Annotated in this window: 56 protein-coding genes, 1 other RNA gene and 1 other annotated feature (2 of these 58 cut by a window edge); of the genes, 51 read left to right on the forward strand and 6 right to left on the reverse strand. The window is 55.1% G+C overall.

The window, feature by feature from the left end:
• The 16 genes from AC3WJN_RS06225 to AC3WJN_RS06300 all read left to right on the forward strand — a co-directional run.
• Positions 1 to 1,835 carry the 3' portion of a peptidoglycan D,D-transpeptidase FtsI family protein gene (locus tag AC3WJN_RS06225; RefSeq protein ID WP_007782419.1) on the forward strand. 610 nt of this gene lie to the left of the window's left edge, so 1,835 of the gene's 2,445 nt are visible here — the last part of the coding sequence; the start codon falls outside the window, past its left edge; it ends in the stop codon at positions 1,833 to 1,835.
• Between the two features lie 109 nt (positions 1,836 to 1,944).
• Positions 1,945 to 2,622 carry a septum site-determining protein MinC gene (gene minC, locus AC3WJN_RS06230; protein ID WP_005832362.1) on the forward strand — a complete coding sequence of 226 codons (678 nt, stop codon included), beginning with the start codon at positions 1,945 to 1,947 and terminating at the stop codon, positions 2,620 to 2,622.
• A gap of 20 nt (positions 2,623 to 2,642) precedes the next feature.
• Positions 2,643 to 3,437, forward strand: a complete 795-nt coding sequence (gene minD, locus AC3WJN_RS06235; RefSeq protein WP_007782416.1) for a septum site-determining protein MinD — start codon at positions 2,643 to 2,645, stop codon at positions 3,435 to 3,437.
• Between the two features lie 57 nt (positions 3,438 to 3,494).
• Positions 3,495 to 4,625, forward strand: coding sequence for a rod shape-determining protein RodA (gene rodA / locus AC3WJN_RS06240; protein ID WP_005832368.1), 1,131 nt, complete (start codon positions 3,495 to 3,497; stop codon positions 4,623 to 4,625).
• Positions 4,626 to 4,857: 232 nt separating this feature from the next.
• Complete coding sequence (locus AC3WJN_RS06245) at positions 4,858 to 5,058, forward strand: cold-shock protein (RefSeq protein ID WP_005832370.1); 201 nt, start codon at positions 4,858 to 4,860, stop codon at positions 5,056 to 5,058.
• A gap of 166 nt (positions 5,059 to 5,224) precedes the next feature.
• On the forward strand, positions 5,225 to 6,004 hold the full coding sequence (locus AC3WJN_RS06250) for a M23 family metallopeptidase (protein WP_005832372.1): 780 nt from the start codon (positions 5,225 to 5,227) through the stop codon (positions 6,002 to 6,004).
• On the forward strand, positions 5,997 to 6,833 hold the full coding sequence (locus AC3WJN_RS06255; RefSeq protein WP_005832374.1) for a M50 family metallopeptidase: 837 nt from the start codon (positions 5,997 to 5,999) through the stop codon (positions 6,831 to 6,833). The genes AC3WJN_RS06250 and AC3WJN_RS06255 overlap by 8 nt, the downstream gene beginning before the upstream one ends.
• Before the next feature lie 251 nt (positions 6,834 to 7,084).
• Complete coding sequence (locus AC3WJN_RS06260; protein ID WP_007782409.1) at positions 7,085 to 8,578, forward strand: Rne/Rng family ribonuclease; 1,494 nt, start codon at positions 7,085 to 7,087, stop codon at positions 8,576 to 8,578.
• A 52-nt stretch (positions 8,579 to 8,630) separates the two neighbouring features.
• Positions 8,631 to 8,709: a sequence feature (ribosomal protein L21 leader region), on the forward strand.
• 10 nt (positions 8,710 to 8,719) lie between these two features.
• Complete coding sequence (gene rplU / locus AC3WJN_RS06265; protein WP_005832378.1) at positions 8,720 to 9,031, forward strand: 50S ribosomal protein L21; 312 nt, start codon at positions 8,720 to 8,722, stop codon at positions 9,029 to 9,031.
• Between the two features lie 15 nt (positions 9,032 to 9,046).
• On the forward strand, positions 9,047 to 9,397 hold the full coding sequence (locus AC3WJN_RS06270) for a ribosomal-processing cysteine protease Prp (RefSeq protein WP_005832380.1): 351 nt from the start codon (positions 9,047 to 9,049) through the stop codon (positions 9,395 to 9,397).
• 7 nt (positions 9,398 to 9,404) lie between these two features.
• Positions 9,405 to 9,698 carry a 50S ribosomal protein L27 gene (gene rpmA / locus AC3WJN_RS06275; RefSeq protein WP_005832382.1) on the forward strand — a complete coding sequence of 98 codons (294 nt, stop codon included), beginning with the start codon at positions 9,405 to 9,407 and terminating at the stop codon, positions 9,696 to 9,698.
• A gap of 180 nt (positions 9,699 to 9,878) precedes the next feature.
• Positions 9,879 to 10,463 carry a Spo0B C-terminal domain-containing protein gene (locus tag AC3WJN_RS06280; protein WP_005832384.1) on the forward strand — a complete coding sequence of 195 codons (585 nt, stop codon included), beginning with the start codon at positions 9,879 to 9,881 and terminating at the stop codon, positions 10,461 to 10,463.
• A gap of 13 nt (positions 10,464 to 10,476) precedes the next feature.
• Positions 10,477 to 11,754, forward strand: coding sequence for a GTPase ObgE (gene obgE, locus AC3WJN_RS06285; RefSeq protein ID WP_005832387.1), 1,278 nt, complete (start codon positions 10,477 to 10,479; stop codon positions 11,752 to 11,754).
• 9 nt (positions 11,755 to 11,763) lie between these two features.
• Entirely contained in the window at positions 11,764 to 12,429 is a 666-nt protein-coding gene (locus AC3WJN_RS06290; protein WP_005832390.1) for a PilZ domain-containing protein, read from the forward strand.
• A gap of 292 nt (positions 12,430 to 12,721) precedes the next feature.
• Entirely contained in the window at positions 12,722 to 13,171 is a 450-nt protein-coding gene (locus AC3WJN_RS06295) for a DUF1641 domain-containing protein (RefSeq protein ID WP_005832392.1), read from the forward strand.
• A gap of 39 nt (positions 13,172 to 13,210) precedes the next feature.
• Positions 13,211 to 14,389, forward strand: coding sequence for an NAD(P)/FAD-dependent oxidoreductase (locus AC3WJN_RS06300; RefSeq protein WP_005832394.1), 1,179 nt, complete (start codon positions 13,211 to 13,213; stop codon positions 14,387 to 14,389).
• Between the two features lie 90 nt (positions 14,390 to 14,479).
• Here the strand turns inward: AC3WJN_RS06300 and AC3WJN_RS06305 are convergent, their stop codons facing one another.
• Positions 14,480 to 14,632, reverse strand: a complete 153-nt coding sequence (locus AC3WJN_RS06305) for a hypothetical protein (protein WP_007782400.1) — start codon at positions 14,630 to 14,632, stop codon at positions 14,480 to 14,482.
• A 185-nt stretch (positions 14,633 to 14,817) separates the two neighbouring features.
• On the opposite strand from AC3WJN_RS06305, the gene AC3WJN_RS06310 reads away from it, so the two are divergent.
• The 7 genes from AC3WJN_RS06310 (at position 14,818) to AC3WJN_RS06340 (ending at position 22,061) form a co-directional block, all read left to right on the forward strand.
• On the forward strand, positions 14,818 to 15,261 hold the full coding sequence (locus AC3WJN_RS06310) for an ACT domain-containing protein (protein WP_005832396.1): 444 nt from the start codon (positions 14,818 to 14,820) through the stop codon (positions 15,259 to 15,261).
• A 24-nt stretch (positions 15,262 to 15,285) separates the two neighbouring features.
• A complete protein-coding gene (locus AC3WJN_RS06315) occupies positions 15,286 to 16,587 on the forward strand; it encodes a homoserine dehydrogenase (RefSeq protein ID WP_005832398.1) in 1,302 nt (433 codons plus the stop codon).
• Complete coding sequence (gene thrC, locus AC3WJN_RS06320) at positions 16,587 to 17,669, forward strand: threonine synthase (RefSeq protein WP_007782391.1); 1,083 nt, start codon at positions 16,587 to 16,589, stop codon at positions 17,667 to 17,669. Before AC3WJN_RS06315 ends, thrC begins: the two co-directional genes overlap by 1 nt.
• Positions 17,666 to 18,595 carry a homoserine kinase gene (gene thrB, locus AC3WJN_RS06325; protein ID WP_007782388.1) on the forward strand — a complete coding sequence of 310 codons (930 nt, stop codon included), beginning with the start codon at positions 17,666 to 17,668 and terminating at the stop codon, positions 18,593 to 18,595. Before thrC ends, thrB begins: the two co-directional genes overlap by 4 nt.
• Positions 18,596 to 18,619: 24 nt before the next feature.
• Positions 18,620 to 19,483 (forward strand): prephenate dehydratase, encoded by an 864-nt coding sequence (pheA, locus tag AC3WJN_RS06330; RefSeq protein ID WP_007782385.1) that lies wholly within the window; start codon positions 18,620 to 18,622, stop codon positions 19,481 to 19,483.
• A gap of 113 nt (positions 19,484 to 19,596) precedes the next feature.
• The gene (locus AC3WJN_RS06335) at positions 19,597 to 21,021 is read left to right on the forward strand and encodes a LysM peptidoglycan-binding domain-containing protein (protein WP_157179523.1); all 1,425 of its coding nucleotides are present in this window, start codon (positions 19,597 to 19,599) and stop codon (positions 21,019 to 21,021) included.
• Between the two features lie 11 nt (positions 21,022 to 21,032).
• Positions 21,033 to 22,061 (forward strand): phosphotransferase, encoded by a 1,029-nt coding sequence (locus tag AC3WJN_RS06340; protein WP_005832405.1) that lies wholly within the window; start codon positions 21,033 to 21,035, stop codon positions 22,059 to 22,061.
• A gap of 86 nt (positions 22,062 to 22,147) precedes the next feature.
• Here the strand turns inward: AC3WJN_RS06340 and AC3WJN_RS06345 are convergent, their stop codons facing one another.
• Positions 22,148 to 24,136 (reverse strand): bifunctional 2',3'-cyclic-nucleotide 2'-phosphodiesterase/3'-nucleotidase, encoded by a 1,989-nt coding sequence (locus AC3WJN_RS06345; RefSeq protein WP_005832406.1) that lies wholly within the window; start codon positions 24,134 to 24,136, stop codon positions 22,148 to 22,150.
• Positions 24,137 to 24,395: 259 nt separating this feature from the next.
• On the opposite strand from AC3WJN_RS06345, the gene AC3WJN_RS06350 reads away from it, so the two are divergent.
• Positions 24,396 to 24,965 carry a BofC C-terminal domain-containing protein gene (locus AC3WJN_RS06350; RefSeq protein WP_005832408.1) on the forward strand — a complete coding sequence of 190 codons (570 nt, stop codon included), beginning with the start codon at positions 24,396 to 24,398 and terminating at the stop codon, positions 24,963 to 24,965.
• A gap of 83 nt (positions 24,966 to 25,048) precedes the next feature.
• Here AC3WJN_RS06350 and AC3WJN_RS06355 read toward each other — a convergent pair whose 3' ends face one another.
• Positions 25,049 to 26,131, reverse strand: coding sequence for a hypothetical protein (locus tag AC3WJN_RS06355; RefSeq protein ID WP_007782375.1), 1,083 nt, complete (start codon positions 26,129 to 26,131; stop codon positions 25,049 to 25,051).
• A gap of 132 nt (positions 26,132 to 26,263) precedes the next feature.
• Between AC3WJN_RS06355 and AC3WJN_RS06360 the strand changes: the two genes are divergently transcribed.
• The 9 genes from AC3WJN_RS06360 (at position 26,264) to yajC (ending at position 33,702) form a co-directional block, all read left to right on the forward strand.
• Positions 26,264 to 26,455 (forward strand): hypothetical protein, encoded by a 192-nt coding sequence (locus tag AC3WJN_RS06360; RefSeq protein WP_005832411.1) that lies wholly within the window; start codon positions 26,264 to 26,266, stop codon positions 26,453 to 26,455.
• Positions 26,456 to 26,582: 127 nt separating this feature from the next.
• Positions 26,583 to 27,083 carry a crossover junction endodeoxyribonuclease RuvC gene (gene ruvC, locus AC3WJN_RS06365; protein ID WP_005832413.1) on the forward strand — a complete coding sequence of 167 codons (501 nt, stop codon included), beginning with the start codon at positions 26,583 to 26,585 and terminating at the stop codon, positions 27,081 to 27,083.
• Complete coding sequence (gene ruvA / locus AC3WJN_RS06370; RefSeq protein ID WP_005832414.1) at positions 27,080 to 27,697, forward strand: Holliday junction branch migration protein RuvA; 618 nt, start codon at positions 27,080 to 27,082, stop codon at positions 27,695 to 27,697. Before ruvC ends, ruvA begins: the two co-directional genes overlap by 4 nt.
• 4 nt (positions 27,698 to 27,701) lie before the next feature.
• On the forward strand, positions 27,702 to 28,700 hold the full coding sequence (gene ruvB / locus AC3WJN_RS06375) for a Holliday junction branch migration DNA helicase RuvB (RefSeq protein WP_005832416.1): 999 nt from the start codon (positions 27,702 to 27,704) through the stop codon (positions 28,698 to 28,700).
• Positions 28,697 to 28,915 carry a DUF2905 domain-containing protein gene (locus tag AC3WJN_RS06380; RefSeq protein WP_005832418.1) on the forward strand — a complete coding sequence of 73 codons (219 nt, stop codon included), beginning with the start codon at positions 28,697 to 28,699 and terminating at the stop codon, positions 28,913 to 28,915. Before ruvB ends, AC3WJN_RS06380 begins: the two co-directional genes overlap by 4 nt.
• 184 nt (positions 28,916 to 29,099) lie before the next feature.
• The gene (locus tag AC3WJN_RS06385; RefSeq protein ID WP_035317161.1) at positions 29,100 to 31,046 is read left to right on the forward strand and encodes a SpoIID/LytB domain-containing protein; all 1,947 of its coding nucleotides are present in this window, start codon (positions 29,100 to 29,102) and stop codon (positions 31,044 to 31,046) included.
• 42 nt (positions 31,047 to 31,088) lie between these two features.
• Positions 31,089 to 32,117: a tRNA preQ1(34) S-adenosylmethionine ribosyltransferase-isomerase QueA gene (queA, locus tag AC3WJN_RS06390; protein ID WP_005832421.1), complete on the forward strand. Its 1,029-nt coding sequence runs from the start codon at positions 31,089 to 31,091 to the stop codon at positions 32,115 to 32,117.
• 118 nt (positions 32,118 to 32,235) lie between these two features.
• Positions 32,236 to 33,366 carry a tRNA guanosine(34) transglycosylase Tgt gene (gene tgt / locus AC3WJN_RS06395; RefSeq protein ID WP_005832423.1) on the forward strand — a complete coding sequence of 377 codons (1,131 nt, stop codon included), beginning with the start codon at positions 32,236 to 32,238 and terminating at the stop codon, positions 33,364 to 33,366.
• Positions 33,367 to 33,381: 15 nt separating this feature from the next.
• Complete coding sequence (gene yajC / locus AC3WJN_RS06400) at positions 33,382 to 33,702, forward strand: preprotein translocase subunit YajC (protein WP_007782364.1); 321 nt, start codon at positions 33,382 to 33,384, stop codon at positions 33,700 to 33,702.
• Between the two features lie 64 nt (positions 33,703 to 33,766).
• Here yajC and AC3WJN_RS06405 read toward each other — a convergent pair whose 3' ends face one another.
• On the reverse strand, positions 33,767 to 34,168 hold the full coding sequence (locus AC3WJN_RS06405; RefSeq protein ID WP_221843241.1) for a TIGR04086 family membrane protein: 402 nt from the start codon (positions 34,166 to 34,168) through the stop codon (positions 33,767 to 33,769).
• 132 nt (positions 34,169 to 34,300) lie between these two features.
• Between AC3WJN_RS06405 and corA the strand changes: the two genes are divergently transcribed.
• Positions 34,301 to 35,278, forward strand: coding sequence for a magnesium/cobalt transporter CorA (gene corA / locus AC3WJN_RS06410; RefSeq protein WP_005832428.1), 978 nt, complete (start codon positions 34,301 to 34,303; stop codon positions 35,276 to 35,278).
• A 44-nt stretch (positions 35,279 to 35,322) separates the two neighbouring features.
• On the forward strand, positions 35,323 to 36,060 hold the full coding sequence (locus tag AC3WJN_RS06415; protein WP_206699013.1) for a DUF421 domain-containing protein: 738 nt from the start codon (positions 35,323 to 35,325) through the stop codon (positions 36,058 to 36,060).
• Between the two features lie 3 nt (positions 36,061 to 36,063).
• Here the strand turns inward: AC3WJN_RS06415 and spoVB are convergent, their stop codons facing one another.
• Positions 36,064 to 37,650 (reverse strand): stage V sporulation protein B, encoded by a 1,587-nt coding sequence (gene spoVB, locus AC3WJN_RS06420; RefSeq protein ID WP_005832431.1) that lies wholly within the window; start codon positions 37,648 to 37,650, stop codon positions 36,064 to 36,066.
• Positions 37,651 to 37,737: 87 nt separating this feature from the next.
• Here spoVB and AC3WJN_RS06425 point away from each other — a divergent pair, with 87 nt between their 5' ends.
• The 9 genes from AC3WJN_RS06425 to AC3WJN_RS06465 all read left to right on the forward strand — a co-directional run bounded on the left by AC3WJN_RS06425 (position 37,738) and on the right by AC3WJN_RS06465 (position 47,823).
• Positions 37,738 to 37,974: a post-transcriptional regulator gene (locus AC3WJN_RS06425; protein WP_005832434.1), complete on the forward strand. Its 237-nt coding sequence runs from the start codon at positions 37,738 to 37,740 to the stop codon at positions 37,972 to 37,974.
• Between the two features lie 178 nt (positions 37,975 to 38,152).
• Complete coding sequence (secD, locus tag AC3WJN_RS06430; RefSeq protein WP_005832436.1) at positions 38,153 to 39,391, forward strand: protein translocase subunit SecD; 1,239 nt, start codon at positions 38,153 to 38,155, stop codon at positions 39,389 to 39,391.
• Positions 39,381 to 40,295 carry a protein translocase subunit SecF gene (gene secF, locus AC3WJN_RS06435; protein ID WP_290426198.1) on the forward strand — a complete coding sequence of 305 codons (915 nt, stop codon included), beginning with the start codon at positions 39,381 to 39,383 and terminating at the stop codon, positions 40,293 to 40,295. Before secD ends, secF begins: the two co-directional genes overlap by 11 nt.
• A gap of 105 nt (positions 40,296 to 40,400) precedes the next feature.
• The gene (locus AC3WJN_RS06440; RefSeq protein WP_007782353.1) at positions 40,401 to 41,309 is read left to right on the forward strand and encodes a cation diffusion facilitator family transporter; all 909 of its coding nucleotides are present in this window, start codon (positions 40,401 to 40,403) and stop codon (positions 41,307 to 41,309) included.
• 73 nt (positions 41,310 to 41,382) lie between these two features.
• The gene (gene recJ / locus AC3WJN_RS06445; RefSeq protein ID WP_007782349.1) at positions 41,383 to 43,737 is read left to right on the forward strand and encodes a single-stranded-DNA-specific exonuclease RecJ; all 2,355 of its coding nucleotides are present in this window, start codon (positions 41,383 to 41,385) and stop codon (positions 43,735 to 43,737) included.
• A 12-nt stretch (positions 43,738 to 43,749) separates the two neighbouring features.
• Complete coding sequence (locus AC3WJN_RS06450) at positions 43,750 to 44,262, forward strand: adenine phosphoribosyltransferase (protein ID WP_005832442.1); 513 nt, start codon at positions 43,750 to 43,752, stop codon at positions 44,260 to 44,262.
• A 289-nt stretch (positions 44,263 to 44,551) separates the two neighbouring features.
• Positions 44,552 to 46,723: a RelA/SpoT family protein gene (locus tag AC3WJN_RS06455; RefSeq protein WP_005832444.1), complete on the forward strand. Its 2,172-nt coding sequence runs from the start codon at positions 44,552 to 44,554 to the stop codon at positions 46,721 to 46,723.
• An 84-nt stretch (positions 46,724 to 46,807) separates the two neighbouring features.
• Positions 46,808 to 47,245, forward strand: a complete 438-nt coding sequence (gene dtd, locus AC3WJN_RS06460) for a D-aminoacyl-tRNA deacylase (protein ID WP_005832446.1) — start codon at positions 46,808 to 46,810, stop codon at positions 47,243 to 47,245.
• Positions 47,246 to 47,271: 26 nt separating this feature from the next.
• Positions 47,272 to 47,823 (forward strand): short-chain dehydrogenase, encoded by a 552-nt coding sequence (locus tag AC3WJN_RS06465; RefSeq protein ID WP_005832448.1) that lies wholly within the window; start codon positions 47,272 to 47,274, stop codon positions 47,821 to 47,823.
• A gap of 86 nt (positions 47,824 to 47,909) precedes the next feature.
• Here AC3WJN_RS06465 and AC3WJN_RS06470 read toward each other — a convergent pair whose 3' ends face one another.
• A complete protein-coding gene (locus tag AC3WJN_RS06470) occupies positions 47,910 to 49,790 on the reverse strand; it encodes an N-acetylmuramoyl-L-alanine amidase family protein (protein WP_051556856.1) in 1,881 nt (626 codons plus the stop codon).
• A gap of 198 nt (positions 49,791 to 49,988) precedes the next feature.
• Here AC3WJN_RS06470 and AC3WJN_RS06475 point away from each other — a divergent pair, with 198 nt between their 5' ends.
• The 7 genes from AC3WJN_RS06475 to AC3WJN_RS06505 form a co-directional block, all read left to right on the forward strand.
• Positions 49,989 to 50,159 (forward strand): hypothetical protein, encoded by a 171-nt coding sequence (locus tag AC3WJN_RS06475; protein WP_005832458.1) that lies wholly within the window; start codon positions 49,989 to 49,991, stop codon positions 50,157 to 50,159.
• Positions 50,160 to 50,253: 94 nt separating this feature from the next.
• Positions 50,254 to 51,777, forward strand: coding sequence for a coproporphyrinogen III oxidase (locus tag AC3WJN_RS06480; RefSeq protein ID WP_007782341.1), 1,524 nt, complete (start codon positions 50,254 to 50,256; stop codon positions 51,775 to 51,777).
• A gap of 481 nt (positions 51,778 to 52,258) precedes the next feature.
• The gene (hisS, locus tag AC3WJN_RS06485) at positions 52,259 to 53,539 is read left to right on the forward strand and encodes a histidine--tRNA ligase (protein ID WP_007782338.1); all 1,281 of its coding nucleotides are present in this window, start codon (positions 52,259 to 52,261) and stop codon (positions 53,537 to 53,539) included.
• A gap of 34 nt (positions 53,540 to 53,573) precedes the next feature.
• Positions 53,574 to 55,364, forward strand: coding sequence for an aspartate--tRNA ligase (aspS, locus tag AC3WJN_RS06490; RefSeq protein ID WP_007782334.1), 1,791 nt, complete (start codon positions 53,574 to 53,576; stop codon positions 55,362 to 55,364).
• Between the two features lie 49 nt (positions 55,365 to 55,413).
• A non-coding RNA gene (gene ssrS / locus AC3WJN_RS06495) (6S RNA) lies at positions 55,414 to 55,595 on the forward strand.
• 69 nt (positions 55,596 to 55,664) lie between these two features.
• Complete coding sequence (locus AC3WJN_RS06500; protein WP_005832465.1) at positions 55,665 to 56,420, forward strand: tRNA threonylcarbamoyladenosine dehydratase; 756 nt, start codon at positions 55,665 to 55,667, stop codon at positions 56,418 to 56,420.
• Positions 56,421 to 56,426: 6 nt separating this feature from the next.
• Positions 56,427 to 57,671: the 5' portion of an AAA family ATPase gene (locus AC3WJN_RS06505; protein ID WP_005832466.1), read on the forward strand. It continues 114 nt past the right edge of the window; 1,245 of the gene's 1,359 nt are visible here — the first part of the coding sequence; the start codon lies at positions 56,427 to 56,429; its stop codon lies beyond the right edge, outside the window.

Raw genomic sequence — 57,671 nt, forward strand, 5'->3', positions numbered from 1 at the left:
TGACGGAAGACAACACTTCCGACCTGGAACTGCTCAAAATGGCGATCAGCGCAAACATGAAGCTCGTGCTCACGCTGGACAAGGAAGACCGCGACGCCTTGATAAAAGAAGTGAAGGCACAAATTCGCAAGCTTCCGGCTCCGAACGAGTTATCGGACAAATCGGACATGGATTTGTTGCGCTACGCTTCCTTGTTCGAGCTGGATGTCAATCTGCCGCTCACCGCGGAGCAACGGCAATTCCAGTGGCACAAGCTTTCGCTGTTGCAGGAAATGCGCTCTCCGCAGATGCCGAGCTACATTCCGCGCCGGGTGAAGGTGAACATCAGCGACGAAGAAATGTTCCAAATCGAGGAGCGGCGCACGGAGCTTCCCGGGATTAGCGTCGTGCTGGAGCCTGTCCGGCAAATTTTCAAAGACCCTGACGGCTCTGCCTTCGGGACTCATTTTCTCGGCTATATCAACGCCATTCGCCCTGAGAGCCTGAAAGAGTACCAGGCACAAGGCTACAATGCGATTGACCGCGTTGGCGTCACCGGACTGGAAAGCTCCTACGAAAGATACTTGCGCGGCAAAGACGGGATCATGGACGTCTACGTGAACAAAAATTCCGAGACGATCAAAAAAGAAATGCGCCCGGGCAGGGAACCGGAGCCAGGCAACGACCTCGTGCTGGCGATGGACTGGCGCTATCAGAGCAAAGTGGAAGCGATTTTGAAGGAAGAAGTAGAAGCGTTTAAAAAACGGCCTACGACGCCAAAAGAGTTCAAGGATGCGCACGTCTTGGTCATGAATCCGAATACGGGCGAGATTTTGGCGATGGCCAGCTACCCGGATTACGATCTGAACCTGTACTACGATCGCAAGGCGTTCAACCAAAACTACACCTCGCTCATTTTGCCGAACGAGTCTAACCGGTTCATTTACACGCCGTACCCGCCGGCCTCCACCTACAAGCCGTTGTCTGTCATGATTGCCCTGCAAGAAGGGCTGACAACGCCAAACGAAACGATTAATGACCGCGGCGGCCTGAATGTCGGTACGTCCTACAAGCGCAACTGGAAGCCTGGCGGACACGGGATCGTCAACGCGCGCCGTGCGCTGCAAGTTTCGAACAACACGTATATGTACGAAATGGCGATCCGCTTGGCGAGAAAAGGCAAAGAAGGCTGGGAACAACAATTTTCCGTGCTGGATTACTACAATGCCCAGTTCGGGCTTGGCGTCAAAACAGGGGTGGACCTGCCAGGCGAGAAGACCGGATGGGAAAACCCGAACTTGTACTACGGGAACTTGGCTGACGCGATGATCGGCCAGTACGACCTGTTTACCCCGATGCAGATCGGCCAGTACGTCTCTGCGATTGCCAATGGCGGATACCGGATTCGTCCGCATCTTGTCAAGGAAATACGCAAAGGTACAACCGATCCGAAGCAGAAGGGCCAGACGCTTGCGCAAATCGAGCCGCAAGTGTTGAACCGGGTCAACATTGATCCGAAGTACATCCAGGTCGTCAAAGAAGGGATGCGCATGGTTACGCAGCCAGGCGGTACTGTGCAGCGTTTCAACGGCTTGCCGTTTACCGTTGCCGCGAAATCCGGTACCGCGCAGACAGGCAGAAGCGCGGAAAACGCCCTGGTTGTAGGCTTTGCACCGTATGAAAATCCGCAAGTGGTGTTCGTCGTGATCGCGCCAAACAGCTTGCGGGACGGAACCTCCAGTTCCGATGCGACGGGCCCGATTGCGCGTCGCCTGCTGGAAGCTTACAACGAATTGAATCCGGGAGTTCTCACAAACGGAGTCCCGATTCCCAATCCGCCCTCCTCTCATAAATAAGGGAGCGAGCCCCTCTCGTGGCAGCATCTGACCCGTTTCGGCAATTTTTTCATGCAGAGCAGGAGAAATCTTTCTGTATGGCGAATGGTAACGGTCGAGGTGAAACCGGGTGACGACTGTGAAAAGCAAGGTCACAATCAAAGGGACTAAAGAGGGTCTCGTCTTCTTTATGGATGATGCCTGTTCCTTCGACGAGCTGCTGGAAGATGTGCGTGAAAAAATAGAGCACAGTCACCAACAGATATTGTCAGGGCCACTCATACGGGTATCGATCAAATTAGGAAAACGTTACTGCTCGCCTGAACAACAGGAGCAGTTGACACAAATTATCCGGCAAAAGGGAAACCTCGTGATTCACACGATCGAAGCAGATGTAATCACGCGGGAGGAAGCTTTTGCTGAACGCTTAAAAACCCATTTTTCTATACAGGTAAACACCGTACGCTCCGGTCAAGTGTTGGAGTTTGACGGAGATTTGCTCTTATTGGGTGATGTCAATCCAGGGGGAACTGTTCGCAGTACAGGAAGCATATACGTGATGGGACATCTGCGCGGGTACGCCCATGCAGGTATTTCCGGTGATACGCAAGTCATTATTGCTGCTGCTGTCATGAGCCCGACCCAGCTACGGATTGCCGAGGTAATCAGCAAGCCAGGGGAGGAATGGACGAATAATTCCGGAGGCACAGAATTTGCCTATCTGGAAAATGAGACCATGCTCGTAGCAAAAATGAACTACCTGTCGCGAATACGCCCGGATCTTGGCGCGAAAAAGCGTGAGGGTTGAAGGGAAGAGGAGGAACGGACGTGGGTATTGGAATAGTCGTAACTTCAGGAAAAGGCGGCGTGGGCAAGACGACCACATCCGCCAATTTGGGAACTGCGCTTGCATTGCTGGGCCAAAAGGTGTGCATGGTAGATACTGATATCGGCTTGCGCAATCTCGATGTCGTCATGGGACTTGAGAACCGGATCATTTACGATCTGGTCGACGTGGCCGAGGGTGCTTGCCGCCTGCCGCAAGCGCTGATTAAGGACAAGCGATTCGAAAACTTGTCGCTTTTGCCAGCGGCGCAAACAAAAGACAAATCGGCAGTCTCTCCTGAACAAATGGAGGAAATCGTCACGCAGTTGAAGCGCGAGTTTGATTACGTCATTATCGACTGCCCGGCCGGGATCGAGCAAGGGTTCCGCAATGCCGTAGCAGGAGCGGATCAGGCTATCGTCGTGACGACGCCAGAAAAGGCGGCCGTGCGCGATGCCGATCGCATCATCGGCCTTTTGGAGCGGGAAAAAGTCGGGATGCCCAAGCTCGTCATCAACCGCGTGCGCTCTCATATGGTGAAAAATGGCGACATGCTCGATGTGGAAGATATTTTGGATTTGCTTGCCATTGACTTGATCGGTGTCGTGCCTGATGATGATTACGTTATCAAGTCTGCCAACCAGGGCGAGCCTGCTGTCATGAATCATGAATCGCGGGCAGCGCTCGCCTATCGCAATGTTGCGCGCCGCTTGCTCGGTGAAGCGGTTCCGCTGCAGCCGCTGGAGGAAAAGGCAGGCGTGTTCCATAAAATGCGTAAATTTTTTGGGCTAAAATAGGCTATGCATGGCTCCCCTTCTTTTACAGAGGGGAGTCACGTTTTCTAGGAGGAAAACATGGACCTGGAAAAACGTCACTTAAAATCAATTGACTGGACGATTATTTTGATTTTGGCAGGACTGGGTGTGTTCAGCTATCTGGGGATCTCCGGGTCGGCTGCCGGGGTGGACAAGGCCCATCAGCAGGTGATGTGGTATGTGATCGGGTTTATCGTGCTCGGCGTCACGCTGCTGTTTGACTATCGGCTGTTTCACAACCTCGCCTACGTCCTGTATGTACTCGGTCTGATTTTGCTGATCGGGGTCTTCCAGACAAAGCCGATCAACAATACGACGAGCTGGTACGATCTCGGGCCAGTCCTGTTTCAGCCCTCGGAGCCGATGAAGCTGTTTACGATTTTGACGGTCGCCCGCTTCATGGCGAAAAGGGCGGAGGACCCCGACCGCTTCTACTATTTTTACAAGCTGATTCCGGTAGCGGCGCTCGTAGGCGTCCCGCTGCTGCTTATTTTGGTTCAGCCTGACCTGGGGACGGCGATGGTCTTTACGGGGATGCTCGCCACTCTGCTGATCGTCGGCGGAATCCGCATGAAGCACGTCTTGTACTTGGTGGGCATTATCGGCAGCTTTTTTGCCGCGATGACGCTATTGTACGAGTACAAGCAGGAGATTTTTTTCAAGATCATCAAGCCGTACCAGTGGGATCGCGTCGTCTTCTGGATGGACCCTGATCTGGAACCGATGGGGCGAGGCTTCCAGTTGAAGCAGGCATTGATTTCGATTGGCTCGGGCCAGCTTTTCGGAAAAGGCATCGACACACCTACACAGGCGAGCTTTGGCTGGGTGCCTGTCGGGGAAAGCGATTTTATTTTCACGGTAATTGCGGAAAAGCTCGGCTTTGTCGGGGCCGGTCTGTTGATGATCCTGTTCTTCGCCTTGATTTACCGCATGATCCGCATCGCGATGGAAGCCAAAGATCCGTTTGGCTCCTACGTCGTAGCCGGCGTGGTTGGGATGCTCACCTTCCAAATTTTTGAGAACATCGGCATGACGATCCAGTTGATGCCGATTACGGGGATTCCGTTGCCGTTCATCAGCTACGGGGGCAGCTCGCTGATTACCAACTTTTTAATCATCGGCGTCGTCCTCAATATCGGCATGCGCAAAGACAAATTGCGATTTGACTAAATGCGTGACAAATCGGAAATCGTGTGATAAAATCATCCTAAGTTAACCATTTTTACAAGTTATAGTGGTTTGGATGATTGGTTATGGAGTCGTACCGTTGTGAGAGACGTCACCATTGTCAATCGCATTGGTACGGCTTTTTTCCTTGACGCAAAAGGCTTATCTGTAAAAAAGGGGTTAACGCTACACTTTTTCGCCTCATGGGGCGAAATGTTCAGGGAGGTTTTGTTTCATGCAACAAGGTATCGTAAAATGGTTTAACGCGGAAAAAGGGTACGGGTTCATCCAAGTGGAAGGCGGAGACGATGTATTCGTACACTACAGCGCGATCCAGTCTGAAGGTTTCAAATCTCTGGACGAAGGTCAAAAAGTTGAGTTCGAAATCGTTCAAGGTAGCCGTGGACCACAAGCTGCTAGCGTAACCAAACTGTAAACTTCGACAGATTCAAAGGCAGTCTCTCAATGGGGAGACTGTCTTTTTTGCGTATGGGAGCGGTTTTGGCAAGAGGGCAAGCGGAGGAAGTCCTGGGAGCGGGCGGCATAAAGCCGGCAGACAAGTCATAAACTGGAACAAAGGCTTGGCCTGCGGAGGGATGGACATGTTCGGTGGAGCAAATCGTGTAAAAGAAAGACGGCGGGAGCGGCTGGAGCGAATCCGTACACAATCACGAGACAGTTTCTCTCCTTACGTGGACGACTGGAAGGACCCAATCGAAGTAGAGACTGATCCGTTCGGGTTTTCCTTGAAGGAAAACGACGAAGGGACGCCGCCGCCTTCTCATGAAAAATGGGGGCTGCAAATTTTTGCTTCCGTCCTTTTGCTGGGGATGGCGTACTTGTTGTTCCAAACGTCGCTGATCCCGGCCAACTGGAAAGATTCCGCGCGCGAGGTCATGACGCGGGATTTTAACTTCGCGGGCGTGGCAGATTGGTACGAAGCCCGGTTCGGCCCGATTCCAACGCTGCTGCCTCAGGTTCCGGGGCCAAGCGCGGTTCCGGCGACAAGTACAGCCAAGGATGTGGCTGTCTGGAAGCTGCCTGCGAGCTGGAAAGTTGTGAAAGCTTATGAAGCGCCAGATACGAAGGTTGTGCTGGATACGGGAGTCGGCGAGCAGGTGAAAATCGGGGAGGCGGGATGGGTTTCCTACGTCGGGGAGCAGCCTGGCTTCGGGACGACTGTCATTGTCCGGCTGACCAAAGGACGGGAAGTGTGGCTCGGCAATCTGGACAGTGTCGGCGTGGCAAAAGACGAGGTGTTGTCGCCCGGACAGGTGATTGGAACGGCACGGGTGGTGAACGGAACAGAGCGCCATTTGTACTTCGCAGCGAAAACAGATGAGCAGTTTGTCGATCCGCTGGAAGTGATCCCGTTTGAATAATGGCGGATGGCTGGACATACGTTTTCGCATTCACCTGCTCTTTTGGGCAGTAATCGGTGTGTCTGTGCTTACAGGCCACTTTTTGGAAGTGATTACGCTGTTTGTGATCGTCCTCATTCACGAGCTGGGACACGTGGCGATGGCTCGCGAGCTGGGCTGGCGAGTGCAGGAGGTCCAGTTGCTCCCTTTTGGCGGGGTGGCGACGGTGGAAAACAGCTACGCCACAGACCCGCTGGATGAGATTGCTGTGGCGCTTGCCGGGCCGTTTATGAACATGGTGATGATGGCAGCCTCGTACCTGTTTTGGTACACAGGCGTCTGGACGGAAGAATGGTCCCGGTTTTTTCTCGTCAGCAACGCTACGATCGCGTTGTTCAATCTGTTGCCGATCTGGCCGCTGGACGGCGGGCGGATCGTGCTGGCGATGCTTTGCTGGTTCATGTCCTACCGCCAGGCAGCACTCGTTTCGCTGGCGGGCAGCACCTTGCTCGCGGGCATTCTCGTCGGGGTGTCCGGCCTCGATCTGAAGCTCAACCTGCTCATCATCGGCCTGTACTTGCTCGCGATGAACATTCAGTCGTTTTTGCGCTTTCCGTATCAATTTTTTCGCTTTCTGGTGGAAAAGTACGGGCGCAGGCAGGAAGAAGCGGCCGTGCAGGCCATCCGCGTCCGCCCGGAGGAGACGGTGCTGGCGGTGTCGCATAAGCTGCGCCGGGGCCGCTCCCACCTGTTCTACGTGCAGGGGGCGGGACTTTTGGCAGAGGAGCAACTGCTGCACGCCCTGTTATTCGAACAAAAGCACGATGCTGCGGTGGGCAAGCTCCTGTAACGGTTAACGCTCAACGGATGCTGGCGGACGCCATTCCAGCAGCAGGCAATCGCGCAAGCTTCCTTCGTGCCATTCGGGGCGGGGAAGCTTTTTCTTTTGGGGTAGCCGTACTGCTCTTTGGCCGAAGCGTCGAGCGGGACGGGGGAAATCGCGCCTTTCTTTTTCCGAATGCCTATGTTAGATTACTTCCTGTGAGTCCGGCAATCCTGCTGGGCTGCCGGAAAAGGACGGGAATACGGAGTGTGAGTGCAGTGAGACAATTGGCAATTAGCGGCAGGGGCGGCGTGCGGATCGCATTTCTTACGGATGGGCAACTGAGCGAATGGCGGACGCAGGAGACAGGCGAGCACGTCGGCGCAGGGGATGTTTACTACGGACGGATCGCAGACGTAAAGCCGGGAATCCAATCCGCTTTTGTTGACATTGGGTGCGGGCAAAACGCTTACTTGTATGTCGATGACACGCTTCCAGCCGCGTCTGGCGAAAAGGGCAAGCCGAGCATTTCCGAGCGTGTGCAAGCGGGTCAGTATGTCATCTGCCAGGTCATCAAGGAAGGCTCAGAGCTCAAGGCTCCGAAAATTTCGCTGAAAATCAGCCTGCAAGGGCGCTACCTCGTGTATTTGCCCGTAGAGGAAGGATTGTCTCTTTCGCGAAAAATTAGCGCGCCAGAGGAACGGCAGCGGCTGGAGCAGATGATCGTGCCGCTGCTCGGAAGCAAAGAAGGAGTCATCGTGCGGACGGAGGCGGCTGGAGTGGACAGCGAGCAGTTGACGAGCGAGCTCGCCTATTTGCGCAAGCGGTGGGAGGGCGTGTGCCGGCAGGCTGCTGCGCGCAAGTCGCCCGGGCGAATCGGCAGCGATCTGGACGCGGTCGAAGCGGCGCTGCGAGAGGCGCTGGCGGAAGGGCTCGATGAAGTGGTGGTGGAGGATGGCGCTACGTTTCAGCAGGTAAAGGCAGCGCTTGCCGCCTTTGCAGCGGATGCGCAAAGCCTGCTGCGAAAACATACGGGCAAAGCGCCGCTGTTTGACGAACTGGGCGTGCAGGCCAAGCTGGAGCGGGCTCTCCAGCGCGAGGTGCCGCTTGGCAACGGCGGCTTTCTCGTGTTTGACAGGACGGAGGCGATGACCGTCATCGACGTGAACACCGGCTCGTTTACCGGAGGAGGCGGCCAGCAGCGAGAGCAGGCTGTCACCGCAACCAATCTGGAGGCGGCAAAGGAAATCGCCAGACAGCTTCGGTTGCGCGACATCGGGGGCATCGTCATCATTGACTTTATTGACATGAAGGAGCCTGCCAACAAAGAAAGGGTGCTGGCGAAGCTGAAAAAAGAGCTGGCCCGGGATGCAGTTCCAGCGACTGTGCTTGGAATGACGGCGCTTGGACTGGTCGAGCTGACGCGAAAACGGGTGAGAGCGAGCCTGGTGGAGCGGCTGACCGAGCCTTGTGCGGCGTGCGAGGGACGCGGGCGAGTTTTGCGTGCTGACGAGTGCCTCCGGCGTCTGCAAGACGAGCTCGCCGGACTGGCCCGTTCGCAGCAGGCGGAGGCGGCGGTCGTGGAGCTTTCCACCAGACTTTTCCCGCTCGTGGACGCCGGGGACGGGGGAACAGCCGCTGCCACCAACTGGCCTCTGCGCATCTATAAGCGCGAGCAACCGCGGCTTGCCCCGGACGGCTACCGGATTACCTACGCGGGAAATGCGGCGGAGGCAGAGCGTTTGTCCGAAAACAATCGCAAAATGACTTGACTGGGCGCTTGCTGCTATGATAACCTAATGTTTGTCATGCAGCTATGTCTTGTGCATACTGTAACCGCACGAATCGGGTACATAAGTCGCCGCCAGTCGGCGCACCTGTAGAGGCGAGTCTGAGTATAGGAGGTGCACACAGTGTACGCAATTATCGAAACCGGTGGAAAGCAATACAAAGTTGAAGAGGGTTCCGTTCTCTTCATCGAGAAATTGGCTGGCAATGAAGGAGAAGTTGTTACTTTTGACAAAGTTCTCTTCGTAAGCAAAGACGGCAAAGTTACTGCAGGAGCTCCTACAGTAGCTGGTGCAACGGTAACTGGTAAAGTAGAAAAACACGGTAAAGCTGCAAAAATCATCGTGTACAAATACAAAGCCAAGAAAAACTACCGTCGCAAACAAGGTCACCGTCAACCGTTCACCAAAGTTGTGATCGAAAAGATCAACGCTTAATTTTGGTGACCTGATATGATCGAAGTGATCGTGAGCCGTGCGCAGCACGGTATCCATGAAATTAGTATTTCCGGACATGCCAATGCGGGTGCTTATGGGGCGGACATCGTTTGTTCCGCCGTATCAGGCATCAGCTTTGGTATATTAAACAGCGTGCAGCCGCTGACGGGACTGACACCGCAAGTTTCAGTCGCCCAAGAAGGCGGCGGCTTTCTGAAGTGGACGCTCGCTTCCTCGGAAGCGGCGGACATACTAGAAAAGCAGCAGCTTTTGGCTGAGAGCATGGTGATCGCCCTGTTATCAGTTGCGGCGCAGTACGGGAAATACGTAAAAGTGAATGACCATAAATGGCAGGGAGGTGTCTGATATGAACATGCTGTTTAATTTGGACCTTCAGTTTTTCGCATCGAAAAAAGGGGTAGGTTCCACTAAAAACGGACGTGATTCCATTTCCAAACGTCTGGGCGTGAAACGCGGTGACGGTCAATTCGTTACTGCCGGAAACATCCTCGTTCGCCAACGCGGAACGAAGATTTACCCAGGTGCGAACGTAATGAAAGGCGGAGACGACACTCTGTTTGCAACTGCAGATGGCGTTGTTCGTTTCAAGCGTCTGGGCCGCGATCGCAAGCAAGTTGTGATCGAACCAGTTGCTTCCGAAGCGTAAATATTTGTTCCAGGAAAACCCAGCATCGTTGCTGGGTTTTCTTTTGCTTTTCGGGCAAACGGAACAAAGCGGAACAGTTTGCGCCAAAATAGTTGGGCGCAGCCAAGTTTTCTCATTGTCCCGGCTTCTTTTATGGTACAATAGTTAGGAAAGAAATTCTTATCGACTTGGGTGAATGTGATGGGGGACGAGCGGAGACTGCTTACGCATCAGACAGACCAGTTGCTGGCCGTACTGAATCGGCAGCGGCATGACTGGTTGAACCACGTTCAGGTTCTGCTCGGCTATTTGCATATGAACCGTACTGAGCAGGGAGAGGCGCACTTGAAGCGCATCGCGCAGATGGCGATGCAGGAATCAATGGTCGCGCGTTTGAACAACTCCCTGTTGTCCGTCTTCTTCTTGACATTCAATGCGCTGAACAAGGAAATGCTTTTGGAAGTAGACGTGTGCAATGATGTGGATCTCACGCGAATAGCATTGGACGAGCAGCACTTGTTTCAGTTGGTGTCGGAGATATTATGCACAGTGAACGATCATGTAGACCAAAATGGCTACGAGCCAGCCAGTATGCACGTAAGCTTGCAGGCGGATCAACGAGGCGTTCATTTTCGTTTTGACCTGGCCGGAGAGCTGAATGCATCCGGAATGGAAAAATTGGAAAAGCTGATACGGAATAGCGAGCAAAGTACGGTGGAGGTCACCGAGTGGATACAGACGGAAGGCGAATGGGTGTTGGACTTGCTGATTCCATTCGCGCAATGAAAGAGGTGACACCATGTTTGTCGATCAGGTAAAAGTTTATGTAAAAGGCGGAGACGGTGGGAACGGAGCCGTTTCTTTTCGCCGGGAGAAGTACGTGCCGCTTGGCGGACCGGCAGGCGGCGATGGCGGTAAAGGCGGCGATGTCGTGTTTGAAGTCGATGAAGGACTGCGCACGCTCGTAGACTTCCGCTACCAAAGACATTTCAAGGCGCCGCGCGGAGAGCACGGACGCAACAAGTCGCAGCACGGAGCCGGAGCGGAGGATATGATCGTCCGCGTACCGCCGGGCACGACCGTCATTGATGACGACACAAAAGAAGTCATTGCCGATCTGGTGGAGCACGGCCAGCGCGCTGTGATCGCCAAAGGCGGACGTGGCGGACGGGGGAATATCCGTTTTGCCAATTCGTCCAATCCCGCCCCACATATTTCGGAGAACGGAGAACCGGGCCAGGAGCGCTACATCGTCATGGAGCTGAAGCTGATTGCGGATGTCGGTCTGGTTGGCTATCCGAGCGTCGGAAAATCGACACTGCTCTCCAGTGTGACTGCGGCGAAGCCAAAGATCGCAGCGTACCATTTTACGACGTTGACGCCGAATCTGGGTGTCGTGGATTTGGGCGAGCAGAGCTTTGTCATGGCTGACTTGCCGGGGCTGATTGAAGGCGCGCACGAAGGTGTGGGGCTTGGCCACCAATTCCTGCGCCACGTGGAGCGCACCCGCCTGATTGTTCACGTCATCGACATGGCAGGGGTGGATGGACGCGATCCTTACGAAGATTACTTGCAGATTAACCGCGAGCTGAAGCTCTACAACCTGAAGCTTGAGGAGCGTCCGCAAATTATCGCGGCCAACAAGATGGACGTGCCGGAAGCGGCGGAAAACTTGCGACGCTTCAAGGAAAAAGTGCCGGATGTCAACGTGTTTGAGATTTCGGCAGCGACCAGACAAGGCGTCCAGGAATTGATGTACGCGATAGGCGACATGCTCTCGACGATTCCGGACAAGCCGACGGTCGAGGAAGTTGTAGAAGTGGAAGAGCGCGTGGTGTTCCGGGCGGAAAAAGAGCCGGAGCCATTCGAGATTACCCGCGACAACGATGTGTTCGTGGTCAGCGGCGAGAAAATCGAGAAGCTGGTGCGCATGACGAACCTCAACAGCTATGACGCCGCTCAGCGCTTCGCAAGACAGATGCGCAGCATGGGCGTGGACGAGGCATTGCGCAAGCACGGCGCAAAAGACGGGGATACCGTTCGGATTGGCAAATTAGAGTTTGACTTTGTGGAGTGACAAACAAAAATGATTGATATCCCATCCCTTACCCCTTTCATGGCGGACAAACGCCTCCAACGCGGTGCTTCTTTGCCGATGATGATCTCAAGACAGGTCAAAGCGCCCATTCAAGTAATGGTAGAGCATGTCAAAAGCAGTTATCTCGTTGTCTCTCTTGAGATGAAGGCCGAAGCAAGGACCGAACTGCTCGGATCAACGGTACGTGTTCGGTGGGAATCGGATGCGGCTATTAACACGATTGATCTGGAAGTCATTTCAGAAGAAACGGTCTGGCCAATCAAGCTGTTGGCGATGGTTCCGGTCAGCGTCGGCGTCGAGATTGTGGCAGGCCGCAAGCAGGAGCCCATCTCCCCGGGAATCGACATCCGCGTCCCGTACAAGGTGATGGGGGCAAGGCCGATCGAGGAAAAAGGAGAGGCTGTGCTGCTGAAGCTTTCCCCCACACGGCTTATTCTCGGCACAGAAGGCTACGTGGCAAAGGGAGAGTTTCTCCACCTCTCGTTCACAGTTCCGTCGACTGGCCAGGAAATCGTCATGATGGCAAAAATCGTGGAGAAAACTTTCGACGACAAGCAAACCGTGATCGAGTTGATTTTTACGGATATCAATGAAAAGCATCACCAACTCATCAAAGATTACTATAAAAAACTCACGTCTGCCGCTTCTTCCTGAGGAAGCGGTTTTTTTTCCTTTGCTGTTCCCGCGAAGAAGGTATATAGTAGAGTACATAGAGTTCTGAATCGAGCCTGTTCACCTGGTGGATTTGTTTTGTACGCTTTCCTGAATATCACTTTGTGAAATCTTGCACTTTTGATTATTCTACGCTGTTGTGTTGCTTCAGTTTGTGAAAAATATTACAAGCACATAGGCTTTTCGGTATTTTGGGAGAATGGCGGCCGTTACTCGTATGAACAGGCATCGAGAAAGAAGGCCTCTATTCCAAAGCAAAGGAGGACGTTTTTCTATGTCTCAAACAACCACGCAACAAGCTCAGGCGGAAGTAGCAAGCACCGCTACCCTGGCACCTGAGCAGCAAATGGATGTACTCGATCAGTTGATGAAGCCAGAAATTCAAGAATCCCTGAATGTGTTGGTGGCAAACTTGCCGAAGCTGGCCGAGATGACAACCATCCTCACCAAAACGTACGACCTGGTACAAACCGTAGCCAACGACCAAGTGCTCATCGAAGACATCAAGGGCGGCGTGGAAGAGTTCGTCAAGCCGATCTCTGACAAGGCAAAAGGCATCGCACAAGCGGCGATCGAAGCAAACGACCGCGCGCACGCGGAGGAATCCACTATCGGTTTGTTTGGCATGCTCAAAATGCTGAAAGACCCGCAAGTACAAAAAACATTGCGTTTCGCCCAGGCATTCCTGGAAGTTTTGGCAGAGCGCCAGCAGCAAAAACGCTAATTACGATAACCTACGAGAGACAAGGACGGAGGATTGGGCATGGCGAAGCATATTCTCATTTTGGGCGGCGGCTACGGCGGATTGCTGTCCGCTTTGACTGCACGTAAACACATGACGGCTGAAGAAGCGACGATCACGGTTGTGAACCGTTTCCCTACGCACCAAATCATCACGGAGCTGCACCGCTTGGCAGTAGGAAACCTGTCTGAGCAAAACGTGGCGCTGCCACTGGAAAGACTGCTGCGCGGCAAAGATATCAACCTCGTGATTGATACTGTGGAAAAAATCGGCCTCGAATCGCAGCGTGTGACGCTGGCGAGCGGCGAGTCTATCAAATACGATGCACTGGTAATCGCGCTGGGCAGCGAGACGGCATTCTTCGGCATTCCTGGCCTGCAAGAGTACAGCTTCACGCTGAAATCGGTAGAGGAAGCAAACCGTCTGCGCGCGCACCTCGAAGAGCGCGTAGCAGAGTACAGCAAGAGCAAAAACAAGGCAGATGCCACCTTCGTGGTTGGCGGTGGCGGCCTGACCGGGATCGAGCTGGTTGGCGAGTTCGCCGACATGCTGCCGAACCTGTGCCGCAAATACGGCGTAGATTTTGCAGACCTGTCCATCTACTGTGTAGAAGCAGGACCATCCATCCTCGCAGGCTTTGCCCCTGACCTGGTAGAGCGTGCGAAAACAAGCCTGGAAAAACGCGGCGTTCAGTTCCTGACGGGCGTTCCGGTAACTGAAATGAAAGAAACGACGGTATGCTTAAAAGACGGCAACACCATCGAAACCAAAACAATGGTTTGGACAGGCGGCGTGCAAGGCAATCGCGTAGTGGCGGAGTGCGGCATTGAAGTAAATCGCGGCCGTGCAACCGTTACCGAATACTTGCAATCCACTTCTCACCCAGAAGTATTCCTCGCAGGCGACAGCGCGGTCGTGATGGGACCAGAAGGCCGTCCATACCCGCCGACTGCGCAACTGGCATGGCAAATGGGCGAAGTGGTGGGCTACAACCTGTTCGCGCACTTCAACGGCTCCAAAATGGACACGTTCAAGCCGGTATTCTCCGGTACGCTGGGCAGCCTGGGCCGCAAAGACGCCATCGGCACCATCGGCGCAAGCCAACTGAAGCTGAAAGGCTTGCCAGCTACCTTGATGAAGGAAGCGAGCAACGTGCGCTACCTGACTCATATCAACGGCCTGTCCTCGCTGGCCTACTAATTCATACGAGTAACACGCACAAAACCCGGGATCTGGCATCCCGGGTTTTTCCTATTTCAGCGAGCAAAGGTGCAGATCACTCTGGCGGACTTATTTGTTGCCGCTCGGATCTTCGACGATGTTCGGGGATTGCGCCATTTTTTTGCCGCGCAGATCAGCGCCAAACTGATCCAGGCTGCTCGGCTTCCCGGCCGGGTGATTGTTGCGGCGCTCTGATTTGTCCGACTTTCCGCGTCCTGCCATCTGTCTTTCACCTCCTCTTCCTCAACCGCTTTTAGTTTGCGCGAAGCGCGCCAAGCTCATGTAACCCGAGTGAACCGAATCAGGTTGGGTGAAAAAAATTGGCGTTCAAGGATTGTCACAGCGGACGGTATCCGTTATAATGTCCTCTATGAAGAAACAACTGTTTTTCTCAGGAGGACACGACGGTGAAACGGGAAGAGAAGTTCTACTTGATACGATCTGACATCTTACCAGAATCTATCGTGAAGACGATCGAAGCGAAAAAGATGCTGGAATCCGGCGAAGTGGACACCGTGAATGAGGCAGTGGAGCGGGTGGGACTGAGCCGAAGTGCTTTTTACAAATACAAGGACGGTATCTTTCCCTTCAATGCCATGATGAGCGAAAAGATCATGACGATCACGTTTTCGCTGGAGCACATGTCCGGTTATTTGTCCAAGGTGCTCACGTACGTAGCAGAACAAGGCGGGAACGTGCTGACGATCAACCAGACGATTCCGCTGCAAGGGATTGCCAACATTTCCATGTCTGTCGATATGGCCAACCTGCGCGTATCCAGCACGGAATTTCTGGAAAGCTTGCAAGAAATCCCCGGCGTTCGCAAAGCGATGATCGTCGGCAGAGGGTAAAAGAAGGGTAGGAGGAGAGAAACAATGGAGAAGCAAAGCATCAAGCTGGGGTTAATGGGGTTTGGCACAGTAGGGACAGGGGTTGTCCGCATCATCCAGGCGCATCAGGACGACTTGCAAAAGCAGACGGGACTGGGGATTGAGATTACGAAAATTCTCGTGCAGGACGCCGAGAAATCCCGCAATATCAGTTCCATGGATAATCTGCTGACGACAGAACCTGCTGAGCTTCTGGATGATCCGGACATTGAGGTGATCGTCGAGGTCATCGGTGGCATCCATCCGGCGAAGGAGTACATTCTCGCAGCACTGGAGCGCGGCAAGCATGTGGTGACAGCCAACAAAGACTTGATGGCGCTGCACGGCGCTGAAATTTTGAACAAGGCGCAGGAAAAAGGCTGCGACGTGTTTTACGAAGCGAGCGTGGCAGGCGGCATTCCGATCTTGCGCGCGCTGGTGGAAGGCTTCTCCTCTGACCGCATCACCAAAATGATGGGCATCGTCAACGGGACGACCAACTACATTTTGACCAAAATGAGCCAGGAGGGGGCAGACTACAGCGACGTTTTGAAGGAGGCGCAAGCGTTGGGATATGCGGAGGCGAATCCTACCTCTGACGTGGAAGGCTTCGACGCGGCCCGCAAAATGGCGATTCTGGCGACGCTCGGCTTCCGCGTACCGATGAAGCTCGAAGACGTGGACGTCAAAGGAATCAGCAAAGTGAGCAAAGAGGACATCGCCTACGGCAAGCAACTGGGCTATGAGATCAAGCTGCTGGGCCTGGCGAGACGCGATGGGGAAGCGATCGAGGTGAGCGTGCAGCCGACAATGGTGCCAAAATCGCATCCGCTGGCTTCCGTCAACGGCGTGTTCAACGCAGTGTACGTTCACGGCGAAGCGGTTGGCGAGACGATGTTCTATGGGCCGGGCGCGGGCGAGCTTCCGACTGCGACCGCAGTCGTGTCCGACCTCGTTACCGTTGTGAAAAACAGAAAGCTCGGGGTAAACGGACGCGGAATGGTCGCTCCGTACAAAGAAAAAATTCTCAAGGACGACAGCGAAAAGCTGTCCAAATACTTCCTGCGGATCGTAGTGACAGACAAGCGCGGCGTTTTGGCGCAGATCACCCAGCTTTTGGCTGACAAAAACATTTCCCTGGAGCAAGTCATCCAGCAGCCGTACAACAATGGCGGCGAGGCGGAAATCATCATGGTGACGCACCTGTCCTCGAAAAGCGACATGGACGGAGTCATTGCCTACATGGAACAAATGGACATCGTGTCCAAGATTGAAAGCTGCTACCGGGTAGAAGGGGGAGACAAATAATGAGTTCGGATCGACAATCTGGCATCATCGCACGCTATCGGGAGTTTCTTCCGGTTACGGACAAGACACCGCTCATCAGCCTGCACGAAGGAAATACACCGTTGATTCACGCGCCAAACCTGTCCAAACAGCTCGGCGTCGAGCTATACGTGAAGTACGAGGGGCTGAACCCGACAGGCTCGTTCAAGGACAGGGGCATGGTGATGGCTGTCGCCAAGGCAGTAGAGGAAGGCAGCAAAACGATCATGTGCGCTTCCACCGGCAACACGTCGGCTGCTGCCGCTGCTTACGCCGCGCGCTCCGGCTTGCGCTGCATCGTGTTGATTCCGAGCGGCAACATCGCCCTCGGCAAGCTGGCGCAAGCGATCGCGTATGGCGCGGAAGTGATCGCCATCGACGGCAACTTCGACGAGGCACTGAACATCGTGCGCGAAATTACGGCGAAAGAGCCGATTACGCTCGTCAATTCCGTCAACCCGTACCGGATCGAAGGGCAAAAGACTGGAGCGTTCGAAGTGTGCGACGCCTTGGCTGACGCACCGGACATTTTGGCGATTCCCGTGGGCAACGCCGGAAACATCACCGCCTACTGGAAAGGCTTCAAAGAGTACAAGGAAGCGGGCAAATCCAGCCGCTTGCCGCACATGTACGGCTTCCAGGCAGCGGGAGCGGCGCCTCTCGTGCTCGGACAGCCTGTACCCAATCCGGAGACGATCGCAACAGCAATCCGCATCGGCAACCCTGCGAGCAAGGATGGCGCTCTGAACGCGATCGCCGAATCGAACGGACTCGTCGACAGCGTGACGGACGAAGAGATCATGCAGGCGTACCAGCTTTTGGCGAAAAACGAAGGCGTCTTCTGCGAACCGGCATCTGCCGCATCGCTGGCGGGCATCATCAAGCTGCATCAGGCCGGAAAGCTTCCACAGGGCGTCAAGGTTGCTTGCGTTTTGACCGGAAATGGCCTGAAAGACCCGAACATCGCCCTGAAGCTCGTAGGCGAGGAGCCGCGCTCGGTGCCTGCGACACATGAAGCCGTCATGCAACTGGTTCGCCAGAGCGAAAGCGAAGTCGTGTCATGAGCGAGCAGCGCGTAAAAGTAACGATTCCCGCAAGCACAGCCAATCTGGGGCCGGGCTTCGATGCTTTGGGAATGGCTTTTCAACTGTATTCGGTAGTGGAAATGGAAGTAAGCGAGCGGACAACCGTCGAGCTGGTTGGAAAAGAGCTGGAAGGGACGCCAGCAGACAAAAGCAATCTGTTGTATCAAGTAGCCGCGGGCTTGTTTGCAGAAGCCGGGCTGGCAGTTCCGGAGCTGGCGATACGGGCTTCGAGCGACGCTCCCTTGACGCGCGGGCTGGGCAGCAGTGCCGCGGCGATTGTCGGCGCGCTGGTGGCGGCGAATCAGCTTGCCGGGGAGCCATTTACCCGCGAAGAGCTGTTCGCACGGGCAACAGCGATGGAGGGACACCCCGACAATGTGGGAGCCTCGATGTTTGGCGGCATCATCGTGGCGACCATGCCGGAAAAAGCGGGGGAGCCCGTCCCGTATGTTCGCTTCGCCCCTCCCGCCGGGTTGCAAACGCTCGTCGTCATCCCGGATTTCATGCTGGAGACGCAAAAGGCGCGCAACGTTTTGCCGCAGGTGTACAGCAAGGAAGATGTTGTATATAATGTGGGACATAGCAGTTTGCTCGTTGCCGCATTGGCACAAGGCAGACTCGACCTGATGGGACGGGCTATGTCAGATCGGCTGCACCAGCCGTATCGCGCTAAACTTGTACCTGGCTTGAACGAAATCCTGGACAAAGCGACTGAGCACGGTGCCGTAGGCGCTGCCTTGAGCGGCGCGGGTCCGACGATTCTTTGCTTCTTTTCTACCGCAGAAGAGGAGGGACGACTGCGCGCATTCGTGGACAGCGTGATGAAAGGGCACGGCATTACTTACCGTGTCATGATTTTGCAGCCGGACGAAAATGGCGTACAAGTAGAAATCCATCAGAGATAGAGCATAGTTGGATAGGAGAACGCCATGGAGAAGAAACTCGCTTTTCTCGGACCTCGCGGAACGTTCACGGAAGAGGCGGCCCGGTCTTTGACGCAAGACCAGCCGATCTCGCTCGTTCCGTACCCGAGCATTATTGATGTGCTGAACGCCGTTTCCAACAAGAAAGTGGCATTCGGGGTTGTGCCGATGGAAAATTCCATCGAAGGAACCGTCAACTCCACCCTGGATTGGCTCATTCACGAAGTCGACTTGCCGATTATGGCCGAGCTGGCGCTGCCGATTACGCAAAACTTGCTGGTGGCAAAAAGGGAGCAGCCGCTGCCTTTGTCTGCGATTACGAAAGTTTTGTCGCATCCGCAGGCGATCGCGCAAAGCCACAACTTTTTGCGCGAAAACTTGCCGCACGCCCAGATCGAGTACGTGAACAGCACGGCGCTGGCAGCGAAAACCGTGAGCGAGCATCCCGAAGAGCCGTGGGCTGCTGTCGGCACCAGGCTGAATGTGGAGATTTATCCGCTGGAATTCGCACGCGAGCAAATTCAAGATTATTCGAATAACTACACCCGCTTTGTGCTCGTCGGCCAGGAACCGCTTGCGCTGCCGGCGTCTGCGCGCGAAAAGACGACGATTCTCGTCACGCTGCCGGAAGACTTCCCGGGGGCGCTGTACCAGGTGCTGGCGGCGTTTGCCTGGAGAAAAGTCAACTTGTCGCGGATTGAATCCCGCCCGACGAAAAAAGCATTGGGAAGCTACTATTTTGTCATTGATATCGAGCAAAAAATGGATGATGTCCTGCTGCCGGGAGCCTTTGCCGAGATTGAAGCGATCGGCTGTCAGGTGCGCCAGCTTGGAACGTATCCGTTTTATATGCAAAAAGCCAATTTTTAGAAATTGGCTTTTTTCTTTTTTCTCCCCCGTTCAAGAAAGCCAAGGCGTAAAGGAGCAAAACGCCCATGGGTGCATACCATGGTAGGGAGTTTTTACGCAAGGGAGGAGAAACATTGAGGATTCACATCGTACAAAAAGGCGAGAGCATGTGGAAGATCGCCAAAAAATACGGCGTCGATTACAAGGAACTGCTGCGCTTAAACAGCCAGATCAAAACTCCCGACACGCTCTATCCCGGAGCGAGAATCAAAATTCCGGCAAAGCGCGTTCCTGTCAGACCACAGCCACGAACAACGCCTCACCCGATGAGCGAGGCGGCTCCATATGTAAAAGAACGGCCGATTACCGAGCCTGAGTCGGAGGAAGTTCCGCTGCAGATTGAGCGGCGTCCGATCGAGCCGGAAGAACAAGAGGAAGAGGTGCGGATTGAATCGGAATCCAAGCCAAGAGTGAGTCCGGAGATTCCGTTTACGCCGCCAGCGAAGGAAAGGCCCCCGGCTTCGCCAACCCCGTCTGTGTCGCCAGAGACGATCCGGCCAACGCCAACGCCTGCACCGCTGCCGGAGAGGGTCGTTCCGCCAAAGCCACCCGGACCGAACATCAACCTAGAGCCGCAGAGGCCGCCAGTGCCAACGACGCCAGCCCGGCCTGTCGTTCCGCCCGTGCAGCCAACGCAAGTAAGCCCGTATATTTACCAGCCTCCCAGCCCGCCGAACATCGCGATGCCGAACGTACCGCCGCTGCCGCCTACACAGATCAGGCCGCTTCAGCCGCAGACACCGCCTGCGATCCAGTGTCCGCCATGCCCGCCTGTTCAGGCTCAGCCAAACATCCCACCAGGCCAGGTGAGGCCGTTTTCGCCGATGCCTCCGACACAGGTGCGCCCTCTGCAGCCAATGCCGCCACAGCAGGTACGCCCGATGCCGATGCCACCGAGACCGCCGCAGCAGCAAGTGCACCCGCTGCCGCCTGCGCCAAAGCTTCGGCCATGCCCGCCTGTGCGACCTTGCCCGCCGTGCGCGGCTCCGAGAATGCCTATGCCGCAGCAGCCGGGAAGACAACTGGTCAGTCCGGAGCAGATGGGGCCAGGGCCATGGCAAAGGCCGTTCCCAGGTCCAGGCCCGGGACAGCCGATGTTTCCCTACAGGCCGTTTGTCAGCCCGTGGCAGATGATGCCGCCATTCCCGGGGATGATCCCGTTCGGAATGCCGCCGATACGTCCGATGCCGCTTCCAATGCCGCTGTATCCGCTGCAACCGATGCATCCGCCCATGCCTATGCCATATCCACCGTCTCCGCCTAGACAGCCTCGCGCGAAGCTGCCTGTTTGCCCAGAACCAGTGGAGTCATCGTCATCATGTGAGTGTTCCTCGGCCAGCCCGGAGTACAGAAAGCGCAGACGCGTGAGAAGCAGCCGTGGCCCGCAGCCGTTTCACAACAACATGATGTTCCCGCCTACCCAGTGCGTCGCCTCCATGCCAGAGCAAGGCGCATGGCCAAACTGGGGAGACGGGCTCGATGAATCCTCTTCGTACTGAGAGGGACGGTTATGAACAAAGGACTCATACCAGCGATCGAAAAAGCTTTTCGTTGTGAGGTGCACGGGGTTAAGCCTAAGAGGAACGTCAATCTGCTCAAAACAGACCGGGGACACTGGATCATCAAAGGGTATAAGCAGTTGGAAAAAGCAGTATGGGTCACGGAGTTAGCCGATGCCTTGAGGCAAAAGGGCTTTGTTCACACGGTGCACTACGTCTCCGATGCGGAGGGCGCCAAAATTTTTCCTTACGAGGATCGTTATTACACGATTATGAAGCTGATCGACGGCGAGGAAGCCGACAACGCGTCGCTCTATGACGTGAAAAAGACAGCGGAGACGTTGGCGCGCTTCCATGTCGCGGCGCAAGGCTTTCCCGTCTCCCATTCGTATGCGTACGAAGGAAAGCCGAACTTGCTGGATAAATGGGAAAGCCGCCTGGAATACTTCGAGCGGCTCACCTGGATGATTGAGCAAAACGGCCCGCAAAACAAGCTGGAGCAAATCATCGCCCACTCGGCTGATGAAGTGCTGCGCGACGGCCAGCAGTTGCTGCAGTCTGCCTACAAGCTGCCGTTGACGCCGGAAATGTTCCTGGCCATGGAGAGAGGTACGCTCGCGCATCGGGACGTTGCCAGCCACAACTTTTTGCTCACCCAGCGGGGCAACTGCTATCTCATCGACCTGGATACGGTCGGCCACGACATTCAGCTCGTCGACCTCGTCCAGTTGATGTCGCGCATGCTGCTGATGCAGGACTATCGGATGGAATCGTTCGTGGAAGCGATGGAGGCATACAGCAACATTAACTATTTGAGCGACACGCAAATTTGGACCGTTCATCAACTGCTCCGTTACCCGGACAATTTTTTGCGCGAGGTGACAGGGCTGTACAGCAGGCGACCAGGCTACCATATGCGCGGCGTCCTGCAGCTTGTCATGCTAGAGGGAAAACTTGCCCAAAACCGGCAAAAGTTTTTGAATGACGGGGAGCGCATCTTCCAGCGTTCGCCGTGGGGAGAATATCATTTTGTCGGGTAAATTGCTCTTTTGTCCGCTCGGATTGGACGATACGAAAAAAACATCCCTCTTGCAAAAGAGGGATGTTTGTCTTGGAGACGCTAAGCTTACTTGGAAGCTGGCTTGGACAGGTCGATAGCGAACTTGGCAAAGCCGGATTCCAGTTGGCCGATGAATTTCAGGTTGGGCATTTTTTCGGCAAAAGGCTTCGCGTCTGGAGAAGAAGTGAAGGTTACGTTCACTTTTTCTTTGATTGGCGCAAACGTCCAGTTGTTGTCTGCTGCCGGGTTGATGTCTTTTTGGCTCAGGATGTAGTCGATCACTACTTGGCGGTTTTCATCCGGAGAATCGATGACGATGTTTTTGCCGTCCAGGCCAGGGAAGTTGCCGCCGCCGCCTGCGCGGTAGTTGTTGGTGACGACGATGAACTTGTCTTCCGGTTTGACTGGTTTGCCGTTGTAGGACAGGTTTTTGATGCGGTTCGCATCTTTGTTTTCCAGCTTGCCGTCAATCGCGTATTTGGATGGCTGTGTCACGTCGATTTGGTAGGTTACGCCATCAATTACGTCGTAGTTGTAAGTAGGGAACGCTTCGTTTATGAGCGGCTGCTCTTCTGTTTTCTTCACATCAATCTGGTTGAACTGGCCTGCGGAGCGCTCCAGCCATTCTTGCAGTTGGGAGCCGTTAATCAGAACAGCCTTCAATGTGTTTGGATAGATGTACAGGTCAGATACGTTTTTGATGGCGATCGTGCCTGCAGGGATGTTGGTGTAGTAGGATGCGCCGTTGCGGCCGCCTGCCTTGAATGGAGCTCCTGCGGACAGAACCGGAATGCCGTCGTATTCTGTGCCTTTAATGTTTTTCTCTACGAACCATTTTTGTGCATTCGTCACGATCTGGATGGATGGGTCATCCTGTACCAGCGCGAAGTAGCTGAAGATAGGGGAAGACGTTTTCCCTACAGCGGAGCGCACCCATTCCACGGTGTGGTCGTGGTCTTCTTTGACGGCATCGAGAACGGCCTGATCTGCATCTGCCAAGGAAGCTTTGTTTGTTTTGTCGTAGATCGGAATCGTTTTGGTAACCGACTCAGCCACTTTCCATTTGCCGTTTTCTTGCTTCAGCGTCAGGTCGATCACGCCGAGGTTGTTGCCCCAGTAGCCAGGCATGACAGCCGGTTTGCCGTTGATAGTGCCTTTTTCGCCGTCAACGCCAGGGATGTTTTCAAAGCCAGGTCCCGGGAAGACGAGGTGGGAGTGGCCGAACAGGATCGCGTCAATGCCTTCGACCTTGCTCAGTTGGTAGCTCGCGTTTTCCAGGTTCGCTGCCGGTTCAACCGGGCCGATGCCGGAGTGCGGAACCGCTACGATGATGTCGGCACCTTTTTGCTTCATCTCAGGGATGAACTTTTTGGCGCTTTCCACAATGTCTTTGGCGATCACTTTGCCTTCCAGGTTCGCTTTGTCCCACTGCATGATTTGCGGCGGAACGAAGCCGATGACACCGACTTTCAAGGTTACTTCTTTACCGCTCTCGTCCTTGAACTTGCGCTCGAGGATTTGATAAGGAGTGAACATGTTTTTGTCGTTGTTCGGGTTGTTATCCTTGTCGTCGATGTAGACGTTGGAGTTGATGTAAGGGAATTTCGCGCCCTTCAGGCTGCGATCCAGATGTTCCAGACCGAAGTTGAACTCGTGGTTCCCGATGTTGCCAAGGTCGTAGTTCAACAGGTTCATCGCTTTGTAAACCGGGTGAGTTTCTCCGTCTTGCAGCGGATCGATTTTCGCTACGTAGTCGCCCAGCGGGTTTCCTTGCAGCAGATCGCCGTTGTCGATGAGGATGCTGTTTTTCGCTTCGTCTCTCGCTTTTTTAATCAGCGTAGCGGTTTTGGCGAAGCCGAACTCGTCCGTGGCTTTGTCTTGGTAATAGTCGTAGTTTACGATGTTGGTATGGATATCGGTAGTTTCAAGCAGGCGGAGCTTCAGGGTGGAGCCAGTTTCGGCGCTCACAGGGGTAACAGGGAACGTGAGAGCGCTGACAACTAAAGAAGTGCTGAGGAGAAAAGCGGTCAGCATTTGTTTGTTTGTCTTTTTCATTTTTTGGTTGACCTCCAATAAGTTCACAATAAGTGCCAAGCAAAAATAGTTTATCACTACAATCTGTAGATTGGTAGATAATTGTAGGTTAAGATTATTAAATTTTGTCTATTGACAAAAAAGATATAATGATTGCTCAATTTGCCGTTTGCCCGCGATAAATTTCTCGCCAATTACGAATCCTTGAGAGATTCACGTATGTCCCCCTTCAAACATGGCAAAACTAGGAAAAAAGGTATAAGAAGGGGTTCATCAAATCATGCGAAAAAAATGGATGGTGTACGCATCGTGGGGCGCTGCGCTTCTCACCGGTGTCGTATTGGGTATCCTGCTGGCAGGCAGCGGAGGCAGAGAGAACGGACTGCTTCAACTGCTGCATACAGACATCGGCAAGACGGCAACGGTGGCAGGAAAGCCGTATGAACTGGTGTTGACCCGCAGCTACTTGTGCGGCGTCCGGGATGAAGAGCGTCAACCGATCGCCGCAGGCCATTTGCCGGAAGCGATGGGGGATTACAAAGGCTGGGAGATCGTGACAGCCGATCCGAGCAAAATGATTTTAATGAGAAGGGAACAGGACATTTCTCCCGCATGCAAGGAGAACGGCCATTTCGGCTTGTCGGCGGACGGAATGCTGACGCTGTTTCACGGGGTTCCCGCCGAGCAGGACGTCATCCAGACGTTTTACCGCATCAACACGGCAAAAATGGAAGCGAGCCTGCCAAAAGAAGAGCTGGAGAGCTTGAAGCGGGGCATCCGCATTCGCAATCTGGCAGAGTATAACAGCGTCCTGTCGACGTACGGGGAGTTTCAACTGGATGGCGACTAAAGCGAGCAGAGGAAAAAGTCGGCGATCCCGCAGGGAGAATGGTCGGTTTTTTTCGTGCTGCCGTACTGTTGTGCTGCATTTCGTTACAAGTCTACAGCGATAATCCGCCACTTGTCCCACGGCGTGGAGCGGCGCAGCAGAAACGTCCACTCTTCGTTCCGTTCATGGTTGTCATGCGTGAAGTAAGTCAGGTGGACGTGGACCTCCGAGAGCAACGGCCCCCGCTCGTCAGAAGGAATGACGATTTCGGTCTTGCGGACGGAGGCTACGTCAGACAGCCGGGCAGGCAGCGGGAAGCCGTCTGTCGTCATTTGCAGCACGTGGTTGTCCTGTTCGTGCAGGGCAGTGAGGAAATACCCCACCAGCTCCTCGGCAGTAGCGCCTGTGATCGTCGTCGCAAGCGAGCCGGACGCTTTTTCGATCATCAGGCTGTGGCTGGGATCGGGCTCCTTGCGCTTGTGGGTCGAGCTTCCGAAAAAGTGGATGCAAAAATGGCCGGGAAAGTCATTGCCCGCGATCGCCCCTGCACCGTGCGGCATGCCGTGCATGGAGGCGGCAAAATAAACGCCGTTGACCTTGACGAGAATCGCTCTGCGCTTCCATCTCCATTTGCCCTGGTAAATCTTTTTCATCGTCTGCGTATCTGTGCGCGTCAGCGGCTGCACATCGGCATGCCTGCTGCCCGCACGGCGCTGGACGTGGAACCGCTCGCCAGTCTCCAGGTCGATGACGGTGGCGTACTCCATGCGGCCGAAGGTGTGTTTGACCTGCTCCCACGGCGTCGCTTTGGCATAATGCACGCGTTCCACCTGCGCGACAAGCTCCTCGATTCGCTGGTGAACATCCGTCGGCAAAAGGTATTGCAGCGGCTTGTTGCTTTCAAACAAATTCCCGTCGTGGTCGTACACAAACTGGCGCTTTTTGACGGTCAAGGTGGCGCGAACCCAGTGGGGATTCACGAAAGCCGGAACCTTTTTTGCGGCAAACAGCCGTTTGACGAACGAATGCTGGGCGCGAACATTGAGCGTAGAGTGAAAAGGCGAAGTCGGCGATACAGAGACAGAAACGGTAATCGGTTCTTTGCCTTTCGCCTGGGCGGGCTGCTTTGCGCAGCAGACAGAGAAGAGAAGCGTGACGAGTAAGAAAGCGGCTAGTAAACGTCGCACCGAATCAGCACCTCCACCCTATATGGTTTCAAGACGAAACGGCGGAAATGAGCTGTAAATCTTGGCATCATAAGGCCGGAGGCGGGACGCCATACTGTACTCATACGGCGATCGAAGGAGGAATCTTTTCTTATGTCTACCATGCCCAGAGGTAGCTACAAGGACCAGTTCCACCAGCGTTTGTACGTTCAATTGAACCAAGGACACAACAAGCTCAATTACCAGCAGATCAACCGGATCCAGGAGCAGATGCAGAGCGGCGTAGATGAATACGCGCACATGCAGCATGATGTGTCGGACTCACTTGGAATGAACAAACACTAAAAGCGACGCCGTATGACCCGTTCCTTTTGGCAGGAGCGGGTTTTTGCATGGAAATACACGTTCGCTTTTCGAGCGCTTTGTGATACAGTAGAGAGTAGAAACTTTGCACACGGAGAGAGAGTGGACCATGCGCATTTTAGGAATCGACCCTGGCATTGCGATCGTTGGGTTTGGGGTTCTGGATAAACAGGGTAGCCAATTGCGTCCCGTCCAGTATGGCAGCATTCAGACAGAGGCAGGCTTGCCCGTTCCGCTTCGCTTGAAGCAGATTTTTGAAGCGATGCAAAGCCTGCTGGAAACGTATCGACCGGATCAAATGTCAGTAGAAAAACTGTTTTTCAATAAAAACGTGACGACGGCCTTCACGGTGGGGCAAGCGCGCGGCGTCATCCTGCTGGCGGCGGAGCTGGCCGGAGTGCCTGTGTATGAATACACGCCGATGCAAGTAAAGCAGGCGGTGACCGGCTACGGCGGGGCAGAGAAAAAGCAAATACAGGAAATGACCAAGCTGTTGCTGCGGCTGAAAGAAGTGCCGAAGCCTGACGACGTGGCGGATGCATTGGGCATTGCGATTACGCACGCACAGTTTCGGGCGTTCATCTCCATCTCGGAAGGAGTTCAAAAATGATTGATTTTGTGGAAGGGACACTCTGTTACCTCGATTCAGAATACATAGTGGTAGAAGCCGGAGGGATCGGGTATCGCCTGTTTTGTCCCAATCCGTACCAGTTTGTGCGCTACGAAGGCAGCAAAACCAAGCTGTACACGCACCATCACGTCCGCGAAGACGCGATATTGCTCTACGGTTTTGCCACCCGTGACGAGCGCGACCTGTTTCGCAAGCTGCTCGACGTGAACGGTATCGGGCCAAAGGGCGGCCTGGCGATTCTCGCGGCGGCGACTCCCGAGCAGTTGGTCATGGCGGTGCAACAGGAAAATGTGACCTACTTGACGAAGTTTCCTGGAATCGGCAAAAAGACCGCGCAACGAATCATTCTCGATCTCAAGGACAAACTGGTCGGATACACGCCATCGGCGATCCTGACCGTCGCGGCAGGCGATCTGACAGCAGGCGAGCAGGCGGTTTCCGCGTTGAACGAGGCGCTCGACGCCTTGACGGCGCTCGGCTACTCGGACGGCGAGCTGCAAAAAATCAGAAATGCGCTGTCGGAGAAATCAAAAGAGGGCGATAGTGTGGAAAAGCTCATCAAACAAGGGCTTGCCCTGCTCATGAGGGGGTAGGATTTTGGATCAGCGAATCATCACGACGCATATGAACTGGGAAGAAGATGCGGCGGAGTTGAGCCTCCGTCCTCGTTATTTGAATGAGTATATCGGACAGCAGCACGTCAAGGAAAACTTGAAAATTTTTATTGAAGCGGCGAAAATGCGCAAGGAATCGCTGGACCACGTCCTACTGTACGGACCGCCGGGACTGGGCAAGACGACGCTGTCGCAAATTATCGCCAACGAACTTGGGGTGAACATCCGCACGACGTCCGGACCGGCGATCGAGCGGCCAGGCGATCTGGCGGCGATTTTGACCAACCTGCAGGAAGGCGACGTGCTGTTTATCGACGAGATTCACAGGCTGAACCGGAGCGTCGAGGAAGTGCTCTATCCGGCCATGGAAGACTTTGCGCTCGACATCATCATCGGCAAAGGGCCGAGCGCGCGCAGTGTGCGCCTCGATTTGCCGCCGTTTACGCTTGTGGGCGCGACGACGCGGGCAGGGATGCTCTCTGCGCCGCTGCGCGACCGCTTCGGGGTGGTGAACCGCCTGGAGTTTTACACCGTTCCCGAGCTGACCTTTATCGTCTCTCGGGCAGCGGATATTCTTCAGGTGATTATTCGCGAAGGCGGCGCGGAAGAAATCGCGCGTCGCTCGCGGGGAACTCCGCGCGTGGCGAACCGTCTGTTAAAGCGTGTGCGCGACTTCGCCCAGGTAAAAGGCGAGGGCGTCATCACGACGGAGATTGCCAAAGAAGCGCTGGAGCGGCTGCAGGTAGACGCCTGCGGACTGGACCATATCGACCACAAGCTGCTTCTCGCCATCATCGACCGCTTTGACGGCGGTCCGGTCGGGCTCGATACGATTGCCGCCACGATTGGCGAAGAGGCGCAAACCGTTGAAGACGTGTGCGAGCCGTATTTGATGCAGATCGGCTTCATGCAGCGGACGCCGCGGGGCCGCGTGCTGACCCCGAGCGCGTACCAGCACTTTGGGCGGGAGATGAAATCGTGAATCCAATAGCCAAGCTTCTCATTATCGGCGGAGCCGTGCTGATCGTCATCGGCCTGCTGTGGCAGGTGGGCGGCCGCTTTTTGCCGCTGGGACGCCTGCCTGGGGATATTGTGGTGGAAAAGGAAAACGTCAAATTTTACTTTCCGGTCGTGACGTGCATCGTCATCAGCATCGTGCTGTCTCTTGGGATGTATTTGTTCCGGCTTTTCAAATGAGGGCATTTGCCTTGCACACACAGCCTGTTTGTACGCCATCGGAGCCGTTTCGTCCGGTGGCTTTTTGTTTGCGTCGCCTGGTCCCATTTTGCGGGCGAGGGCAGGAAAATCGCCTGTGATTGTCGAAAAAGATGGGAGTACATGCCAATTTTCGACGAGATGAGATCAGGAGAAAGGAAGGACGTTGGACGACATGAAGAAGAAGTGGATGGGGAAAGTCCTTTCGGTGAGCCTGATGACAGTTGCTCTCATGGGAGGACCAGCGCCGGCCGAGGCGGCTTCTGAACATATCCGGGTGGCGCTCTTTGTGGATACGGGCAAAGGCTACAGGGGAGTTGTTCCTTCCGTTACGCTGACTGCTGAAAAAGGAATGGAAGTGACGTTAGCAGGCCCGGAAGGCAAGATCGAGTTGCCAGAATTAAAAGGGGAAGCTGCCCGTTACCGGGTGGATGAATATCATCTGATCGTGGCGCAGACGCCAGACTGGAACCAAGCGCAGCAAATCGCTCAGCTTTTGAGCCAGCGCAAATATGAAGGCTCGATTCAGGTGGCGAAACGAGGCGGACAAACCGTTTACCAGGTTGTCAGCGGTACATACGACACGTATCAGGCAGCGGCCAATCAAGTGGCGGCCGTGGCCCAGGCGACGGGGCAAAAGCCGGTTGTCCAAGGCCCGCTCCGGCTGGAAGCGGGGCAGTTCAAAAGCTTGAGCGAAGCCCAGAAATGGCAGGAGTCGTTTGAGCAAAAAGGCATCCCGGCGTACCCTGTGCTGTTGTCAAACGGCGAAAAAGTCAAATACGCGGTCTGGATCGGCGACGAGGTCAGCCAGGAAGCGCTTGCGGCATTGGCGCGCAAAGCGAGCAGCGCTTTTCCGAACTTTTCCTACAAGGCGCCTGACAGCCAGTCGTATGTCGTACTGAAGCAAGATGTTTACGGCTCTCCGGATGAGCCGATCTGGAAGTACGTATTCTCGCCGCAAGCCAAGCTGACGGTCGAGGCGAAAAAGGCGGAGCCGGAAGCGTTGATCGGCGTCGTGGAACGCGAGCAGCGGACGTACCGCGGCGAGATGGAGCTGTCGGAATACAACGGTCACCTGACGGTTGTAAATGAACTGCCGCTGGAGGAGTATCTGTACGGGGTTGTCGGCTCGGAAATGGCTCCGGGCTGGCCGCTGGAAGCGTTGAAAACGCAGGCGGTCCTGTCGAGAACGAGAGCTTTGTGGCAAGGAAACAAGTACGGGATTGCCAACGTGTCGGATACGGTGACGGAGCAGGCGTATTACGGCTATGGAAAAGAGTCGGAGGACGTCCGCGAGGCGGTGGATGAGACGGCAGGGGAAGTCATCTACTACCAGGGCAAGCTCGTCGAGTCCCTGTTCTACTCGAACGCAGGCGGAATGACCGCCGATGGCACAGAAGTGTGGGGAAATCCCGTTCCGTATTTGCGGCCCGTCGAGAGCGACGATACGTATCCGCTGGAAGCGGCGAGCCTGTGGTATCGGGTAAAGCTCGCGGACGGGACGATCGGATATTTGCGCAGCGACCTGGTGCGGCTGACAGGCACAGAGGCCAATGGCGCCAGAATAGCCGTCATCACAACGGAAAACACGAACTTGCGCACGGGTCCGAGCACGACGACGCATCGGGTTTTGTCTACCTTGCCAAGCGGCGCTGAGGTGACGATTCTTTCCGAAGAGGCCGAGGAAAATGCTTATGCGTGGACGCGTGGCCCGTTTACTTCCGCTGAACTGACGGCCTTGCTCAATGCGAACCAGGACAAAAACAAGGCACCGCGCATTCAGGGGAACGTCACCAGTCTGAAAGTGACGAAGCGAGGACCGTCCGGGCGCGTGATCGCGATGGAGGCGAACGGGGTTCCGATTGCCGTTCCTTCCCCGGATGCCTTCCGCTCGCTTTTCCAGCAAGGGGGAAGCCCGCTGCGCAGCACGAAGTTTGATGTCGAAGTGATCCAGGGCGGCAAGCAGGGAGGACCGCAGTTCCTGTTCCGCGGCTACGGCTTTGGACACGGCCTCGGGGTGTCGCAATACGGCGCTCGCGCAATGGCGGAGAAAGGGTATGACTACCTGCAGATTTTGCAACACTATTACCAGGATGTGACAATTGACAAGTAAGGCTTTTGCCACATGAACTGTCATTAAAGGAGTTAACGATTCGTGGACGTGCAACAATTTGATTTTGAACTGCCGGAGCATCTGATTGCCCAGCATCCATTGAAAGACCGGACAGCTTCGCGGCTGCTCGTTTTGAACAAACAGACTGGCGCCATTTCCCATCAGCGCTTTACCGACTTGATCGACCATTTGCAGCCGGGGGACGTGCTCGTCATGAACGACAGCCGCGTGTTGCCCGCAAGGCTGATCGGCGAAAAGGCCGAGACGGGAGCGAAGATCGAGGTGCTTTTGCTCAAATCGCTCGGGGACGATCGCTGGGAGACGCTGGTAAAGCCAGGCAAGCGGATGAAGCCGGGAACGGAAGTGGTCTTTGGCAACGGGCTTTTGCGCTGCGTATGCGAAGAAGCGACAGAGACAGGCGGGCGGATCGTACGCTTTTTGTACGAGGGCATTTTTTACGAGATTCTCGACCAGTTAGGTTCGATGCCGCTGCCTCCTTACATTCATGAGCAGCTTGAAGACAGCGAACGGTACCAGACGGTGTATGCGCGCGAGCGAGGCTCAGCGGCGGCGCCGACAGCCGGGCTGCACTTCACCAAGCCTTACCTGGAGCAAATCGCTGCAAAAGGCGTACAGCTCGCGTACGTGACGCTGCACGTCGGACTCGGCACGTTCAGGCCGGTCTCTGCCGACTCGGTCGAGGAGCACGTCATGCACGCCGAGTATTACGAGATTCCGGAAGAAACCGCTGAGCTGGTGAACAAGGCGAAGGCGGAGGGGAGAAGAGTCATTGCGGTCGGAACGACCTCGTGCCGGACGCTGGAGACGGTCGGACGTGCGAACGGCGGCAAGCTGGCGGCGACGTCGGGCTGGACGGACATCTTCATTTACCCGGGATACACGTTCTCGATTCTCGACGGGCTTTTGACGAATTTTCATCTGCCCAAGTCGACGCTCGTGATGCTGGTCAGCGCGCTGGCTGGCAAGGAGCATGTCATGAATGCGTACAAAGCGGCCGTCCAGGAGGAATATCGCTTCTTCAGTTTTGGGGACGCGATGCTGATCGTTTAAAAAAGGTACACATCCCACCCGTATAAGTGTATACTTATAAGTCGGGTGGGTTTACTTCACTCTCAAGTTTTCTTATAATAGGAAAGACTTACATACATAGCTTGAGGAGTGCGACAATTTGGCTGTACGCTACGAATTAATCAAAACATGCAAGCAAACAGGCGCTCGTCTCGGAAAGCTGCACACTCCCCATGGGACGATTGACACTCCTGTCTTCATGCCAGTCGGCACGCAGGCAACGGTCAAGACGATGAGTCCCGAGGAGCTGAAAGCGATCGGAGCGGGCATTATCCTCAGTAATACCTACCATCTGTTTTTGCGTCCGGGGCATGAAATCGTCCGCGAAGCAGGCGGGCTGCACGGCTTCATGAACTGGGACCGCGCCATTCTGACGGACTCCGGCGGATTTCAGGTGTTCAGCCTGAGCAACCTCCGCAAGATCACAGAGGAAGGGGTTTCCTTCCGCTCTCATCTGAACGGGGAAAAGCTGTTTATCGGCCCGGAGGAGGCCACCCAGATTCAAAACGCGCTCGGCGCCGATATTTTCATGGCGTTTGACGAGTGCGCGCCCTATCCTGCGGAGTACGACTACGTGAAAAAGTCGATGGAGCGCACGACCCGATGGGCGGAGCGCTGCCTGAAGGCGCACTCACGGCCGAACGAGCAGGCTCTGTTCGGGATCGTACAGGGCGGAATGTTCAACGACCTGCGCGAGCAAAGCGCCAAAGACCTCATCTCCATGGATTTTCCGGGATATGCGATTGGCGGGCTGAGTGTGGGCGAACCGTTTTCCTTGATGTACGAAGTGCTGGAGCATACCGTTCCGCTGCTTCCGGCAGGCAAGCCTCGCTACCTGATGGGAGTAGGCTCGCCAGACGCTCTGATCGACGGCGCAATCCGCGGCATTGACATGTTTGACTGCGTCTTGCCGACGAGGATCGCTCGCAATGGGACATGCATGACAAGCCAGGGACGACTGGTCATCCGCAATGCCAAATACGCACGCGACTTTACTCCGCTCGACCCGAATTGCGACTGCTACACGTGCAAGAATTACACCCGCGCTTACATCCGCCATCTCATCAAGGCGGAGGAGACCTTTGGCATCCGTTTGACCACCTACCACAATCTGCATTTCCTAGTGAAGCTAATGGAGCAGGTGCGCCAGGCGATTGCTGAAGACCGCTTGCAAGATTTCCGGGACCAGTTTTTCGCTCAGTATGGATTGAGTGAAGATAGATCTTTTTAATCGAGGGGGATTTTCATGGAGGGCTTGACTCAGTTTTTACCGATTATCATCATGTTTGCGATTTTCTACTTCTTGCTGATTCGTCCGCAACAGAAGAAAGCCAAACAGCGCAACGCCATGCTTGCAGCTCTGAAAAAGGGCGACAAAATCGTCACCATCGGCGGCATGCACGGTACGATTCAGGAATTGAACGACGACTCGGTGACGCTGCGCATCGCGCACAACGTCAACGTTACGTTTGATCGCGGCGCGATCAACAGCGTTGTTTCTACAAGCAACGAGCCAGTGAAAAGCGAGCCGGCAAAAGCGGAAGCGGAAAAAGAAGAGTCCAAATAAAGCAAAACAAAAGCAGGTGGGAGTTCCCGCCTGCTTTTGTTTTGCTTTTTGCCTGCCAAGCTTTTTACCGTCTCGGCTTGAAGCCTTTGGGCTTGTTGCTGGAGTTGGCCGAATTGACTCCGAGAATCCCTCCCAGCGCGGCAATGCCGAACGCGCCGAGCAAAAAGAGGAGCGTTCCCCACTGCATCGGGGCATCGAAGCCAAGATAGCCGATCAAAAGAATCAGAAGAAAATAGGAGAACCCGGTCAAGCCTCCGTAGTACCAGCCTTTGCCGCCGCAGCGCTTTCCGGTGACGAAACCGCCGACGAGCAAGGCAATCGCGTTGATGATGTACGTAAAATAAGGCAGAGAGCCTTCGCGCATACTGGTAAAGCTAAGAAGCAAGGTAGCGAGCAATGCCCCAAACAAGACAAATCCTATCGTGTACAAAAGTCCTGTCAGCACAGAGGTGGACGCACTCCGCACGGTATTTACCCCCTCACTGGTCACTGTTTGTACCATCTATATGAAAGGCCTGGCCGCTGTATTCATCTTCGCGTTGAACATTGGGAGGAATTTTCGTATGATGGATGGGGAACGAGACGGGGGTGAGGAAGAATGATTAAAACGTACTTTTACAACCATTCAGAGCAGAAAATGTTTCACGATGTTGATTTGTCCACAAAAGATCAATGGCTGAAATCTCCCGAGGACTTGCTCTGGATCGACCTGTATGATGTGGGGAACAACGAGTTGCCCTATATTGCCAAAATCTTCGACTTTCACCCGCTGGCCATCGAGGACTGCCTGCACGTCAGTCCGCGGGCCAAGGTAGACAAGTACGACGATTATTATTTCTTCGTTTTTCACGCCCTGCGTTACAATGAAGAAAGCGACGACGAGATTACCACGGTAGAACTGAACGTTTTTCTCGGCCCCAACTACATCGTTACGATTCACAAATCGCCGATGAACACGATAGGCCGGATCGCTGCCATGTGTCACCGCAACAATTCCTATCTGAACCGGGGTCCTGATTACTTGCTCTATGCGATCGTAGACGGGATTACCGATGAGTATTTCCCGATTATCGACCGGATCAGCGTGCGGATTGACGAACTGGAGGACGAGATTTACGAGCATCAGATGGAGGAAATTACGGAAGAGTTCCTGGCGCTGAAGCGGACGATTATTTTGATTAGGCGTGTCATCATGCCGCAAAAACGAATCTTCGCCAACGTGAATGGCCGCTTCTCTTTCGACATTTCCGAGGAAAACGTTCCGTTCTACAGCGACTTGACCGACCACCTGGAGCGCATCTCGGACTCAACCGAGACGTTCCGCGACCTGGTGAACGGTGCACTCGACACGTACTACACGATCATCAGCGCGAAGACGACGGAAACGATGCGTGTTCTCACAATTATTTCCACGATCATCCTGCCGCTTACATTCATTACCGGCTTGTTCGGGATGAACACGTTCGGCTGGCTGGGCGAACAGGCAGAGCCTTACATGCTGATCGTCGCACTCGTCATCATGCTGGCGATGACCTTTTTCATGCTGCACATCTTCCGCAAACGAAAGTGGTTGTAATTGGAGCTAATAGTTGCAAGCCCCCTGCCGAACACTACTAGCAAATGTTCGTTAGGGGGCAGCGGGAAGTGGAAGATATTTCAACAATCATATTGCGCACCCTTTTCTCGTATTTTTTCCTCCTGATCTTGCTCCGCGTCATGGGCAAGCGAGAACTGGGAAAGTTGTCCGTTTTTGATGTCGTGATCTCTATCATGCTGGCGGAAATGGCGGCACTGGCTATCGAAGACGTGGAAAAGCCCGGACTTCGGTTTTATTTGCCGATGCTGCTGATTGCTCTGATGGAAGTCGGAATGGCGTACCTTTCACTCAAAAGCAAAAAGTTTCGCGATGTTGTCGACGGCTCCGCCGATATGATTATCGAAAACGGGGAAATTCGCGAGCAAGCGATGCGCCGAAATCGGCTGAATATGGATGACCTGCTGGTTCACCTGCGGCAAAAAAACATCAAAAACATCGCAGACGTCGAGTTTGCGCTGATAGAGCCGACAGGGCAGATGAGCGTCTTTTTGAAGCAGGAAAAAGAACATCTTACGCGTGAAGATGTGGGACTGCCTGACGAAAAGCCGGTAAGTCCTGTTTCTTATAAAGGTCTGCCGATTCCGTTGATTCTCGACGGCAAGGTCAGGCAGGAGGCTTTGCAAAAAATCGGGCAAAATCAGTTGTGGCTGAAGCGGGAAATCCGCAAGTACGGGATCAAGGACATTCGCGAAGTGTCCTTTTGCAGCATTGACGAGCGTGGCATCATCTACCTCGACAAAAAAGACAAGCCGCTACACTAGGTGTTAGCGGCGGGGGAAGAACACGGCGAGCTGCTCGCCGATCCACGGAATGAGGCGGACGTCCTGCTTGCCCAGGACGCGCATCGCCACGAGCAGCACTACGTACAGCAAGGTGCTGATGCAGGTGCTGGCGAGAAGCAGCTTGCCTGTCGAGGAATGCAGGAACCAGTGATCCGCCATGTACGAGCCGAGGTAACCCATGGCCAGCATGGCGATCCCTATTTTTCCGAACTCCCATACGTCGATGACAAAGCCGATTTTTTTGATGAGACTGGCAAAATGAAGCAGCGTCCCCAACGTGATGCCGATGTTGGTGGCGATTACCGCGCCGTGGATGCCGAAAGCGGGCTGGGCGGTAAACATGAACATAGCCCCTGTCTTGATGATGGCGCTAAGCAGCGTATTGCGAAAGACGACCTGGGCGTAGTCGAGACCTTGCAAGGCAGCAGCCAGCGGCGCCTGGAAAAACAGAAAGACGGAAAAGGGAGCAAGCTCCTTCAACAGCACGCCGACCTCACGATATTCGCTGCCGTAGAGCAGCACGCACAACGGCTCGGCAAAAATAGTTAGCAGGACGGTACAAGGTGCTCCGATTACGAGTGTGATGCGCATCGCTTGGTAGATGCGCCGATGCACGAGAGGAGCATTTTTTTGATAGGCAGCCTCGGCGACGGCAGGAACGAGCGAAACGGACAAGGAATAGGTTAAAAAAGTGGGAAAAAGCAGCAGCGGGACCGCCATCCCGGCAAATTGCCCGTACAGCCCGGTTGCGGCTGCCGTCGTGTAGCCTGCGATGACGAGTGCGAGCGGCACGAGCATCGGCTCCAGGACGTAGGCGATGGAACCGATGATCCGGCTCAGCGTGACGGGCAGGGCGACGTGGATCAGTTGGGACAAGTTCGCCTTGCTTCTGGAAACTGCTTTGCGAAACGGCGTTTCCAGAAGCTGGGCGGCCGCTTTTTTGCTTCCTTTTCGGTATTGCCAGAGAATGTAGAGGAGTCCGGCGGCTTCCCCGAAAATAATGCTGGCGACCGCACCGGCCGTGGCGTACTCGATCCCTGCCGCCAAAAACGACATCGTCATGACGACGACCAGCGCCATGCGGGCTACTTGCTCCAGCAGTTGGGAGACGGCTGTCGGAATCATGTTTTGCTTGCCCTGGAAGTACCCGCGCAGCACGAGGGAAATACTGGAGATCGGAATAACGGGGATGGCGGCGAGCATGACGATATGGGCGCGAGGGTCAGTGAACAGGGCACCCGCAATCCAGTGGGAAAACAACAGGAGCAGCGTGCAGATGAACAGGCTGATGCCGCCGGCCACCGACAAGGCCAACAGCAGGTAGCGCCGGGTCAGCCGCGGATTGTTCGCCGCTTCCGTCTCTGCCACTTGCTTGGCGATGGCAACAGGCAGGCCGAACGTCGTCACCGTAATCAGAAAGTACAACAGGGGCACGACCATTTGATACAGCCCCATTCCTTCCGCTCCGATGATGCGTGAAAGCACGATCCTGTGAGCAAAGCCAAACACTTTGGTGATGCCGCCAGCAATGATGAGGATAACCGTTCCGTAAAAGAATGACTGTCTCATGGAAGGCTCCTTTGCAACGAAAAATTCACTCAGTAAAGAATATGGACGTGCCGCTGTCGGCATGACTACTTTGAGGGGGAAACGGAGATGGACCAAGCGCAAAAACAGGAATGGTATGGGCGAGTAGCAAGTCTTTGCCAGAGCAAGGCCGAGGAATTTGCCATGCTGGGTTATGAAAATGTGGAGGCTACGGACGTGTGGGAATGCGTCACGAACGGGTACAAGGAATTCCCCCCGATGCACCGTCTCGTCAACGATATTCTGTCTCTCAAGCCGAACAAATACATGAACTATCTCATGATTCAAATGTATAAAAATTCTTAGTGAAACTTCCTGTCTCTACATTCGTATAAGTAGCATGCTCATTGTAGATAAGGGGTTGGTTACCATGGTTCGCTCTTCCAGCAATAATTGACACGTTTTTTCATACTTCGCTATAATGGGCATATTGGTTTCTCGCCTTGGCGCGGGACCCTGTTTATGAAAGAGGGGTATCACAACGATGATAAAATGGGGAAGATTTCTCCTGTTCCTGGTTGTTGTCGGCCTTTTGGCGACACTTGTGTCAACTACGACCAAACAGGTGGCAGGAAACATCACTCTCGGTCTGGACCTGCAGGGCGGGTTTGAGATTTTGTACGAGGTTGAGCCTCTTGAGGCTGGACACAAGGTTGATATCGAGCTGTTGAAATCAACCGCACACATGATTGAGAAACGGATTAACATCGGTGGCGTGGCAGAGCCTGTGATCTCTACCGAGCTGCCAAACCGGATTCGCGTGCAAATCGCTTCGCAATCCGCCGATCAGGACAAGCTGCGCGAGCTGATCGGCAAACCGGCTGTACTGACGTTCCGCGACGAGTCGGGCAAGATCATCCTGCAAGGTAGCGACCTGGCGCCAAACGGGGCAGCGGTCGGCTACGATGACTTGAGACGCCCGTTGGTAACCTTGAAATTTTCCGACGCGAAAAAAGTAGAGGAAGTTACCCGCGCGAACCTGTACAAGCGCATGGCGATTTATTTGGATGAAAACATGCAAACAAATCCTACCATTCAAGCTGTGATTACAAACGGAAGCGCTCAAATCACAGGAGACTATACCCAAGAGACTGCACAGGAACTGGCTGACCTGCTCAATTCCGGTGCGATGCCTGCGAAGCTGACAGAGAAACAAGTGACATCGGTAGGGGCTTCCCTCGGTGCGCTGGCTCTGGAGAAAACGCTCTATGCCGGCTACATCGGGGCTGCCTTGATCTTCGTGTTCATGCTGCTCGTCTACCGCATGCCAGGGATGATTGCCAATATTACGCTGGCCGGGTTTACTTATTTTTGTATGGTCGTACTCGACTGGATGGATGCTACCCTGACGCTGCCTGGTATCGCCGGTTTTATTTTGGCAGTAGGGATGGCGGTCGATGCGAACATCATTACGTATGAGCGTATCCAAGAAGAAATTCGCTCGGGCAAAACGATTTTGTCGGCATTCCGTGCCGGTGAGCGCCGTTCCTTGATTACGATTATCGACGCGCACGTGACGACGTTGATTGCGACAGGCGTGTTGTTCTACTTCGGGACAAGCTCCGTGCAAGGTTTTGCTGTCGTACTGGCAATGACAATCATCGTGAGTGTGATTACCAACGTGTTTGGGTCTCGCTTCCTCCTCTGGCTGGTGGTCCGTTCCAACATGTTTAAAAAGCCGTTCTGGTTCGGGGTAAAGGAGAGTGAGATCGGTGAGCTTTGATCGTGAACACACTGTCGTTCGATTTGACATCGTAAAGAATCGCCGGAAGTTTTTCATTTTCTCTTCCGCGATTATCGTCATCGGTTTTTTGTTTATGCTGTTCCAGGGGCTGCACCTTGGCGTTGACTTCAAGGCGGGGACCCGTCTGGACATTTACGTAGGAAAAGAGTTCAACCCGACTGACGTCGAAGCGGTGTTGAAGCAGGAGATTCCGGACGTATCCTTTTCCAAGGTGACGCCGTACGGAACGAATCAGGCGTACACCCGCTTCGATCAAACGATTTCCTCTGACACACTGATGAAGGTAGAAGAGGCGTTGAAGAAAAAATTCGGCGATCAGGTAACGAAGCAAGTATCGTCCGTTGACCCGAGTATCGCCCAGGAAATGGTGAAAAAGGCAGCGATTGCGGTAGCGATTGCCTCGCTCGGGATCGTCGTTTACATCGCGATTCGCTTCCAGTTGCTGTTCGGGATTGCCTGCGTCGTCGGGCTTTTGCATGACGTGATTATCCCGATCGCGCTGTTCTCCGTGTTCAATCTGGAGGTAGACATTACCTTCATCGCCGCGCTGTTGACGATTCTCGGTTACTCGATCAACGACAAGATCGTTATTTTTGACCGTATCCGGGAGAACTTGCGCACCATGAAGTCCAAAACGATTCCGGATTTGGAGCATCTGGTGAACGTGTCTCTCTGGCAAACGATGCGCCGTTCCGTCTACACCGTAGCGACCGTGTTCTTTACCGCTCTTGCTATCGCGGTACTCGGCAGCGAAAGCATTCGCAACTTCTCGCTGGCGCTTTTGTTCGGTCTGGTGAGCGGTACGTACTCCTCGATCTTTATTGCTGCTCAAGTTTGGGTAAACTTGAAGGAGCGGAATATGAGAAAGAAAAAAGAAGCGTAATCCATTTGCTTCAACAAAAGCTTTCGCAACGTAGACCGCAGGGATTTTTCCCTGCGGTTTTCTACTCTTACACAAAAAAGCGTGCGGATGGAGGAAGAGATAGCGATGGGTGATGATCGGCTGGCAAAAGCCCAGTTTGGCGCGTGGGTAGGCATTGTGGGCAATCTCGCGCTGGCAGGAGTGAAGCTCGCGATCGGGCTTGCGGCAAAATCGCAGGCGCTGATCGCAGACTCCGTCCACTCGGCGTCCGATGTTGTCGGATCGGTGGCTGTTCTGATCGGTCTGCGAGCGGCAGAGCGTCCGCCTGACGCCGATCATCCGTATGGACACGGGAAAGCGGAGTCGATCGCAGCGATTATCGTCTCGGTGTTGCTGGCGATTGTCGGCTTTGAAATTGCGATGTCGTCGCTCAAGGCGTTTTTCGCTCCGCTGGAAGCTCCCGGCTTGCTGGCTGTCTGGGCCGCCATCGGCTCGATGATCGTCAAGGAGTGGATGTTCCGCTACAAGTACAAGCTCGGCAAAAAGCTGAACAGCCAGTCGCTGATTGCCAACGCCTGGGAGCATCGCTCGGACGTCTATTCGTCTTTTGCGGCGCTGGTGGGAATCGGCGGCGCGATTGCCGGGGAGTGGCTGGGAGTAGCGTGGATGCTGTACCTGGACCCGGCTGCCGGCATTTTCGTTTCTGCCCTCGTGCTGAAGATGGCGTACAGCATCATGATAGAATCCATTCACAGCACGCTCGACCACGTTTTGCACGAAGAGGATACGCAAAAGCTGCGCCAGGCGATCGAACAGGTCGAAGGCGTGCTGCGGATTGATTCGTTGCGAGCGAGAGAGCACGGGCACTACCAGATTGTCGATGTAAAAATCAGCGTAGACCCGTCGATTACCGTGCTTGCGGGGCATCAAATCAGCAAGCGTGTCAAGCATACGTTGCTGGAAACATTCGCAGAAGTCCGCGACGTTTTTGTCCATGTCAACCCATACGATCCCGCTCCCCGGCAAAAACCGTAAAAACGCCATGTTTTATGCAGTTGTCAGTCTCCCGCTCCATCCTCTATAATGAATGAGGATTGGAGGAGAGCCTATGCTGAAAGCGAAAACACGCTGGAAACTGGCCACCTACGATGAACAGATTGCGGCCAGTATAGCTGAGGAGTGCCAGCTAACTCCGCTCGTGTCCAAGCTGCTGGTGATTCGCGGCATCGACACAGCGCAGAAGGCCCGTGATTTTTTGCAAGCTGGCCCGGAATTGTTTCATGACCCTTTTTTGCTGGATGGAATGGAACAGAGCGTGCATCGCATTCAACAAGCCATAGAGAGGCAAGAGCCGATCTGCATTTACGGCGACTATGACGCGGACGGGGTCAGTTCCACATCGTTAATGGTACATCTGCTGCGCCAACTCGGCGCTGTTTTTGACTACTACATTCCCAACCGTTTTACCGAAGGGTATGGGTTACATAAAGACGCCTTGGCGCATCTGCATAAAAGCGGTTACAAGCTGATTATTACCGTCGACACAGGAATCAGTGCAGTAGAGCAGGTAGCGTATGCCACACAGTTAGGTCTTGACGTCATTGTAACCGACCACCACGAACCTCCGGCTGTCATCCCGGAGGCATTTGCTGTGATTAACCCGAAAAAGCCGGGCTGTACGTACCCGTTTGACATGCTCGCGGGAGTCGGGGTCGCCTTCAAGCTGGGGCATGCCTTGCTGAAGGAGCCTCCTTTGCACTTGGCCGACCTGGCTGCACTCGGGACGATCGCCGACTTGGTGCCATTGGTCGATGAAAACCGGATTCTCGCCAGGGTAGGACTGAAGCGGCTGAACCAGACGCGCAATATCGGCTTGCAGGCGCTCATCCGCGTGTGCGGGCTGGCTGACAGCGAGCTATCGGCAGGCCATGTCGGATTTGCCCTCGGACCGCGGCTGAATGCGAGCGGACGGCTGGAGACGGCAGAGTCCGCCGTCAAGCTGCTGACGACCGAGGATCAGGCCGAAGCCGAGCAGTGTGCGCAAGCTTTGGACGACCTGAATCGCGAGCGCCAGGAACTGGTGGCGGCGATGACGGAAGAAGCCGTACAGATGGTGAGAGAGCTGTACCCACCGGAAGAAAACAACGTCCTCGTGCTGGCCAAGGAAGGCTGGAACGTCGGCGTCGTGGGAATTGTGGCGTCTCGGCTGGTCGAGCTGTTTTACCGTCCGACCATCGTGCTCGGCATCGACCCGGAAAAAGGCACGGCCAAAGGCTCGGCGCGAAGCATTGCCGGCTTTGACATGTACGAAGGGCTGACCGCGTGCAAGGAATGGCTCCCGCATTTTGGCGGACATACCATGGCGGCAGGGATGACCTTGCCTGTGGAAAATCTCGACCTGCTGCGCAACAGGCTGAACGAACTGGCAGGCCAGTGGCTGACGGCAGAAGACTTTATCCCACTGACCAAGGTCGATGTGGCGATGAGCATGGAAGAGATCAGCCTGGAGGCAGCGGAGCAGTTGGAGCGGCTAGCTCCGTACGGAATGGGCAACCCGACTCCGCTCGTCATGCTGGAGGAAGTGGAAACCCAGGGAATGCGCACGATCGGGCGCGACGACAATCATTTGAAATGCACGCTCGTCAGGTCAGGCCAAGCGTTGGATGCCATCGGCTTCAACTGGGCGCACGTGACGAAAAAGGTGACCCCGAAAGCGCGCTTTCAGGTGCTGGGCGAGCTGTCGGTCAATGAATGGAACGGCAACCGCAAGCCACAGTTGACCATTCGCGATTTGTCGGTCAATCACCAGCAAGTTTTTGATTGGCGGGGAAGTCGTGATAAAGTAGAAAAATGGCAGCAGCTTGCAGCGGAGTCAGAAACGGTGACGATCGTATTTCGCACGGAAAGCTACGAGCAGTTGGCGCAGAAGACGGCAGAAGCGCAGTTGTCGTCGCTGCTGTTGCTCGGGCCATCCGCAAAGCTCGAACACGAAGGGCCGAAGCAGACGATCATCCTCTACGATCTACCCAAGCGCCGGGCGGATTTGCATGCGATCAGTGCCATGCTGCAACAGGCCGAGCGCATCTACTGCCTGTTCGGCGACCCGGATTTGGGGATGGAGCGGCTTTCCTGTCCGAGCCGGGAGCACTTCAAGCAATTGTACCAGTTTTTTGTGCAGGTGCCAGTTGTCAAGCGCATTCATCTCGACGCGCTGGCCCGCAAGCTGCAATGGAAAAGGAACTTGCTGGACGGGATGCTCGCCATTTTTGTCGAGCTGCAGTTTGTCAGCGAGGACGCAGAACAGTACCGCTTGCAGCAGACGGTAGAGAAAAGGCCGCTGGAAAGCTCGGTTATTTATTCGGAGTGGAAGGAAGAGGCACAGCTTGCCACGGATTTGCTGCTTTCTTCTTCGGAATCATTGATTCAAACGTTTCAACAGTTGGTGACACCTGTCACCGTATAGGAGGAATTTTTCATGGATTACAAACAATACATTCGCGTCATTCCGGACTTCCCGCAACCGGGGATTCGCTTCAAAGATATCACCACGCTGCTGAAAGACGGCTCCGCCTACCGCGCTGCGATTCAGGATCTCGCTGAATTCGCCCGCGAAGTGCAGGCAGACGTCATCGCAGGTCCGGAAGCACGCGGGTTTGTTGTGGGGGCTCCTCTGTCTTACGAGCTCGGAATCGGCTTTGTGCCGATCCGCAAATCCGGCAAGCTGCCTTACGAGTCGATCAAAGCGGACTACGACCTTGAGTACGGCAAAGACGCGCTCGCGGTACACGTAGATGCGGTTACGCCTGGGCAACGCGTTCTGATTGCAGACGACCTGTTGGCAACCGGGGGAACGATCGAAACGACGATCAACCTGATTGAACAGTTGGGCGGAAAAGTGGTAGGCGCTGCTTTCTTCATCGAGCTGTCCTACCTGGAAGGCCGCAAAAAAATCGGCGACGTGCCGATCAAATCTTTGGTGCAATATTAATTGAACCATCAACGAAAAACGGGCTATATGCCCGTTTTTTTCTTTTTTCCGCGCCCTGTTCATACTTTACAGGGGAAACAGCTTTACAATACGAACGACATAAAAGATAATAGTATGAAATAGACATGACGTTTTTTTTCATCCAGACAAACGATCGATTATTCGAGCCTGCTTCTACGCAACAACTTCAACCTTTAAAGGCTTTTTTTTATCCGCAACGAAGCCTTCGCCTGTGACATAAGGCTTGGCAAAGCCAAGTTTTCCAATGAGAGGATAAGGGAAGGGAACTATGATTACCGGCATTGATGAGGTAGTAAAAAAAGCAAGCACCTATTTATCACAATCGGATCTGGACCTGATTACTCGCGCCTATCAGTTGGCTGAAAAAGCCCATGAGGGGCAGATCAGAAAATCAGGTGTTCCGTACATCATGCACCCGATTGCCGTGGCAGGGATTCTCGCAAACCTGCACATGGACGCCGTGACGATTGCGGCCGGGTTTTTGCATGATGTGGTGGAAGACACCGACGTTACGCTTGACGATCTCCGGGAACAGTTCGGGCCTGATGTGGCTCTGCTGGTAGATGGGGTAACCAAGCTGGAAAAAATCAAATACAAGTCCAAGGAAGAGCAGCTTGCCGAAAATCACCGCAAGATGCTGGTCGCCATGGCCCAGGACATCCGTGTCATCATGATTAAGCTGGCAGACCGGCTGCACAACATGCGGACGCTGCGGCACATGTCCGAAGAAAAGCAGCGGGAAATTTCCGATGAAACGCTGGAAATTTTCGCGCCGCTTGCCCATCGCCTGGGGATTGCCTCCGTCAAATGGGAGCTGGAGGACACGGCGCTGCGCTATTTGAATCCGCAGCAGTATTACCGGATCGTCAACCTGATGCAAAAAAAGCGGGTGGAGCGAGAGGCTTACCTGAACGAAGCGTCGGACACGATCAGGGAGAAGCTGGGCGAGCTGAATATCGAGGCGGAAATATCGGGGCGTCCCAAGCACATATACAGCATCTTTAAAAAGATGACCAAGCAAAACAAGCAGTTCAACGAAATTTACGATCTGCTGGCGCTGCGCATTATCGTGAACGACATTCGCGATTGCTACGCGGTATTGGGAATCGTCCACACCTTGTGGAAGCCGATGCCTGGCCGCTTCAAGGACTACATCGCGATGCCCAAGACGAACATGTATCAATCGCTGCACACGACGGTGATCGGGCCAAAAGGCGAGCCGCTGGAAGTGCAAATTCGCACATGGGATATGCATCAGACGGCAGAAATCGGGATCGCGGCGCACTGGGCGTACAAGGAAGGCAAAAGTGTCGTGCAAGGCTCGTTTGCCGAGAAGCTGGGCAGCTTGCGCGAGATCATCGAAGGCGGCTCCGAGGAAGCGCCCAACGCCCAGGAGTTCATGGAAAGTCTCAAGCAGGACTTGTTCTCGGATACGGTCTTTGTCTTCACGCCAAAAGGCGATGTCGTGGAGCTGCCAAAAGGCTCCGTGCCGCTCGACTTTTCCTATCGCATTCACTCGGCGGTTGGAAACCGGACGATTGGGGCGAAAGTAAACGGCAAGATTGTCCCGCTCGACTACGCCATGAAAACGGGCGATATCGTCGAGATTCTCACCTCCAAGCATTCGTACGGGCCGAGCCAGGACTGGCTGAAAATGGCCAAGTCCGCCCATGCGCGCAACAAGATCAAGCAGTGGTTCAAAAAAGAAAAGCGGGAAGAAAACGTCGCCAAAGGCCAGCAAATGGTGGAAGCCGAGATCAAGTCGCGCAACTTCGACGTCAAGGAAGCGATGACGGAGACGAACCTGAAGGAAGCGGCGGCGCGCTTTAATTTTCAGGGGGCCGAGGACATGTTTGCGGCAGTTGGCTACGGCGGCATTACCGCCTCGCAGATTGCCACAAGGCTGCTCGACAAGCTCCGCCGCGAGCGGGAAGAGCAAAATCCGGTCATCCCGGAAATCAAGCAAAATCCGGCCCACCGTGCGCAAAAGAGCGAATCCGGCGTCAAGGTGCGCGGCGTAGACAACCTGCTGGTGCGCATCTCGCGCTGTTGCACGCCGGTTCCAGGCGACCAGATCATCGGCTTTATTACCCGGGGACGCGGGGTGTCTGTGCACAGGAAGGACTGTCCGAACGTGCTGGCAGACGAGTGCTCGGAGCGTTTGATCGACGTCGAATGGGACACGGACCAGAAGCACAACTTCAACGTGGAAATCGAGATCACGGGCAACGACCGCAGCGGCCTTTTGAACGACGTGCTGCAAGTCGTAGCCGAGACGAAGACGAATATTGCCGCGGTCAGCGGCAAAGCAGATAAAAATCGGGTGGCGACGATTCATATGACCATCTCGATCAGCAATGTGGATCATCTCTTGAAGGTTGTGGAACGAATCAAGCGCATTAAAGATATTTATTCGGTTCGCCGCATTTTGAGCACCTGATCCTTCGTGGATCGGGTGTTCTTGTTTGTCGGCGAGCGGCTGCGATCAGCAGGGCAAGACACGAAACGAAAGGAATGGATCGACGTGAGAGTAGTTGTGCAGAGAACGAAGGAAGCGAGTGTGACCGTTGCCGGCGAGGTGGTCGGGCAAATCGAGCACGGGCTGCTGTTGCTGGTAGGCATCACCCATGAGGACAGCGAAAAAGAGGTGGAGTTCGTCGCGGACAAAATCGCCCATTTGCGCATTTTCGAAGACGAAGAAGGCAAAATGAACGTTTCCGTGCTGGAGACGGGCGGGCAGATTTTGTCCGTGTCCCAGTTTACGCTGTACGGGGACTGTCGCAAGGGAAGGCGGCCAAACTTCATGGCGGCGGCTCGCCCGGAGCAGGCAGAACCGCTGTACGAGCTGTTCAATGCCAAGCTGCGGGAAAAAGGTCTGGTCGTGGAGACGGGGCGCTTTGGCGCGATGATGGACGTGCGTCTGCAGAACGACGGGCCTGTCACCTTGATTGTGGAAGCGTAACACAGAAACGACGTGGGGGCGGGCAAATGGCGCGGGAAGCATTGGTAATCGGAGCGAGCGGGATGCTGGCAGAGGTGGCGCGCTGGCTCGCAAAAGAAGGCTGGCAAGTAACGGTGGTGGGACGAGATCGCCAAAAGCTCGAACAGGTAAGAAACGGGGCTTTGAACCCTGGCTCTGTTCATCTGCTCGCGCTCGATTACGGGCAGACGGAGACGCTGCGCGCCGCCATGGCAGAGCTGGTGGCGAGCCGAGGGCCGATGGAGCTGGTCGTGGCCTGGATTCATCAAACGGCGCCAGATGCGCTTGCGACCGTATTGGCAGAGCTGTCCCGCCCCAAGCAGCCGTTTCGGCTGTACCACGTCTGCGGCAGTCGCGCCTGGAAAAATCCTCCGGCTGTCCATGTGCCGACGACGTGCGCGTACCAGCGTGTCATTCTCGGCTTCGTGTGCGAAGGAGAAGAGGCGCGCTGGCTGACCAACGCGGAAATTGCCAATGGCGTCATCCGGGCAATCGGGGAAAAAGCAGCGCAGACGATCGTCGGCCAGGTCGAGCCGTGGGAGAGGCGCCCAACCTACTGAACAAGCGAACAGGTGCAAGATCCAAACAAAAAACGGCTGCCGAGGCAACCGTTTTTTTGTTTGCGCGAAGGGCGATTCCCCAAAGATCAACCGCCCTGCGGGTGCAACGAGTTGAAATATTGGACAATCCCTTTGAACAGGCCCTCTGCCGCCAGATCCTGCTGCTTCTCCGAGCGGACGCGAATCTCGTCGTTGTAGTTGGAGAGGAACCCGATCTCGGCCAGGATGGAGGGAACGGAATTTTCCCGCAGGACGAAGTAGTCGCCGAAGCGGGACTGCAAGTCTTTGTAGTTCGTCGCCTTCACCAGCTCGTTTTGCACCAGCGAAGCGAGCTTGCTGGAATTGCCTTGATGGTAGAAAAACACGATGGAGCCGTTGGTCGCCGTGTTTGGATGCGTATTGTGGTGAATGCTGACAAAAATGTCGGCTTTGTTCTGCACGGCCACGTCCACGCGCTGCTGCAAGGTGAGTTTGCGGTCGTCCGCCCGCGTCATGATGACTTTGGCTCCGGCCGCTTCCAGCTTGTTGCGCAGGAGCAAGGAGACTTGCAGGTTGACGGTTTTCTCCAGGGTGGAAAAGCTGGAGCCGGTCGCGCCGTTGTCGTTTCCGCCGTGTCCGGGGTCGACGACGATCAGTTTTCCGGCGAGCGCCTGGCTGCGAATGACAGCAGGCGCTCCGCTCGCCGCTACGAGCCAGCCGGCCACATAGCCTGTCGTGCCATCGCTGAGCGTGACTTTGAACCAGTCGCCCTCTCTGTTTTCGATGCTGTATTTCTCGCCTGTCTGTACTTGCCGCAGCACGCTATGTTCGGTGCCGGGACCGGAGCGGACATTCGTATTGGCATTGATGATCGTGACGTATGGGCCGCTTGGCGTAGGCGTGTTTGCTCCCGAGACGGTGACGAGCCAGCCTGCTACCCAGCCCGTTTTTCCGGCAGAAGTTTGCACGCGGTACCAATCGCCTTGCTTTTCCAGCACCTTCAGCTTGCTGCCGATGGGCAGCGTGGCGAGAATCGCGCTGGACGTATTGGACTCGCTGCGCAAATTCAGCCCGTCTGTTTGCACCGTCGCTGTCTGCTCAGCGGGTGTGGCAGGCGTGCTCGGCTGAGCGGGCGTGCTCGTATTGCCTGCACCACCTGTATCTGTGCTTGGCGCCGTGGTGGTGTCTTGGGCAGGTGCGTTGCTGTTCGTGGAAATCCAGGCGTTCACCCCGTCGTAGGGGAACTGAATCCAGCCGTTTTGCTGCGTCAGCACGGTAATCGTCTCGCCCGCGTGCAGTTGTCCGATCGCCGGCGTGCTCGCATCCGGTGTAGGGTACACATAAGGGGCGAACTCCAGCGTCAGGCTGGCCCCCTGAACGGCGGACGGCTTCGGTGTGACAGCGCCTCCGGCAGTGCTCGGCGGATTGCCGCCTGCCTGTCCGGTTGGCGGCGTTCCGGCTGTTCCAGCGCCTGACGTGGAGCCTGTCGAGGCAGACGAGCTGTCTTTGACGAGCCAGGCGGCTACCCAGCCTGTTTTGCCGCCGCTGAGCTGAATCATGATCCAATCGCCGTTTTTTTGCACGATCGGGTAGCGCGTCCCGGGGTTGATCGTCTGGATGACCGGATGAGTCTGGCTGGGACCGGAGCGCACGTTGAGGTTGGTCGTCGTGCTCTCGACAGTCTTTGCCGCAGCGGGCGCGGGCTGCTGCTGTGCCGAGACGAGCCAGTTGGCTACCCAGCCGCTTTGCCCATTGGGCAGCTTGACCTGCACCCAGTCGTTTTTGGTGGAGATGACAGGCAGCACCGTCTTGTTCGGCAGTGTGGTGACGACGGCGTCCTGAAGGCTCGGGCCGGAGCGGACATTGAGCTTGTCCACGGTGACCTGAACAGAACCGGCAGCCCAGGCTGACGAAACGGGGAGGGAGATGGCGCAGACGATAGTCAGTAGCGACCTCACGATTTTTTGACGTACAGACACGGTAGACATCCTTTCCCAATAATTGAAATGCTAGAGTCGTCAAGGGACGTTTCTTTCATGTTTTTGCCAACACAATCACTTCGCGCCTGCTTCGGCTTTTTCCTGCAAGAAGCGACAAAGCTTTGCAAGTCCTTCCGCCGACTGCAATGTCTCGCAATAGGCCATACTAGGACAAAAGAGCACTATTGCACGCAGGAGGAGTAGATTGTGAGGCAGTCCAACAAGGAAACATTTGCGCAAGGCTTGAATCGACAATTTTTTTCCGTCGACTTTCATGACGATTTGGCCAAAGAATCGTCACGGCCAAATGTAGAAATGTCCCAAGATTTTTTTGTCGGCATGCGCGACCTGCAGCAGCCGCGTCAAAAAAGGAAGTAATCGCCTGAAGTGCCGCTCCTTGCTTTTGTTGACCGGGGGGAACTCCGTCAGCTATGATGAGGAGTGGCATTTTAAAAAAGCAGGTGAACGAACGATGATTCAAATAAAGTGCGAGGGACACGCCTTTGAGCGCGAACTCTCCTTGATTCTCGCCTTGTTTTACGAAGACCCCGCGCTCGCCTTCGTCTCTTCGTGGGAAGGCGACGCCGATATGCGAATAAAGCTGGCACTTGCTGTACAGGAAGAGGGAGTTGTAGCTTCGGGCGAGCTTTTCGCCGGAAACAGGCAACTCGCCCATCAAGTCAAGCGCAATTACGTCTCGCGCGATGAAAAAGCGATGCGCAAAACGGCCAAGCAGGCGCTCTGCTACGCCCTGTTGCTGATGCTGGAAGAATATACCGGGATCGAGCAAGGCTGGGGCATCCTCACAGGCATTCGCCCGACCAAGCTGCTGCACCAGTTGAACGTGGCAGGTGTCGGACGCGAGGAAGCGCACCGGAAGCTCCAGCAGGATGTGATTTTGCGCCCGTACAAGCTGAAGCTCTTGCAAGCGATCGTCGACAAGCAGCTTCAGGTGGTACCCGACCTGTACCAGATCGACCGCGAGCTGTCCGTGTACATCGGCATTCCTTTCTGTCCGACGAAATGCGCGTACTGTACGTTTCCTGCCTATGCGATTCGCAGCCATACGGCTTCGGTCAATCCGTTCCTCGAAGGGCTGCACTACGAGATCGAGAAAATGGGCGAGTGGCTGACGAAAAACGACCAGCGCATCACCTCCATCTACTTTGGGGGCGGCACGCCGACGAGCATTACGGCAGAGGACATGAACCAGTTGTTTGAGACGATGCACCGCAGCTTTCCGCATATGGACGGGGTGCGCGAGCTGACCGTCGAAGCGGGCAGGCCGGATACGATTACCGCCGAAAAGCTCAGCGTGATGAAGCGCTGGGAGGTGGACCGGATCAGCATCAATCCCCAGTCGTTCACGCAAGAGACGCTCCGCGCGATCGGCCGCCACCACACCGTCGAGGAGACGATTGAAAAGTACCATCTCGCTATGGAAATGGGCCTGACCAATATCAACATGGACCTGATTATCGGGCTGCCCAACGAGGGCGTGGCCGAGCTTGTGCACAGCCTCGAACAAGTGGAGAAGCTGATGCCGGCCTCGCTGACTGTGCATACCTTGTCGTTTAAACGAGCTTCCGAGATGACCCAGAACAAGGAGCGCTACAAGGTAGCCAGCCGCGACGAGATCAGCAGGATGATGGAGATGGCTTCCGCCTGGACAGCCGCGAACGGCTACAATCCGTATTATCTGTATCGCCAAAAAAACATTTTGGGTAACCTAGAGAATGTCGGCTATGCCAAGCCCGGTCAGGAAAGCATCTACAACATCATGATTATGGAAGAGGTGCAGACGATTCTCGGCCTTGGCTGCGGCGCCGTCTCCAAGCTGATGGCGCCGGGCAGCGGCAAGCTGAAGCGGTTTCCGAATCCGAAAGACCCGAAGACGTACAACGACACGTACAAGACGCTGGTGGACAACAAGCTGCGCGACCTGGACGAAATTTACGCCGGGGCGACAGGTAGAGAAAAAGAGGCGCACGCATAGGGCGTCTTGCCGCATAGCGTAGTAAAAAAAGTTTTATGGGGCGCCTGTTGACGCCCGCTGACTGGTTTGCTATGATTCACATTAAGCTTTTTGATAAAACGATCTGATGACGGGAACAAGTATCCAATGAAACGGATAACCAGAGAGGAAGCGCCGTGGCTGAGAGTGCTTTCGTATCACGACTTGGTGAATGACATCCCCGAAGACCGCAGTGAACGGGCGAGGCATCGGCCTCGACTCCTCAGTAACTGGCAGGCGTCCGCCGGCGTTAACGGCTAATAAGTGGGATAGCCTTTTTACATAAGGCTGTTCAAACAGGGTGGCACCACGGGAGTATAACCAGTCTCTCGTCCCTGACATGTGGCGAATTGCTGAATGTCAGGAGGCGAGGGACTTTTTTATTTGTCAGCGAAAAAAGTTGTCTCATCCTGGAGGTTTGGCGTAGCCCGAGTTTTTCAAAAGACATGGAGGTTCGAGAGGAATGACGAGAATCCAGATTCCCCGCGGTACGCAGGATATTATGCCAGGTACCGTAGAGCTGTGGCACTACGTAGAAGCAAAAGCCCGCGAGCTGTGCCGCCGCTTTAACTACGCGGAGATTCGCACGCCGCTGTTCGAGAGCACGGAGCTGTTTCAGCGGGGCGTAGGCGAGACTACGGACATCGTGGAAAAAGAAATGTACAGCGTGGCCAACCCGCGCAGCAACGATGCGCTCACGCTGCGTCCGGAAGGGACGGCGGGCGTCGTTCGCTCCTACGTGGAAAACAAGCTGTACGGTTCGCCAAATCAGCCGACCAAGCTGTACTACCTGGGGCCGATGTTCCGACACGAGCGTCCGCAGGCAGGGCGCTACCGCCAATTCGTGCAATTCGGGGCGGAAGCGATCGGTTCGAGCGATCCGGCGATTGACGCCGAGGTGATCGGGCTTGCCATTCGTCTGTACCAGGAGCTGGGACTGACAGGGCTGTCCGTCGAGCTGAACAGCGTCGGGACGGTAGAAGACCGGGCGCGCCACCGCGAGCACCTGCTGGCGCATCTGAACGGCGTGCGCTCCGAGCTGTGCGAGGATTGCCAATCCCGGATTGACCGCAATCCGCTGCGCGTGCTCGACTGCAAAAACGAAAAGTGCAAAACATTGACCAAAGACGCTCCATCCATTCTGGATTACTTGAGCGAAGAGTCGGCGGCTCACTTTGAAGCCGTGAAAGACTACCTGACTGCGCTCGACATTCCGTACCATGTCAACCCGCGTCTGGTTCGCGGACTGGACTACTACACACTGACCGCTTTTGAAATCAAGATGGCGGAAATCGGCGCGGTGGAAACGCTTTGCGGCGGCGGACGCTACAACGGTCTGGTCGCGGAGCTGGGCGGCGACGACATGCCGGGAATCGGCTTCGCGCTGAGTATCGAGCGCTTGCTGCTGGCCCTGGAAAAGCAGGGCGTGCAGTTGCCGATTACCGGCGGGATCGACTGCTTCGTCGTCGTGCAGACGCCGGAAGCGAAAAAAGGCGCGTTTATTCTCGTCGACCAACTGCGTCAGGCGGGCGTGGCCGCTGAGCTGGACTATCTCGACCGGAAAATGAAGGCGCAGCTCAAGCAAGCGGATCGGCTGTCTGCCCGTTTCACCGCGATCATCGGAGAGTCCGAGCTGGCAAACGGCACGGTTGTCCTGAAGGAAATGGCAACAGGCGAGCAGCAGGAGATCAAGCAGGACGAATTTATCTCTGTCCTGGCGGCAAAAGTACAACAAGCAAACTAACAAAACCAACAAACCAAAAGTGGGGGAAATCATCATGTCTTGGCAATATCGCACCGTACATTGCGGTGAAGTGACAACAGCACATGTAGGGCAGGAAATCGTACTGAACGGCTGGGTGCAAAAGCGCCGCGACCTCGGCGGGGTCATTTTCATCGACTTCCGCGACCGCACAGGGATCGTGCAAATCGTCTTCAATCCGGAGCACAACAAGGCAGCGTGGGAAGCCGCTGACAAAGTGCGCAGCGAGTACGTGCTGGTGGTAAAAGGAAACGTCGTGAACCGCGCGCCGGAAGCCGTCAATCCGAAGCTGAAAACGGGTGAAGTCGAAGTTCACATCTCCGAAATCCAAATTTTGAACGACGCCAAAACGCCTCCGTTCCAAATCGAGGACGGCATCGACGTCGATGAACAGGTTCGCCTGAAATACCGCTACCTCGACCTGCGCCGTCCGGAAATGCAGCGTTCCTTGATTCTGCGCAGCAAAGCGGCAAAAGCATTCCGCGACTACCTCGACGAGAACGGCTTCGTGGAAGTGGAGACGCCGATGCTGACCAAGAGCACGCCAGAGGGCGCGCGCGACTACCTCGTGCCATCCCGCGTGCATCCAGGCGAGTTTTACGCGCTGCCGCAATCGCCACAGTTGTTCAAGCAGCTTCTGATGGTATCCGGTCTGGAGCGCTATTACCAGATCGTGCGCTGCTTCCGCGACGAAGACTTGCGCGCTGACCGCCAGCCTGAGTTCACCCAGGTGGACATCGAGACGTCCTTCCTGTCGATGGAAGAAATTTTGCCGATGATGGAAAAAATGGTCGCGCACGTGTTCAAGCAAACGATCGGCGTGGACGTTCCGACGCCGTTCCCGCGCCTGACTTACGCGGAAGCGATGGCGCGCTACGGCTCCGACAAACCGGACGTGCGCTTCGGCATGGAACTGACAGACGTATCCGACCTGGTTGCGACAAGCGACTTCAAAGTTTTCGCAAGCGTTGTCGCTGGCGGCGGACAAGTAAAAGCGATCAACGCCAAAGGCTGCGGCCACTACTCCCGCAAAGAAGCGGATGACCTGCAAAAATTCGCGGCCCGCTACGGCGCGAAAGGTCTTGCGTACATGGGCTTCAAGGACGGCGAAGTAAAAGGCCCGATCGCCAAGTTCTTTAAAGAAGAAGAGATCAACGAACTGAAAAAACGCCTCGAAGTCGAAGAAGGCGACCTGCTTTTGTTCGTGGCCGACAAGCCAAAAGTCGTCGCGGACGCATTGGGCGCCTTGCGCTCCAAGCTCGGTGCGGAACTCGGCCTGATCGACCAGAGCAAGTTCGCGTTCCTGTGGGTCGTCGACTTCCCGCTGGTCGAGTGGGATGAGGAAGCAAAACGCTACGTGGCGCTGCACCATCCGTTCACTCGTCCAAAAGACGAAGACCTGCACCTGTTCGACACCGATCCGGGCCAAATCCGTGCGCAAGCGTACGACATGGTACTGAACGGCTACGAGCTGGGCGGCGGTTCCATGCGGATTTTCAAACGCGACGTGCAGGAAAAAATGTTCAAGGCACTCGGCTTCACACAAGAAGAAGCGCATGAACAATTCGGCTTCCTCCTGGATGCATTCGAGTACGGCACGCCTCCGCACGGCGGTATCGCGCTCGGCCTGGACCGTCTGATTATGCTGCTGGCTGGCCGCACCAACCTGCGCGAAGTCATCGCGTTCCCGAAAACGGCAAGCGCAAGCGACCTGATGGTCAATGCGCCAGATGTGGTAGCGCCAAAGCAACTGACAGAGCTGTCTATCGCCACGCTGGCAAAAGAAGAAGAAAAGGTAGAAGCGTAATCGACTTGCGCAACTGCATTGCTCTTTGATACATTGGTAATACTAGCTACAAGCCCTGCGATGTTCGTGACATCCGATAGTTTTGAGCCACAAAGTTTGTCTCGGGAGTTTTTCGTCCGCAATTGTAAAGGCATGCCTCCGTCGAGTGGACGTCTGCAACAGTTGGGCAAGACACCCACCTGCGATTAGCAGGTTCAAAACTAAGGAGCTACACGGCATAATGGGGCTCCTTTTTTCTTTGTGATTCCTACTTTTCCGATTGACTATCATTTTACTTGCGAATGAAAGGTGAAACCTACGATGCTTCATCAATTTTCCCGTTGCGAATTGGCCTTCGGTCCCGAAGGTTTGGAAAAAATGAAAAACAGCCGCGTCGCCGTTCTCGGTGTCGGCGGCGTCGGCTCCTTCACAGTGGAAGCGCTGGCCCGTACAGGTGTCGGCAAGCTTGTGCTCGTGGACAAGGATGTGGTTGACATCACCAACATCAACCGTCAAATTCACGCGACGCTCCACACGATCGGACAGAAAAAGGCAGAGCTGATGAAAGAGCGGATCGCCGCGATCAATCCGGAATGCGAAGTCGTGACGCTCAACATGTTTTACAACGAAGAGACGGCCGAGCAACTGTTTGCCCACGAGTTCGACTACATCGTGGACGCCATGGATACGATGTCGGCCAAGCTGCATCTGATCCAGGAAGCGAAGCGCCGCCATATTCCCATCATCTCCAGCATGGGGGCCGCCAACAAGATGGACCCGACCCGTTTTGAGGTCGCGGATATTTCCCAGACGAGCTATGACCCGATTGCCAAGGTCATTCGCCGCGAACTGCGCAAAAAAGGCATTTACAAAGGCGTCAAGGTGGTTTACTCCAGAGAGATTCCGGTGACCGTTCGCACAGATGTGCGGGAAAAAATCGTGTCCAACCCGAACTCCCCGATCAGCAAAGTGCGGCAGCCTCCAGCGAGCAACGCTTTTGTTCCATCCGTAGCTGGCCTGATTCTGGCCAGCGTCGTCGTGCGTGACCTGTTGGACTGGCAGCCCGTAAAAGGATAGGATAGCATGAACGATCTGTTTTCGTATGCCTATGACCAAGAAGGGGGCCGCAAGCAAAAGCCGCTCGCTGCGCGCATGCGGCCCAAGACGATTCAGGAAGTGATCGGCCAATCGCACATTTTGGCGCCGGGCAAGCTGCTGCGCCGGGCGATTGAAGCCGATCAAGTGTCGTCGCTCATTTTTTACGGTCCGCCCGGCACGGGAAAGACGACGCTGGCCAAAGTGATTGCCCGCACCACCCGGACGCATTTTTCCGAGCTGAACGCGGTCACGGCAGGGGTGGCGGACATCCGCAAAGTCGTGGACGCAGCGAAAGAGCGGCTCGTGATGGACAACCAGCGGACGACGCTGTTCGTCGACGAGATTCACCGCTTCAACAAGTCCCAGCAGGACGCGCTTCTTCCTTACGTGGAGGAAGGAACGATCATTTTGATTGGCGCCACGACGGAAAATCCGTATTTCGAGGTCAATCCGGCCTTGCTGTCGCGCTCGCAAGTGTTTGCCCTGCAGTCGCTGTCGCATGAGGAGCTGCAGCAGGTGATGGAGCGGGCGCTGAACGATGAAGAAAACGGATTGGCAGAACTGTCTGTCACCGTGACGAAGGAAGCGGCCGAACACTTGATCCAGTACGCGGAAGGAGACGCCAGACGGCTGTTGAACGCCTTGGAGCTGGCGGTGACGACGACGCCTCCTGGTCCGGACGGCGGCGTGACGGTGACCCTGGACGTGGCCGTCGAGTCCATCCAGAGGCGCGCTGTTCGCTACGACAAGAGCGGCGACAATCATTACGATACGATTTCGGCTTTTATCAAATCCATCCGCGGCTCTGACCCGGATGCCGCGTTATATTGGCTGGCGAGGATGATTGATGCGGGAGAAGATCCCCGTTTCATTTCGCGCCGACTGGTGATTTCGGCTTCCGAGGACATTGGAAATGCGGACCCGCAGGCGATCTCGGTTGCGGTGGCCTGCTTTCAGGCGGTAGAATTGGTGGGGATGCCCGAGGGACGAATCCCTCTGGCCCAGGCAACGACGTATTTGGCTACGGCTCCGAAAAGCAATGCTGCCTACAACGGAATCAACTCGGCGCTGGCCCGGATTCGGACGGACGGCCACAAGCAGGTTCCGATTCATTTGCGAGATTCGGCGTACAAGGGCGCAGCCAAGCTGGGACACGGTCAGGGATATTTGTACCCGCACGATTACCCGTATGGATATGTGCCCCAACAGTATCTGCCTGACGGTGTGAAT

The sequence above is a fragment of the Brevibacillus sp. FW306-2-1A-C05A genome, from assembly GCF_058781555.1.

Coding starts and splice junctions, on each gene's coding strand:
- yajC (WP_007782364.1), top strand. CDS start 33,382: ATGGAGGGCTTGACTCAGTTTTTACCGATTATCATCATGTTTGCGATT.
- AC3WJN_RS06360 (WP_005832411.1), top strand. CDS start 26,264: ATGTCTACCATGCCCAGAGGTAGCTACAAGGACCAGTTCCACCAGCGT.
- AC3WJN_RS06280 (WP_005832384.1), top strand. CDS start 9,879: ATGGGGGACGAGCGGAGACTGCTTACGCATCAGACAGACCAGTTGCTG.
- rpmA (WP_005832382.1), top strand. CDS start 9,405: ATGCTGTTTAATTTGGACCTTCAGTTTTTCGCATCGAAAAAAGGGGTA.
- AC3WJN_RS06450 (WP_005832442.1), top strand. CDS start 43,750: ATGGATTACAAACAATACATTCGCGTCATTCCGGACTTCCCGCAACCG.
- AC3WJN_RS06470 (WP_051556856.1), bottom strand. CDS start 49,790: ATGTCTACCGTGTCTGTACGTCAAAAAATCGTGAGGTCGCTACTGACT.
- ruvA (WP_005832414.1), top strand. CDS start 27,080: ATGATTGATTTTGTGGAAGGGACACTCTGTTACCTCGATTCAGAATAC.
- secD (WP_005832436.1), top strand. CDS start 38,153: ATGATAAAATGGGGAAGATTTCTCCTGTTCCTGGTTGTTGTCGGCCTT.
- AC3WJN_RS06440 (WP_007782353.1), top strand. CDS start 40,401: ATGGGTGATGATCGGCTGGCAAAAGCCCAGTTTGGCGCGTGGGTAGGC.
- AC3WJN_RS06350 (WP_005832408.1), top strand. CDS start 24,396: ATGCGAAAAAAATGGATGGTGTACGCATCGTGGGGCGCTGCGCTTCTC.
- AC3WJN_RS06305 (WP_007782400.1), bottom strand. CDS start 14,632: ATGGCAGGACGCGGAAAGTCGGACAAATCAGAGCGCCGCAACAATCAC.
- AC3WJN_RS06425 (WP_005832434.1), top strand. CDS start 37,738: ATGGACCAAGCGCAAAAACAGGAATGGTATGGGCGAGTAGCAAGTCTT.
- AC3WJN_RS06345 (WP_005832406.1), bottom strand. CDS start 24,136: ATGAAAAAGACAAACAAACAAATGCTGACCGCTTTTCTCCTCAGCACT.
- AC3WJN_RS06500 (WP_005832465.1), top strand. CDS start 55,665: ATGCTTCATCAATTTTCCCGTTGCGAATTGGCCTTCGGTCCCGAAGGT.
- thrC (WP_007782391.1), top strand. CDS start 16,587: ATGAGTTCGGATCGACAATCTGGCATCATCGCACGCTATCGGGAGTTT.
- AC3WJN_RS06340 (WP_005832405.1), top strand. CDS start 21,033: ATGAACAAAGGACTCATACCAGCGATCGAAAAAGCTTTTCGTTGTGAG.
- hisS (WP_007782338.1), top strand. CDS start 52,259: ATGACGAGAATCCAGATTCCCCGCGGTACGCAGGATATTATGCCAGGT.
- pheA (WP_007782385.1), top strand. CDS start 18,620: ATGGAGAAGAAACTCGCTTTTCTCGGACCTCGCGGAACGTTCACGGAA.
- AC3WJN_RS06415 (WP_206699013.1), top strand. CDS start 35,323: ATGTTCGTTAGGGGGCAGCGGGAAGTGGAAGATATTTCAACAATCATA.
- recJ (WP_007782349.1), top strand. CDS start 41,383: ATGCTGAAAGCGAAAACACGCTGGAAACTGGCCACCTACGATGAACAG.
- AC3WJN_RS06455 (WP_005832444.1), top strand. CDS start 44,552: ATGATTACCGGCATTGATGAGGTAGTAAAAAAAGCAAGCACCTATTTA.
- obgE (WP_005832387.1), top strand. CDS start 10,477: ATGTTTGTCGATCAGGTAAAAGTTTATGTAAAAGGCGGAGACGGTGGG.
- spoVB (WP_005832431.1), bottom strand. CDS start 37,650: ATGAGACAGTCATTCTTTTACGGAACGGTTATCCTCATCATTGCTGGC.
- AC3WJN_RS06290 (WP_005832390.1), top strand. CDS start 11,764: ATGATTGATATCCCATCCCTTACCCCTTTCATGGCGGACAAACGCCTC.
- AC3WJN_RS06315 (WP_005832398.1), top strand. CDS start 15,286: ATGGAGAAGCAAAGCATCAAGCTGGGGTTAATGGGGTTTGGCACAGTA.
- AC3WJN_RS06465 (WP_005832448.1), top strand. CDS start 47,272: ATGGCGCGGGAAGCATTGGTAATCGGAGCGAGCGGGATGCTGGCAGAG.
- AC3WJN_RS06245 (WP_005832370.1), top strand. CDS start 4,858: ATGCAACAAGGTATCGTAAAATGGTTTAACGCGGAAAAAGGGTACGGG.
- AC3WJN_RS06300 (WP_005832394.1), top strand. CDS start 13,211: ATGGCGAAGCATATTCTCATTTTGGGCGGCGGCTACGGCGGATTGCTG.
- aspS (WP_007782334.1), top strand. CDS start 53,574: ATGTCTTGGCAATATCGCACCGTACATTGCGGTGAAGTGACAACAGCA.
- rodA (WP_005832368.1), top strand. CDS start 3,495: ATGGACCTGGAAAAACGTCACTTAAAATCAATTGACTGGACGATTATT.
- corA (WP_005832428.1), top strand. CDS start 34,301: ATGATTAAAACGTACTTTTACAACCATTCAGAGCAGAAAATGTTTCAC.
- thrB (WP_007782388.1), top strand. CDS start 17,666: ATGAGCGAGCAGCGCGTAAAAGTAACGATTCCCGCAAGCACAGCCAAT.
- AC3WJN_RS06270 (WP_005832380.1), top strand. CDS start 9,047: ATGATCGAAGTGATCGTGAGCCGTGCGCAGCACGGTATCCATGAAATT.
- ruvC (WP_005832413.1), top strand. CDS start 26,583: ATGCGCATTTTAGGAATCGACCCTGGCATTGCGATCGTTGGGTTTGGG.
- AC3WJN_RS06480 (WP_007782341.1), top strand. CDS start 50,254: ATGATTCAAATAAAGTGCGAGGGACACGCCTTTGAGCGCGAACTCTCC.
- AC3WJN_RS06250 (WP_005832372.1), top strand. CDS start 5,225: ATGTTCGGTGGAGCAAATCGTGTAAAAGAAAGACGGCGGGAGCGGCTG.
- AC3WJN_RS06295 (WP_005832392.1), top strand. CDS start 12,722: ATGTCTCAAACAACCACGCAACAAGCTCAGGCGGAAGTAGCAAGCACC.